Source organism: Chryseobacterium pennae (genome assembly GCF_003385515.1).
Taxonomy (GTDB): domain Bacteria; phylum Bacteroidota; class Bacteroidia; order Flavobacteriales; family Weeksellaceae; genus Chryseobacterium; species Chryseobacterium pennae.
The window spans coordinates 1-56346 of sequence record NZ_QNVT01000034.1 but is presented as its reverse complement, the minus strand read 5'-3'; the positions used below and the strand labels follow the sequence as shown (position 1 = coordinate 56346).

The window sequence follows — 56346 nt, the reverse complement described above, 5'->3', positions numbered from 1 at the left end:
CACATGCCTTTAGATAACACTAATTTCTTCCAGGAAGATTTAAGTTTGGTTGACTGGTTAAGACAATTCACTAAAAACGACGAAGAGCGTCACGAAGAATTTGTAAGAGGATTCTTAGGAAGAATGCTATTCTCAGGTGATGAAGCGTTGAAATCATGTAAAGTACTTTCCGGAGGTGAAAAAATGAGATGTATGTTCAGTAGAATGATGCTTCAGAAAGCTAACATTCTTTTATTAGATGAACCTACCAACCACTTAGACCTTGAGAGTATCACGACATTGAACAACTCATTGTCTAACTTCAAAGGAAATCTTTTATTGTCTTCTCATGACCACGAAATGTTGTCAACGGTTTGTAACAGAATCATTGAATTGACTCCAAACGGAATCATCGACAGAGAAATGACTTATGATGAATACCTTGCTGATAAAAAAGTGAAGGAATTAAGAGAAAAAATGTATTCTTAATCAGATATATTCAATAGATATAAAAATACCTCAAAGCAATGCTTTGAGGTATTTTCGTTTAAACAATAAATAAAATAATTATTTTGTAAGTTTCGTTGTTGGAAGAGCAACAGTTCCCGGATCTTTCCATAATCCATCTTTTTCTGCTCTCTTTTTGATAGCCTGAGCTCTTTTTTCACTGTCAGGGTGAGAGTTGAACATTTTTTCAAAACCGGTTTGCGTACTTCCTTGTGACAATAATGCTAATTTCTTGAAAGCAGTATATGCACCTACTACGTCATATTTATTAGCTTTCATAAAATCATAAGAATAAGTATCTGCTTCAGATTCCTGTTTTTTACTGTGAGAAGCATCTAAAAATTCATTGGCCATCTTTCCGATCTGGCTGTCATTAAGAGTCGCTACTGTGCCGGAAGCAGATGAAGCGGCATCTAATGCTGCTGCTTTTAAATAAGCAGATTTCATAGCATCTTTGGTATCCTGATTTTTAACGTGACCAATTTCGTGACCAATTACAGCCAACAACTCGTTATCTGTCATGATATCCATCAAAGAAGAGAATACACGTACGCTTCCGTCTGCACAAGCAAAAGCATTGATATCTTTCACTTTATACACTTTATAGTTCAAATTCAGACCGTCTTGTGTTTTGTGTTTTCCAAACAGTTTATTCAGTCTTACTGTATAAGGATCTTTTGGCCCTGCTACAGCATTGTTCTTATCCATCCAATCTACAGATTCTTTGGATAATTTAATGGCATCTTCGTTGGTAAACGTTAAAGCTTTTGCACCCTTTGAAACAACCCCGGCAGCTTTTCCGAGATTAAACTGGGCATTGATAGAATTCATTGCGCCTAGAAAAGTAAGGCATACGATAATTTTTTTCATAGTCATTTTAAATTTGGAGCACGAAGGTAATCAATTTTTAACAATTATTAAGTCAAAACTTCATTCTCGATCCCATCAAAATGCTATTTTTTTTCCTTATTTTTGTGAACATGAGTCAAAAATGGATTTACAAGCCCGAACCCGATGAGGAAATTGTGGACGGACTAAGTTCGTCGCTTGGTTTTGGAACTTTTGAATCTAAACTTCTCGTTCTAAGAGGAATTGACAATTATCAGAAGGCGAGAGAATTTTTCAAACCAAACCTTAACGATATACACAGCCCGTTTTTAATGGCAGATATGCAAAAAGCTGTAGAGCGTATTGCCACTGCAATTGAAAATGGCGAAAAAATATTGGTATATGGCGACTATGATGTGGATGGAACCACGGCTGTTGCCTTAATGTACCTGTACCTCAGCAAAATTGTTGAGAAAAAATACCTGGACTACTATATTCCGGACAGAAATTCTGAAGGATATGGAATTTCTACGGAGGGAATTGATTTTGCCAAAGAGAATGGCTTTTCATTAATCATTGCTTTAGACTGCGGTATTAAAGCCATTGATATGATTAACTATGCTTCCAGCCTGGAAATAGATTTTATTATCTGTGATCACCACCTTCCCGGTGAAGAGATTCCTAATGCGGCTGCAGTTCTTGATCCTAAAAGAAATGACTGCCGATATCCGTTCAAGGAACTTTCAGGATGTGGTGTGGGCTTTAAGCTTTGTCAGGGTCTGAATACGATCTATAAGCTTCCGGATGCTGAATTATTTGAGCTAACAGATCTTCTGGCTATCTCCATTGCTGCAGATATCGTTTCGATGACCGGTGAAAACAGGGTTCTTGCGAAAATGGGATTGAAAACCCTCAGAAAAACAAGAAATCTTGGACTAAGATTATTAATTCCGGAGGACAAGCTGTCTCATTTCGAAATTTCAAATATTGTTTTTGAAATTGCTCCTAAAATAAATGCTGCAGGAAGAATTTCCCATGGAAAAGCCGCTGTGGAACTTATGGTTTCTGAAAACCTGAAACACGCCAACCAGATCGTGGGAGACATCATGAACCTCAACGATGAAAGGCGTGAACTGGACATGAACTCTACCCTTTCGGCTCTGAATCAGATTATAGAATCTCAGCAGGAAACAAAACATACAACCATTGTTTATCATCCTGAGTGGAACAAAGGTGTCATCGGAATTGTAGCTTCAAGGCTTATTGAAACCTATTATAAACCTACGCTGGTATTTACAGACGGAAATAATGGTGAAATGGTTGCTTCAGCAAGATCTGTTTCAGATTTTGATGTTCATGAAGCTCTTGATTTGTGCTCTGAATATTTCCTTAAATTCGGAGGGCATCATGCTGCTGCAGGACTTTCAATGGAGAAAGATAAGTTTGAAGCATTTAAAGTAAAGTTTGAACAAATTGTTTCTGAAAAAATTCAGGACCATCAGAAAGAACCGTCTATCTCAATTGATACTGAAATTACCGTTGACGAAATTAACAGAGAGTTCATCAATTTTCATAGAAAACTGGCTCCCTTCGGTCCTCACAATATGAAGCCTATCTTTACACTGACCAATCAAAAGCTTTCCGGTTATGTTAAAACGATGGGTAAAGACAACAACCATCTGAAGTTTTATATCAAACAGGAATCTACAGGACGAAATATTGAATGTGTTGGTTTTAAACTCGGGCAGTTTGTAGAGGATTTTAAAAATAAAAATTTCGATCTTGCTTTTACACTGGAAGAAAATCACTGGAAAGGCAATGTAACTCACTATCTTAATATAAAAGATGTAAAGTTTAGGGATTAGGTAAGTATCATTTAAATATGATCACCTACAACCTTTTATCTGACAAATATGAAAAAAATTGGTCTATTCTTCGGATCTTTTAACCCGATTCATATCGGGCATCTTATTTTAGCTAATTATATTCTGGAAAATTCGGATATGGATGAACTGTGGTTCGTAGTGAGTCCACAAAATCCGTTTAAGGACAAAAAGTCTTTACTGAAAGATCATAACAGATTGGATATGGTACAGCTGGCGGTGAAGAATTATTCTAATATGCGGGCTTCCAATGTGGAGTTTTCGCTCCCGAAGCCGAGTTATACTATTGATACACTTACTTATCTTCATGAAAAGTACCCGGACTATTCTTTTAGCCTGATTATGGGTGAGGATAATCTGGATAGCCTGCACAAGTGGAAAAATTCTGAAGCCCTGATCAAAAATCATCATATCATTGTTTATCCAAGGGTATTTGAAGGAGAAAAGAAAGATTCTGAATACCTTCAGCATGAAAATATCTCTATGATAAAAGCACCTGTAATAGAACTTTCTGCTACAGAAATCCGTAATATGATAAAAGAGGGCAAAAATGTAAGACCAATGTTACCGCCTGAAGTTTTTGAATATTTAGATGGAAGTAACTTTTATAAATAAGCAATGAAATTATACCTATTCTTACTAGTCTTTTTACAAAGTTGTTTATATGCTCAGGAATCAACAGCTTTAAAAAACGATTCTCTTAAAGAATGGAGGATAAGAGCTAATGAGGAAAGAATAAAATATAATAAAGAGCGATGCCGTGAAGACTCAATTCGGGCAGAACATGATTCAAAAACCAAAAATAAATATTTTATCAACATAGCTGCCCCCGGTGGAGACAAGTTCTTACCTGGGGAAGAACTTAAAGAGGTTTTAAAAAAGCATAACATTATTTGGGGAGGAGAATGGATGGGAAGTGATATTGGCGGTTCTACCGGTGAATGCTATTATTCGTTTATGACTGAATTGACTGAAAAAAAATTCGGTAAAAATTTTGTTGATGGCCTTGTTAAAGAATCTGTTGCCCGGTATGTCAAAAAACACCCCCGTAAAATATTTGATGCTGATGAACATACAGACTGGACATACAAAGGAACTTACCTTAGCTACATAAATGATAATGATCTGCTAAATAAAGATTTCTTCAGTGCTTTTATTTATCCTGAAGGGTATGAAAATTATGATCCCTCTCAAAAATATCATTCAAAAACTGTTGTTATAATCACCTTAGATGAAAAAGGAAAAGTTTTAAAGGAAGAATTTAGCCACAATATTTATAATGATCGTAACCTGAAATATATTCCTTATTTTGAAAAGGAGATTAAAAAGTTTATAAAATATACTACCTTTAAACCTGTAAAATACAGAGGCTATCCGGTAAAAAGCGAGACAAGCTTCTTCATCTACTATAAATAATTATTCATGGATTTCATCGAAAAATTTTTCTCAAAATATTCTCAGGAAAAACTCATCAAATGGTTTAAACAGATTTGTCTTGCAGAGGCTATTTCATGTGTTTTATTGTATGGTGTAGCTATGATCTGGATTCGGTATGATGAAAATCTGTATTCTATTATTTTTATCAGCGTTGTGGGTAGTTTACACGGATTATTTTTTACACTTTATCTTTTACTTTGCATTCCTGCAAGAAAAATTTACAACTGGGATGATGAAGATTTTGTATTCGCTTTATTAGCTGCTTTTTTCCCCTTTGCTACGGTATGGGTAGATAAAAAACTGGCTCAATTCGACAGAGAATAAATTTATTTTTCATAAAATTTCACATTTTACTGTAACAAAATTATTGTTACAGTTGTCTTATTATACAGAAAGGTCAAGCAATCAATTTTTAAATACAAATTTTTAGTCATTGAAAATCAATCAATTAATAGTATTTAAAATTATTTTTAAGTACTTTGTATTGCATAATACTAAATTTATTACATATCTTTGTAATGTTAAATAACAAACCATACAAGCTATTAATTAAAAAATAATAATCATGAAAACTCAAATTCTTATTGCAGCTCTATTCTTCAGCGGACTGGTTTCCGCTCAACAGAAAAAAGATAGTTTGAAAGTAAATGCTATTGAGTCAGTCAATATCAAGAAACAGGTTTTCAAAAAACAGGGAGACCGTCTTGTTTACGATGTAGCAGCTTCCCCTATTGCTAAAGGTACTAATACGTTTAACCTTTTAAAGCAGACTCCTATGATTTCAAGCATTGATGGTAAAACGCTAAAGATTCTTGGAAAGTCTGATGCTGTTATTTACATCAATAATAAAAAGACCAATATGGATTCTGAGGCATTGATTGAAATGCTGAAGTCTACTCCATCAGAAGATATCCAGAAAATTGAAGTGATTACAGTTCCGGGAAGTGAATTTCAGGTGGAATCTAAGGAAGGGGTCATCAATATTGTGATGAAGAAGAACAAAAATAATGGCTATAATGGAACTTTGAAAATGCAGAATGAGCAGGCCTATTACAACAATCCGTCAGCAGGAGCTTCTTTTAATTTCAGACAGGGAAAATGGTCAGGAAATTCTAATTTCAGAATGGGAAGCTGGACTGAAAGACAAAGATATACGCTTTCCAACGGAGACCCAACTTTCAGAAATGAATCTTATGGATCTAATGATGATCCTAACAAAAACTTTGGCGGTGGATTTAATGTTGATTATGAAATCAGTAAAAATCAAAGTTTGGGATTATCTTATAATATGAGATATAATAAGAGTTTCAACTCTATTCTTGATATGACGAACTGGCAAAATGGGATATTAATGGACAGAACTGTTAATCATGAAGATGCCCAAACCAGAAATCACTCTTTCAATTTAAATTATGAAATAAAAACTGACTCACTGGGAAGTAAACTGACTTCTAATGTTTCTTATCTGTAGTTTAACAGAGACAAAGCAAGCTTCAATGAAAGCATTCCTTTCGGTATAGACCCTTCCAGTGAAGACTATAAAAAGAGATACTCTGCTTTGCAACAATCTGTACCTCAAATCATCAACAATTATGCAGCTAATATAGACTATCTTAAAAAGACATCCAAAGGAGCAACCTGGTTAATGGGGGTGAGTTATAATTATACAAATACCGATAATGATACCAGACAGGACAAATTAATTGATGGTGAATTTGTAATGGATTCTAAGCAAACCAATCATTTCATTTATAAAGAAAACATTCTGGGTATTTACCTTAATTATGAAAGAAAGCTGACTGAAAAATTATCCGGAAAAATAGGAGCCCGTTATGAAATGACCAGAAGTACAGGGGATATTCTTGGAAAAACAGGATTTGAAAGAAATTATAATAACCTGCTTCCTTATCTGAATCTAAACTATGCCATCAATTCAGATCATAACCTAAGCTACACGTTCTCCAGCAGAATCAGAAGACCAAGATTCTGGGAACTGAATCCTTCCAGAACATATTTTACTCCAACGAATTATACTCAGAATAACCCTTTTGTAATGGCTGCTAAATTTTATAATCAGGAGCTGAACTATATGTACAAAAATGCATTCTATGCCAATCTCAATTATACAATGGTTGATGATGCAGCAGCTTCTGACCTGCTTCCTTTACAGGGAATTTTAACAACTCCACAAACGGATAAAAACGGTAATATCATATATGGTCCAAATGGTGATATGCTTATGCAAAAAATAAAATTCCTGAGATATATAAGAACCAACTATGGGAAGAACAGAGAAATCAGCTTAACACTTGGGATGAACAAGTCCTGGTTTAAAGATATCTGGACCACTAACTATTCTGTGAATCTGGGATATATTGTTTACACAGGCGGGGTTTGGCAGGATCCAACTTCTCAGCTAGGTCTATATGAATCTGAAGAACTGGAGCCTTATATTGTGGATGTTAAAAACTACAATATGTCTGCAACCCTCAACAATATTATTCGTCTTTCATCTAAAAAAGACTGGTTTTTAGGAGTTAATTACTATTTCGGAAGTAAAGTAGCTATGGAAGGCGGTACAATAGGAGTAAGACAAAGCTTAGATATCAATGTTAAAAAAATTATAGGTGACTGGACCGTTGTTGCAGAAGTTAATGACTTATTTAACCAGAGCTTTTACAGCGTGAATGGTATACAGCCTAATGGAAAATACAATAATATAACCAACTTCAACTATCCGCGAGTATTTAGCATTGGAGTAACCTACAACTTCGGAAATCAGAAACTGAAAAAAGCAAGGGAAATGAAATCAGCGAATGATGCTGTAAAATCAAGAACCTAATCTATAAAAACTTACCTCATTTAACCACTCTTAAAAATAACAAACATGAAACGTATACTTTTGTCAATAGCAGTCATATTCGGAACTTGTGCTTTTGCTCAGGAAAAGAAATCTGACTCGACAAAAACTAAAAATATAGAAGGTGTCACCATCACCAAACAGGTTTTCAAAAAACAAAGTGACCGTCTGGTATATGATGTTGCTTCTTCTCCTATAGCCAAAGGAAATACAACCTTCGACATTTTAAAACAGACTCCGTTACTGTCTTCAACCGATGATAAAACATTAAAGATTGCAGGGAAAAACAATGTACTAATCTATATCAACGGAAGAAAATCCACAATGGATGCAGAGTCTTTGGCTCAATTCCTGAAAAATACCCCTGCTGAAAATATCCAGAAAATTGAGGTGATCACTGTACCCGGCAGTGAATATCAGGTAGAATCTTCTGACGGGATCATCAATATCGTTTTAAAGAAGAAAATGAGTGACGGTCTTAACGGAAACATGAGATTCTCCAATACCCAAGGAAAATACAATGGCAGCCAGGCAAGTTTCTCAGCTAATTACAGAAAAGACAAACTGGGAATAAGTGCCAGCCTCAGTGGCGGTGAGAATATTGAGGCTCAGACCTACACTTTGAAAAACAGCAGTGAGGGGGCATCCAATGAATCCACCGGTAATATTGACGATCCAAATAAAAACATTGGCGGCTACCTGAACGTAGATTATCAATTGAATGATAAAAGCAACTTAGCATTATCCTGGAACACCTGGGCCAATAAAAGTTATAATTCAACAGTAGCCCTGTTCAATACTATTATTAATCAAAAAGACGAACCCAGGTATACCTGGTCCAAAAACAAAGAAGATGCAAGAAGTTATAATAACTCGCTCAATTTAAATTATGAATTAAAAACGGATTCTTTAGGAAGTAAGCTGAATATAAACGCAGCATACCTGAATTATAAAAGATTCCAGTCTATAAATAATATGACCTACAATTCCAATATCAACAGAGAGGTATTGGGTGAAAGCACACAATTACTACAGAACCTGCCACAGATTATCAACAATTTCTCAGGAATGGCTGATTATATTCAGAAGTTTAAAAATGATCTGACCATTTCTGTAGGTGGAAATTATAATAAAACCAAAACAGACAATGATACTAAAAACGATACTTATTTCATTGACCCTGCAAAGCCAACAAAGTCAGCACCTAACCATTTTATCTACGATGAAAACATCTATGGTTTCTACGTGACAGCTGAAAAGAAGTTTTCTGATAAAATTTCCGGAAAAATAGGGGCCCGATATGAGATTACCAACAGTTTAGGAACTTCGGATAATCCACCTCCAGATGCAGAAGCTCTTAAAAGGATAGAAAGAAACTACAGCAATTTTCTTCCTTATCTGAGCTTTAACTATGCCATTAATGATAAGAACAATCTCTCTTATTCATTTTCAAGCAGAATGAGAAGACCTAGTTTTTGGGAACTCAATCCGGTTGTGAATAAACTAACAGATGATAACTATACTCAAAACAACCCATTTGTAAAGGCTTCCTCTACATATAATCAGGAGCTGATGTATATGTATAAGAACTCCTACTTTGTAGTTTTAAATCATTCTTATATTAAAGATGCTATCACCCAGGTTCCTCTACAGGGGTATCCAGAAAAGCCTAATGGGGATACCGGTAAAAATCTTGCCTTAAGATATATCAGAACCAATTTTGGAGATAAGCAGGAAATGTCTGCCATGATAGGAGTCCAAAAATCATTCTTTAAACAGTATTGGACGACCAACTTCAGCATAGGTGTTCAACATAACAGAAACAACGGAAGTCTGGATATGGATCCCACTACAGGAGACCGATTCAAAAATGAGTCTGGGCAGTACGTCACCTATGTCAATGATATAAATTCTACCAGTCTATTGATTCAGACCAACAATACTATCCGTCTTGATAAAGCGAAAACATGGTTCCTTGGAGTGAATTTCTTCTATATAGACAAACAGCAGATAGAACTGGGTATGCTACGCGGATTATCAAGTTTAGATCTTAGCATAAAGAAAAACTGGAACGACTGGACCTTTGCCGTGAATGTAAATGATGTCTTAAGAACCAATATTGTGGTAATTGACGATTATCAAAGCAATGGAAACTATAACTATATTCATCAGAATCAATATAAAAGAACCTTAACAGTAAGCCTTACTTACAATTTCGGAAATAAAAAACTGAAAAAGGTAAGAGATATTGAAGGGGCTTCAGATTCTATCAAGAGCAGAACAAGATAAACTATCTTTCTTCATATATATTCAATCAAATTATTTTGTATCTAAACCTGTTGATTCTTCAGCAGGTTTTTTATCTTTAGCTATATGAAAAAGAGTTTACGATTCATTATCTGCTTGATTTTCTTTTTACTGACTGCATGTAAAGAAAACAAAATCAGTATTGGAAACAATATAAGTTTTAGTAAAGAGAAAGATATTCGTTATGGAAAAGGCCCTGAGCAGGTTATGGACCTTTATATTCCTGATAAAAAGCTCACCGGAGAACGTAAAGTCTTTATCATAATTCATGGTGGAGGCTGGCGTGGTGGAGATAAATCTCAGCTTACCTTATTCACATTTTCCCTGATGCAGAGATTTCCCGACCATATTTTTGTGAATATGAATTATAGACTCGCCTCTGCAATGCAATACGGAATTCCCAATCAAACAGATGATATTAAAAGCGTTACTGCGTTTCTCAAAGACAGATTAAGATACAGTCCTGAGTTGATTCTTCTGGGAAACAGCGCTGGTGGGCATTTATCAATGCTTTATGCTTATCATTCTGATATTGATAAAGAGGTAAAAGCGGTGATCAATATTGTAGGTCCTGCCGATCTTTCTGATGCCGGTTTTAAAAACTATGAAGAATATTCTTTTGTGGAAAAACATTTAGTTGACCCTAAAACTTTACCAACCGGAACCTCAGCAATTAATTTTGCAAGCCCAGTGCATTGGATTACCACCACCTCTTCCCCTACCCTTTCCTACTATGGAAAAACAGACCGTGTTATTCCTTTAAGCCAAAATAAAATACTGGATTCGGTTTTGAGTAAAAATAATGTCATCCATGAATCTTATGATTTCAATGGCGGACATCTGGATTGGGATAAGCAGCCTAATAATGTTTTTCTTATTAATAAAATTGAAACATTTCTAAAACATATTGATAAAAAATAAACGCTCTGAAAATTCTCAAAGCGTTTATTTTTTTAATATCCAACGACCTTTTTTGCTTCTGCAGCAGCGGTATTCAGAGTATTTATACATTTAGGAAAATCTTTCATATTATTTCTAAGATCCCAGAATGGCATCAGTACAACTACTGAAAAATCGGTTTCCGGATCATAAAGCATCATGGAAAGATATCCTTCAGTGGCACCATTATGTCCATATCCTACTCCCGGAATGTAGAAACACCCCAAAGAATAATTATGTTGTTCAGGAGTAGTTGCAGGGCCTTTATTGGTTCTCATTAGCTTAACACTTGAAGCATTAAGTACATTCTCTGCTTTCATTATACTTCTGATATATTCAGAAAGCATTTTCATAGTTCCAATCCCGTTTCCTTCTCCTATATGAGCACTTGTATTTTTAAGATTGGTAAACTCGTCATGACTATCATATTTAATGAGTCCTTTCACATAAGGTGCAGGAAGCTGCTTATCTGAAGCAAGCTCCGGAAATTTGATTTTTAGCGGAACCTTTGTACCTGGACCAACAATATAATCATACATATAATTACTGTATGTTTTGTTCATTCCTGCTTTTTGTGAATAAATCCTGGATATAATTTCACTCAGAATAGAGTATCCTGTATTTGAATAGTGATACACTGTATTGGGTGCACCATAGGTAAGGCTGTTTTTTGTTAAAATTTTCACGTATTCCGGAGTAGAAAACTGGTGATCCGGAAAATTATCAAGCATATACTCGGTATAAGTCTGTCCGTTTATATTATACTTTGAAGCATCATTCGTAATATCATATACTCCCGCATTATGTTGCAAAAGCTGCCGGATCGTTATCTGGCTTTTGTTGGGGAAATTCCAATCTGCTCCGTCTGGAGTATAAGGAATATTCGTTCCGGGGATCATCTCTGTAATTTCATCATCCAGGTGCAGCCATCCGTCCTGCATCATTTTTAAAATAGCTGTAGAAGTAAAATTCTTTGTATTGCTTGCAAAACGGAAATAGGTATTTTCGTTAATCACAGTACCGTTTGCTCCTGTTATGGTACTGAAAAGAGTTCCTTTTGGGGAAACTACGTAAACACTCAGTGAGGGAATAGAAGTCTTCAACTCTTTCTGAAGACTGTTGTGAATATTCCGAACAGCTTTATCCAGATTCGACTGGTAGTCCTGATTTTCATTTTTCCCGCAACCTAAGGAAGCAAGCAGAAAAAGTGAAAATGAAATGATTTCAAGTTTTTTCATGGTATGTAGTTTGGTTTATTGTTTTAAAATTATTCAGATTTTACAATCTCTGTCCTTTCAGACATTCCATTGGCATTAAAAGCTTCGATCTGGAAATAATAGGCATCCGTTCTGTCTGCCCCGGTAAAGAAATACTCGTTCTTTTCATATACCATAATGCTTCCGTATAATTTATCAGGAGATTTTCCCCAGTAGATAACATATCCATCCGCTTCAGGGTTTTGCTGCCATTTCATCCATATACTTCTTCTTTCTCCATATTTTTTAGCATCAGCTCTGAGAGGAACAAATCCTTCTACTTTTTTTGGCTTTTCCCCTGCTCCTTTTCCAAATACCCTGAAACCGCTCAGTGCAAATTTTCCTGTGGGCATTTTAAGGTTTTCCATTTTAAGGAACCTTGCCGACACTGGTTTTTCAAGCTCAATATAATCATGAGGAACATCCTTTGTGTTTTTGCTTTTATCTACAATGACCTTCCATTTTTTCCCATCATTTGAACCATAGATTTTGTACTGATGCATTTTGCCTAAGGTCTTCCCCATAAACTCAGCATCCTGGTCTGCATAATTAATCTGGATGGCATTGATGGTGGATACTTCCCCAAGATCGGTCTGGAACCATTCTCCTGCATTTCCTGTTTTAGAACTCCAATACGTCTTAATATCTTCATCTACGGCAAAATTGGGCTGATAACTTCCAAAGGTAGACGAAACCTGAACAGGTTTATTATAATTAAGTAACATCCATCCGGCAAAAAGACCTTTTGAAAAATCTTTCCCCTGTGCATACTGTGGTAAGTAAGTCGGGTAATCTCCATATGCTGTATTGGTATACATGACATCATCTTTATCGAATCCTGCAGGCCATATTCCCAGTCTTCTTTCAAAATTATTTTTCGTGGAAATAAAAATGGTTGAAACATGCCACCAGTTTTTATAATTATCTTCAAAGGTTGCTCCATGTCCGGCTCCTCGTGCAAATCCTCCCGGTTTATAAGAAAACGGATTGTGCTGCTGGTATTCGAAGCCTTCTAAAGGATTTTTACTTACATATACACCATCTGAATATCCGCTGAACTCAGTAGCCGGAGCGCCATACTGCATATAATATTTCCCATTGTGTTTGGTCATCCAAGCTCCTTCCACAAAGGGCTGAAGAAAAACATTATCATTATATTCCCCAAATCTTTCCCAGCCATGGTCTTCCGGTTTCAGTTTAATGATAGGCTTTACGAAGCCTTCAGACTGAAGGGTTTTAACTTTTACTTCTGTTCCCAATAAAGGCCATTCGTTACTGGATCCCCAGTACAGGTAGAGCTTATTTTTATCTTCATCATAATGGAATGCCGGATCCCAGGCACCTACTTTTAAAGTATCCACAGCAATTTTCCAGTCGTCTTTCGTAGGATCTGTACTTTTCCAGATCGGAAAATCCTGTTCCCAGGTAGAGCCATACACATACAGTGTATCTTTCATTGCCCATACCGCCGGAGCGTTGAGATCATGAATATATTTATTATCCCTGAGAAATTTTCTTTTGATAAACTTCCAGTCCAGCATATCATCACTATACCAATACCCTTCCTGATTCGTAGAGAAAAGGAAAAGTTTATTTTTAAAATTGACAATAACCGGATCTGCTGTAGCACGGTGTTTTCCTTGTTTTGAAAAGACTTCAAAAGGAGTATAACCATAATCTATATTGATCGGATTACAGAATGTTTTCTGTTGTCCTCCCACAAATATTCCGAGGAAAATTGCTAAAGTTAAAAAGTATTGTCTCATTTTTAGATTTTAAAAATTCCAGACAAAGTTAGCTAACTTTTTTCGGTCTTCTCCAGATAAAACCATCTAACAGGTAGTGAGTAAGCTGCGGAACGACTAATAAGGGTACCAAAAACTGAAGCAGACTCTCTGAAACAGCCAGATCCATTGAAAAGTGTTCATTCCACACCAAGGTTTCCCATAAAAACTCTTCCAGTAAGGCTAAGCATAAAATAATGCCTACAAATAAAAAGATCCCTGAAAATGGTTTAAAAACCTGCATCCAGTTCAACTGACGATGATCTTTCTGTTTAATTTCACGGATATAGATCAGGGCAATATATGGAATCCCATGGGAAACTACATTCAGAAAAGTGAAAAGCAGATCATTATTAAAATATATGATTCCAAAATACCAGGATAAATAAGTTCCGGTAATCAATGCTGTTTTAGGAATATTGACCGTCTTAGTTTTAATGATTTCAACGATAGTTTTTATAATCCAAACCGTTACAATAAGAATATACAGAACCGTAATAACACCAATATAATCCGGTAAATTTTTAAGCCAGTCAAATTCATTATTCACAAACCAGGTAAAGGCACGTGGGGTTTTAAACCAATATAACATGGGAAATACAGTAGCGGTATAGATCGCAACCTCATCTATTTTCTTACTCCAGTTATCCGGTTCAAAACGGGCATAGATCCTCATAAAACCATACTGCTGTCGGATAAAATGAAATACAGCAATGAGTGCCAGTACTGACCAGAACGTTAAAGCTCCAAATTGGAACAAAGCAATTCCCAAGCACCAGCTTATAACCGGTATGCCCAAATACAACAGCTTTCTCCTTTGTACTTCAGCTTTCACGAAATAGGTTTTAAACAAAGTGGAATACACATGTGCTACATCTACAAAAACAATCAGGAAAAGCCATGTATAAAAGGAATAATGATTCTCCAACCCCTGAATTTGCTTCTGAAAAAGAAAAATGATCAACAATACCAGAAATGGTGGGGATAAGATAAACCACCAGTCTGTTTTTGCATTATGTATCCAAGGTTGTTTCATCTGTGATAGTAATTTGTTTTTTAAAATCAATCAGCCTTGTCAAGGTTTAAAACCTTGACAAGGTTATTTCTTTAGATTATATACCAATCATGGGGACTTAAAACATTTGTTGGGCTGTTCTTATTCCCTGATAGAAAGCTTCTTCAAAAATAGAAATTCCTGAAAGATCGGAATGGGCAAAAAATACTTTTCCTTCAATAGGCTCTTTGGCTGCTTTTGTATGTTCTCCAAAAATCTGATCCAGAACGGGAGCGATCATAGCATGGCCTATTTTATGAAACTGCATTTCCAAAATAAAATCTTCTATCAAAGGATGAGCTTTCTTCAGGTCCTCTAAAACTAAGTTTTTCAGTTCAGATTCTTTCATAGAATACAGCTTCTTCCTTGCCTTTTTACAATCGTTGGTAGAGAAGCTTTTATAGTAAGTAATCACTTTCTCGCCGATGACCTGACTGATATTCTGATGCTGATCAAAAATATATCCTAAGCCGGATGATCCATAAATCACGTTATCCCAAGCAAGCTCTTCATCTCCTCCAAAATCATTTTTCAGGGTAATGGTTGTCAATAACCATGGAACATAATGGAATGGTGATGCTTTTCTGTTTTTAAATATTCTTTCATTGACAAACTGTGGAGTGGCTAATAAAACTTTATCAGCAATGATCTTTCTGGTCTTCTTCTGAACATTGTCAAAACTTAAAACTTCGACCTTATCATTGATCTCAATATCAAAAACTAAGTTTTTAGTTAATATTTTATCTTTTGTATACTTTGAAAGATAATGAGTTAGCTTTGCATTTCCTTCCGGCCATGTGAATACCTGATCCTTATATTTTTTACTCCAATTGTTTTTTCTGCCGGCAAAATAATGAATTCCTGCCCAGGCTGAAACATAATCTATTCCTAAACCATAATCATCTCTGCAGGAATAATCCAACAGCCAGAGAAGTTCCTCTGATTTGAAATCATATTCTTGTAACCAATCTTTGAAAAGCATCTTTTCCAACGCGAGAACCTCATCTTCCCTGCTGGAATCATGAACAGGAATCGCAAACCAATAGTTTCCATGGATGTCTTTCTTTTGGCGAAAACCATCCATCATTTTAAAGAAACGGTCAAGCTCTTGCTGTACCTCTGCAGAAATACCTTTTTGAGGAACAATATCATTCTGCCATGAGTTTTTATAGAACAGTCTTTCCTGTTGTGGAAAAGTCATCTGATACTCATCCAAAACAGGTTCTCCGTTCTCTTCTGTTCCCTGACAAATCCCAAATTCAGCAAGGAAATCTATAATCTCAGTATTCTCTTTATTGGGTAGGGGCAGATAATGTGCTCCCAGCGGAAATTTTGAAAATGAGTTCTGGCCGTTGGAGGAATTTCCTCCCAAATGGTCTTCCATTTCAAGTAAAAGATAATCATTTTCACCGTGCTGACTGAAAAACCTGCAGGCAGAAAGCCCAGAGATCCCTCCACCTACCACGAGATACTTAATGTGGATAACTTCGGAAAATTGTGGAAAATCCTTTGCCCATAGCTTATGTCCTAAAACATGGTTGGTGCCTGTGATTTTCAACAACAGAGATTTTACCTTCTTTCCACAATATTGCAGAAAGGGAAGCATCAATACACCCAACATCACTGTTTTCAGGAAATCTTTTCTACTGAACTTTCCCCCACTCTTCATCAAAATAACGGACTAATATCTGGTTATCCAGACGGTTAACTTCTACTTCATTCACTTTCATATCTTTGTTGAAGTAAGATATTTGTGAAAAATCATAATCATAGTATTTCAGATTGGGAAGCCTTCTGTAGATCTTATTCTTCACCGGCTCAAATGAGGCCATTGAAAAACCCCATTCTCCAAAAGACGGAACATATGTATGATATGCTGAAGTAAAAGGAAAAATCTGATTAAGCGTTTTCTCTATGCACCAAAATGATTTAGGGGCAAAATAAGGAGAGGTGGTTTGTACTACAATTTTAGTATCCGGAGTAGTCAATCTTTCAAGCTCTTTATAAAACTGCAGAGAATACAGTTTTCCTAAGCTGTAATTGGACGGATCCGGAAAGTCAATGATGATGACATTAAACTTCTTTTTATTTTCTTTTACCCAGATATAAGCATCTTTGTTGATCACTTCCACCTTTGGATTAGACAAAGAACTTTGATTCAGTCTTCGCATGGTTTCATTGGTTTTGAAGAAATCAGTCATTTCGCCATCCAAATCAACGAGCTGAATGTTTTTCACCTCTTTATATTTCAGAACCTCACGTACTACAAAACCGTCACCGCCACCCAAAATTAATACATTATCAATATTTTTAGCCATCGACATTGCCGGATGTACCAATGCTTCATGATAACGGTACTCATCAGTTGAGGAAAACTGCAGGTTATTGTTCAAATACAGCCTGAATTCACGATTACTTCTTGTTAAAACAATTCTCTGATAGGGAGAACTTTTTGTATATACAATATTTTCCCCATAAAGCTTCTCCTCAGAATAAGACAAAATCTTATCTGAAAAAATGAAAAGCCCAACCAATAAGATAAATGCAGCAATTGATTTTATTTTTAATAAGAATGGTTTTGATAGTTCTTTTTTAAGATAAAAGCATAAAAATATGGCAATGGAAATATTAATTAACCCGAAGAACAAAGGTGTTTTTACAATTCCCAACTGCGGAATTAAAACCAAAGGAAAAAGAATAGATGCAAGTAAAGCCCCGATATAATCAAAGGCAAAAACATTTGAAACCAAATCTTTAAACTGAACCTTATCTTTCAGAATATTCATTAAAAGCGGAATTTCCACACCTACCAAACATCCTGTGAAAAAGACAAAGAGATATAGAACACTTTCAAAATGGGCCAGGGTATTAAACAATACAAACAGTACTACTGAGCTGACTCCGCCAACAATTCCTACCAGAATTTCAATCTCTACGAATTTATCGATAAGATTCCCCTTAATGAATTTAGCCAGATAGGAACCTACTCCCATAGAAAACAGGTAGACCCCAATGATAAAGGAAAACTGCTTTACCGAGTCTCCTAAAAGATAGCTTGCCAACGCTCCCGCCACCAATTCATAAATCAATCCGCATGTAGCAATAACAAATACCGAAAACAGTAAAAGCAGCTCAAGAGGAATCCTCTTTTTATCCATGAATCGCTGCGCTTATAATCATTGAAATTCCGATGATAAAAGCCCCGAAAACAATAGCCAGTGCTATATTTTTATTTTGAGCAATCTCATGCCATGTTTTTTCGGGAGTCAATTTCTCTATGATAAAATAACATACCAGTAAAATGGCAATTCCTAAAAATGAATAAAGAACTGAATTGAATATAGGTAATACATTCATGTTGTCCATAGTTTTTAATTTTTATTTGTGATAGTATCTGTAAAATCCTGTTCGGGAATGACTTTTTGTGGTTCCGTCGCGATATTTTTCTGTTTTTACACAGTCGCAGAATTGGTTTCCTGTAAATGTAAGGTAAACGAACCAGCCCATAAAAAATCCTCCGATGGTAAACAGCAGCCAGTTGCTTTTGATATAATTAATTACTCTTTCCATAGTTTAATTATTGGAATAGGGTGAATTGGAACTATTACTCCATTTGCCTGATTCAAAAATACGTTTCATCCAGGAGATTACTACAGCAAATATGATAAGACAGGCCAACACAATTCCAAAGTTCCAGAAGGAAACCGGCAGCCAGCTTGCTTTAATATTTACAGAAGGATTTCTTTCATAGTTTCCGGGATAACCATATTCCTGAGGCATATTGGTAAGGATAGAATCTAATTTCCCTGTTTCTTTCATATTATTCTGAAGGCCGGTTCTCAGTATAATATCATTGGCAAGAATACCTCTTTCGCCATAGGTACTGATGGTTTGGTCTTTATCATTTTTGAGAAAGAAGCTTCCTGCATCGTTTTTAATGATAGAAAAATCTGCATTATCCGGCCTGTAGCCAGATTTAAACAGGTCTTTTGTACCACTTTCTTTTTCTGCTGAGATCAGAAAATGATAAGTTCCTCCAGGAATACCGCACAGATTAAAGTCTTCAGTAGTACTTCCTTCACTCCAGCTTTCTCCTCCTTCAAATCCGGAATATTTTTCAATATCCTTGGAAGCATAAATTACTTCGTTGGTTTTTTCATTTACAAGGCCGAGGCCTACATTCGCCCAGGAGTTATCCACATCAGAAAATACATGTACTTTTAACGGGGCAGATCCGCCTGAAAGAGTAAAGCTTTTACTTACCATCTCTTTATCAGTAACATCTGCAAAGTTGACACCCTGCTCAAAGACAGTCTGATTACTTCTTGAGGTTACCACATATAACTGCAAGATACAGATCAATAAAGCTGTAATTGCCATAATATTGGTACATTGTTTAACATTAAAGAGAAACGGCTGAACAATTCCTGTTCCAGAGCGGTAAGGCATATCTGTTATACCGAATGCTTTTTTAATTTCACCCCTTGAAATATGGTTTCCTTTGAAAAACTGCAATGATTTACCATATTGTTCCCGAGAAATCATTTCGGTACCGTTTACATATTCTTTATAGTACGCTAACCCGGACTGTAATTTTTCTTCAAAAAAACCGGCAGCAGCATGAACGTTACAGGGTGTGGTTTCATACCATCTGTATTTCTTACCATCTGCTTCAGCATAATATTGGAATTCTTTAAAGGCAAAATCTACAGGACGAAGGAAAACCCAGTGGCCGTCACTTTCACTCAGATACACATTGTTTCCGGTACGGTCTTTCAGAGCATATTCCCGCCAAAAGGTATCTGAACCATATTTTTTAATAACAATATTAATTATCCAGTACTCCTTACCATATAGCAAACCCTTGCGCCCTACTTCCAGGACAACATTTTCTACAGGCTTTTTAACAATCTTTCTCTTGACAGACTGTCCTATTGTAATGAGATTATTACAATGGCTGCAGACAAATTCTTCAATGGAAAAATCTATGGCCAGATCATTATTATGAGTTCGGCAAACGGGACATATATGATCCATTTTTATCTGTAAATTTTGTGTTTCTGAATGGTATTAGCTTTAAAATACTGAACAACCTCATCCGCAATCTGCTCTACTTTTGCGGTATTATCCTGAGTATAATTACAAAGGAAAACATCGAAAGTAAGCTGTTTAAATTCCGGCCATGTATGAATACAGAGATGTGATTCTTTAAGGCAGACTGCCGAAGTGAAACTCTGATTTTCAAATACATGATTGGTAATTCCTACAATCTCTACTTCTTTTGTTTTGAGAATACGTTCTGTAAAAGCAAGAAAACCTGTGCTGTCTAATAACAAATCTTCTGACTCTGTTTCCAAAGTCAGAAGAATATGTAAACCTTTATTTGATAATGGGTTCAATTAATTTTTTCGTAAATATATTATTTTTTTGGAAGAAAAACCTCTGCCAGCATACATCTTGCACTTCCCCCTCCGTTTACCTCAATGGTATTTAAATCTGAATAAATAATTTCACAATATTTTTCAATGGCAGCTACCTGTTCCTGATTTAAAGATTGATAAGCTGTCTGACTCATGACAAGGAATTTTTCTCCATCTTTATTCTGAACCTGAAGCATATTTCCAGCAAACTGCTGCATTTGATCTTCTGAAATTTCAACGATTTCTTTTCCTGAATTCTTGATGGTTTCAATCACCTTTTCTCTTTCCAATTCATCATCAATACAATCAAGGCAGATCACTACAAATTTATCTGCCACGCACATCATGACATTGGTGTGATAGATAGGTAGTCTTTCTGTACCCACAGTCTGATAAGAATGGAAAACAACCGGTGTAAAGTCATACTTTTCACAGAATTCTCTGAATAGGTTTTCGTCTAACCTCAAAGAGACAGATCCGTATGCAATCTTATTATCGTGATCGAAGATCATACTTCCCGTTCCTTCCAGGAAATGCCCCTGAGTTTCAGGAAATGACCAGTCATCAATTTCAGCGACTTCAAATCCCTGATCTTTGATGCTTTCAATAATATCATCTCTTCTCTCCACTCTTCTGTTGGAAGCAAACATCGGGTATAAAACCACTTTTCCGTCTTTGTGGAAACTTACCCAGTTATTTGGGAAAATAGAATCCGGGGTATGAGGATCCAATGTATCTTTAATAGTAATTACATTGATCCCTTTTTCTCTCAGTTTCCCAACGAAGGTATTGAATTCTGCCAAAGCTTTTGACTGAATATCAGAACCTGTCTGTTCTACCTGAAAGTAATTATTTTTCGCAGTTTCTGCGTTGTAACCGAATGCAATCGGTTCTATCATTAATACTGTATCTGTTGTTTGCATTTCTTTTAAGTTTGAGGGTGTTAGTGTATGAGGGTTGGAGAGTTGCCAGCCTGATTGATCACTCTTTCTATTCTGTATCGAATGAAGAAAATGAGCACCATTTTTCTGACTGGTTGATCATATTAATTAACATCCCTATTATTTGATTATACTGATTATGTAAGTTATTAAACTGCTCTTCGTTTATATAATGGCAAGCGTAGGCAAATTGACTCCATGTTTGAGTTTCCCTTGCTTCGCCTTCAGAGTCTGTAAGCTTAGCAACAAAGGATTTCTCATATCTTCTTTTCCCCCACGCCTCACTTACATTAGCTGTTACAGATCTTGATGATCTTCGTATCTGATCAGTAAGAGAATAGAGTTCTTCTTTTGGAAATGTTTTTGATAATTCGTAAATCTGTTGGACCATCTCAAAAGACTTTTGATATACTTTTAGGTCCTGGTGAAATTTAATCGTTGACATACTTATTATTTAATATTAAAAATTCTTCCCAAACTCACTCTAAAACTCTCCCACTCTATAACCCTATAACTCAACTATTCTCTTACAAGCGGCATTGTAGAGCATCTCAACAAACCACCCATTTTAGAGATTTCTCTGTATGGGATTTCCTCTACAGTCATTCCCCATTCGTTTCTTAAATGGTTGTTCATTCTTGTGAATGCTTTGTCTGAAACGACAACATCCGGAGAAATAGAGAAAATATTCGGGAACATTTCAAACATTTCTTCATCATTGATGTGGAAGCAGTTTTCTTCTCCGAAAATATCGATGATCAGGCGGTAATCGCTTTCGTCAACAAATCCATTTTTGTAGATGATGCATTTGTCTTCTCCCACCGGATTGAAAGCACAGTCCAGATGTAAGATTCCCTCAAACGGAATTTTATCATTTTTCTTCAGTTCAAGATCAATGATTCTTTTCTTGGGGAAGTATTCTTTTAAAATTTCAATGGCATACTCGTTGGTTCTTGCCGTTTTATAGTTTCTGTAATCTTCGCTGAAACAGGTTCCGATGAAAATAAAATCATTCCATACGATCACATCACCACCTTCAATATGTGCTGTTTCCGGAAGATTGATAATCTTTCTCCAGGCCACTTTTTCAAAAACGCTTTTGTATGCTTCCTGTTCATCTGCTCTGTCTGCAATCACATTTGAAATGATCATTTTATCATCAATTACAAATGCTACATCTCTTGAAAAGACCTGATTATAATCTTGGATAATGCTTGGGCGTAATACTTCAACGTCATACTTTTTTAATACCGCTTCAAAAGCGTTCATTTCATTGATAATATCCTCTTCTTTAGGATAAATGTTGTGTTCAATTGAGTAATATGACTTAGCGTCATAACTTTCCTCTAGCGTGGGAACGGCTCCCAATGAATTAGGCTGGCCCAGAACTACTGATCTCAGCCTGCCCGTTTCGTTTTTAATGTTTAGTCTCATAAAGATTTATGCAATACTACAAATATAAGTAAAGGTCTCTATCTAGAAAACTTTTGGATTATTTTATACCTGAATTTCGGCCTCCGCAAGAACCTCCTTTCAGCGAAATTCACCCCCTATTCAACAAACCACAGTATAAAGTATAAAAGAACATCTATAAACTACTATATTTCATCTACATAAGGACAAAAAAATAGATTTTTTTATAATTTAATTTCCTACATTAGTGATATAATTTTCGCGAAATTATATATATTAAAACTTAACTATTAACATCAAAAACAAAGTTATGAACAAGAACATTCAAGTGCTGAAAAAGGCACAAAAATTAGGTAGAGACCAACAAAAATCAGTAATCGGAGGAGCAATACCAGGCAGAAGATGTTGTGAGTGGGATGATGTCACTGGAAAATGTTTCATCTGGACATGTGACAGATGTATGTGCCCATAAAATATCCTAGGCCGTTTCTACAAAATGCAGAGGCGGCTTTTTAATACTTTATCATCAATCTGCTTTTGGAAAAGATATTTATACGAGACTCTTTATTTTTCTTTTTTGAGTATAAAATATCCTCATTATTTTATGAAAAAAAACATTACAACCTCATCTAAAAAGATACAAAATTCTATATTTCATATACATAATGATGAATTTTTCTTTTTTAAATAAAATAAATTCCTATATTAGTGATATAATTTCCGTGAAATTATATTGTTTACAAATTAACTATTAACATCAAAAAATCAAAATCATGAACAAGAACAATTCAGTGCTTAAAAACGCGCAAAAATTAGGAAGAGAGCAACAAAAATCAGTAACCGGAGGAATTGGCCCTACTAAGCCAAGATACTGCTGTGAATGGAATGACGACGGTAGCTGCAGAATCTGGACATGTGGTAACTGCGTTTGCCCTTAATAAAAATAATAAACCTGCTTTTCCAAGCAGGTTTTCTTTTATCTTGCTCTGTTTTCTTCCTCTGTTCTCTGAGATTCTTTTGCCTGATATTTTGAGCCTCCAAAGCTATAGCTCAGTGAAAAATAGAAACGGCTGTTATCCCACCAATGCCTAAACTGATTGTCCATAATCTGTTTATGCCTGAACTCTAACTGCTGATCATAGGTATCAAAAATATTATTATAGCCGATCTTTGTGTTCAGCTTATTATCAAGCCAGGATTTTTGAATGGATAGATCTATGCTATACCGTGGTTTGATAATATAAAGACTGTTTCCGGTTTTAGATTCATAATTAGCAAATAGATTAACAGTGTATCCTTTGGGTAAAGTAAATACCTGGTTTACCCTGATTTCATAGTTATAAATCCCCAGTGTAAAAACCTGATCAAGATAAGGTCTGAACTCATAATTGTAATATCCTGAAATCTGGCTTGTCATATTCCACCACTTTGTAATTTTCACAGGAAAACTTGTTTCCAGGACTGCAAAATTACGGTATGGAAGATTGGCTCCCAGATATTCCAATACATTGGTTTTCGGATTATATATAGGATAGCGGGCCATCACATCTTTTTCTTTTCCTATTGTAAAACTTGTGATCCAATTTTTGTATCGGTAGGTTGCTTTGATCTGGCTTGTAAAAGAAGGCTGCAGATAAGGGTTTCCTATCGAGTAATTCAAAGGGCTGAAGTAATAGCGAAATGGATTAAGCTGTGAAAAAACAGGCCTTGTTATTTTTCTGCTATAGGATAGTGAAAGTTCATTAGATTTATTAAATGTATAGTTTGCACTGAAGGATGGTAACCATTCCAGATAATTTCTTGAAACAATAGAATCTAAAGTAACAGCATCAGAAACACTATTTGTATTTTCAAGCCTTAATCCTGCATTGATCTGAAGTTTTCCAAATTTTTGTTTATAGGCTAAATACCCTGCCAATATTTTCTCTTTGTAGGAAAACAGATTACTTCTATCGGGATCGAATGCAAACTGGTTATTCACAGATAAAGTATCATACCTGATATTATTATTGGTATTGGATTGGCTATATTTAAGCCCTGCCTCTACTTCTGCTTCTCCTATTTTTTGAGAGGCATCAATCTGCCCTGTATAAATATCTATCTTATTAACAAGATCAGATTTCCAATAGGACAATACCTCTGAAGAAGTTTTATCTCTGTTAATAAAATCGTCTTTCTGCTTGTTTTTCACGGAGAGATAATTGCCTAAAAAATTAATTTTAAATCCTTTATTTTGAAAAGAATAATCAGTGGTAATCCCGTAATTGTTCTGGGAATAGTGCATTGGATTTTCATTTCCGGTATTAAAAACAAGCTGTGTTTCACTTTTATCAGTAGTATATAATGAACCTAAGCGCATCCGGTCAATCTCCCTGGAACTGCCCCTTAGGTTCAGCCTTAGCCTGTTTTTATCATTCAATCTAAAATCTGCTCCTGCCTGAATGTTGTACACATTTACCTGATCCTCCTGATAGGTTCTGGTCCTCATAACATTGGTATTAGCCAGCCGTTGTAGGGCATTGTATTGATAAAATGAGATTCCATCGTTATATCCTCCCTGAAAACTGTATGCTACTTTTTCTGTGTTATAAGTAAGATTCAGAGTATTCTCCCGGGAATTGAACTTATATGCATACAGATTCCCATTATAATTTCCTTTCCAACCCAGATCGGTATTCTTTTTCAGCTTAATGTCAATAATTCCTTTAAACTCTGCATCATATTTTGAAGATGGATTGGTGTTTACTTCAAGAGATTCTACCATTTCCGGTGATAAAGACCGTAAATAAGCCTGCAACTCCTGATTACTCATTACAATAGGTTTGCCATCAATGAATATGGCGGGAGTCACTCTTCCTCCAATAAAGATTCCTTCTTCCTGATCGATAGTTACTCCTGGTGTTTTTCTTAAAACATCAAGCAGATGGGTGGAAGTCTTAAAGTCTTTATTTCCGGAAACAGCCACCGTCAAATTTCCGTCATTCAATTTGACGCTTCGTGGGGCGGCTTGGATAACAACTTCTGAAATATTTGTTGTTGAAGACTTTTGCCGAGTCAGAGAATCCGATTCATTATTTCCCGTGGCTTTCTGTGCCTTTCCAAAAATTGGTAGAAATAGTAATAACAGAAAGAGCCATAATTTGATCATCATAATTTTTAAATTTTATGAGATCAAAAGTATTGGCTTATGGTAAAAATCAGGTTTTAGAATTAAAATTCAGCAGTACGAAATTATAAATTGAGACTATGAACCCCAGTCTCAGAAGGCGTTTGCATCTGTTTGTATAAAAGTGGTGTGGTATTCTTTATTTTCTTGAATGTTGAAAAGAAAGTTGATTTAGAATTGAATCCAACCTCATATCCAATTTCTTCAATCTTCAAATAGGAACCATTTTCAATTTTTTCACAGGCTTCATTGATTCTATATTCATTGATATAAGTGGCAAAACTTTTCCCCAAATTATCATTCAATAGCTGAGAAAGCTGATGAGTAGACATATTCATTCTGGAGGCAAGGTTATTTAATTTCAGGTCCGGATTTTTGTAAAGTTCTTCTGTATTCATCATTCTATCTAATCTGGATACAAAATTATCAGCCTGTTCATTTGAAATCTTTTTATTGGAATATCTGACCGCTTCCTTCACCGGAATCTGATGGTATTTTTTATTGAATACAATCAGAAAATTAGCATAGAGTACAAATGAAAAGACCAGACTGCCTCCTGCACAGTATATCTGTATCCAACCCGTTGAAATCAGTTGATAGGTTAAAAAGATAATCACATTGCTAATCAGAACCGGAAGAACAAACTTATTGGAGCTTTTGATATTCTCTTTTGAAAATAAATAATACTGATAAATAGTAAGAAATACAGATATTGTCCAAACGGCATAAATAAAGGTACCAAAATAATGATCCCAAGTCACAGGAAAGAATAGATATAATAATCCCACAACTCCCAGAAAAAGGGTTAATATTCCAAATGTTATTATACAGGATTTCAGACTAAATTGATTTTGTTGAAAGGAAGATTTTACATAGTAATACAAAACAGGTCCTGTAAAAAATAATGCTGATAAACCTAAATGGGCTATAACTCTTGGCAGATCAGGATAAAAGTAAAAACAGACAGATATTCCTACTCTTATACTTAGCATTAGCAGAAGAAGTCCAAGGAAAAAGTCTGGTATATATTTCAGTTTTTTAATGAACAACAGATAAATACCGAGCAAAAGCCCGTTGAAGGCCCCCACAGCACTGAAAAAAAACAAGATCTGTTGTCCGAAACTCATGACTTATTAATTTTTTAAATACAAACAACTTTACCAACTGTATCAATAGAAACAGATTAAAATCCCTTTTAATCAATGAATATAAATCATATGACTTTAGCTGAAACTTATATTCTACAAAAGTAAATTTACTAATTTATTCCAGTAAATTTCAACTACATATATATTTTATATTTGAGCTGAAGTCTATCAGACTGGCTTTCTTATTGGATGAATTGGCTAAAGCCCATACCAATTGAATACCCTGAGCTAGGAAAACAAAAAATCCCAAAGCAAGCTTTGGGATTTTGATATGGTAGAAGCAAATATTATCTGCTTGCGATATCGATATAGTTTCTTTCCTGAGCACCTTGGTAAACCTGTCTTGGTCTTCCGATCGGGTCTCCTTTCAATCTCATTTCCTTCCATTGAGAGATCCATCCTGGTAATCTTCCTAATGCAAACATTACAGTAAACATTTCTGTAGGAATTCCTAATGCTCTGTAGATGATTCCTGAGTAGAAGTCTACGTTTGGATATAGTTTTCTTTCTACGAAGTACTCATCTTCAAGTGCTACTCTTTCTAACTGCATTGCAATGTCAAGAGCTTTATCCTGGATTCCTAATGCTTTCAGGATATCGTCAGCAGCTTTCTTGATGATTTTTGCTCTTGGGTCGAAGTTTTTGTACACTCTGTGTCCGAATCCCATCAAACGGAAGTTATCATTCTTATCTTTAGCTTTAGCAACGTATTTAGATACATCACCACCATCTTTCTCGATAAGTTCAAGCATTTCGATTACCGCCTGGTTAGCCCCACCGTGAAGTGGTCCCCAAAGTGCAGATACTCCAGCAGAGATAGAAGCGAAAAGACCTGTGTGAGCAGAACCTACCATTCTTACTGTAGAAGTAGAACAGTTTTGCTCGTGATCTGCGTGAAGAATTAATAGTTTATCTAAAGCGCTTACTACAACCGGATCGATTTCGAAATCGGCGTTTGGTAATCTGAATGCCATTTTGTAGAAGTTTTCTACATAGCTAAGGTTGTTATCACCGTGGTTTAATGGTAAACCTTGAGTTTTTCTGTATGTCCAAGCACAAAGGTGAGAGAACTTAGCGATCATCAGCTCAGCTGCGTGATCCATTTCTTCTTTAGAGTTTACGTTAACCGCTTTCGGGTTGAAGGCTGTCAATGCAGACGTCATAGAAGATAAAACTCCCATAGGGTGAGCAGAACGAGGAAAAACATCAATGATCTTTTTCATCTCATCTGCGATGAAGTTATATTTTTTAATATTGTTGTCGAAAGAAGTAAATTGATCCTGAGTAGGTAATTCTCCATGTAATAAAAGATACATTACTTCTGTGAAGTTAGATTTTTCAGCAATTTGCTCGATTGGATAACCTCTGTAGAATAATTCTCCTTTATCTCCGTCTAAGTAAGTGATGTCGCTAATAGTAGCTCCTGTATTTTTGTAACCTAAATCCAGAGTGATTAAACCTGTCTGGTCTCTTAATTTCGAAATATCAATCCCTCTGTCTCCGATAGTACTATCCACGATAGGATATTCATATGAATTACCGTCGTAATTCAATATTACTTTGTTGTCTGACATTATTTATTTATTTTTTTTAAATATACCACTTTCCATAAAATACGGCAAACAAAAATTATCGCTTGCCGTTATTTATAAATTCAATTATCTTTTTATTTTGAATGCTTCTAAACCTGGGAAAATAGCAGTTTCACCCAATGCTTCTTCAATTCTTAACAACTGGTTGTATTTCGCCATTCTGTCTGATCTTGAAGCTGAACCTGTTTTAATTTGTCCACAGTTCATTGCTACCGCTAAATCAGCAATGGTAGAATCTTCAGTTTCTCCTGATCTGTGAGACATTACTGAAGTGAATTTATTGTTCTGAGCCATTTGTACAGCTGCCATTGTTTCAGAAAGAGAACCAATTTGGTTTACTTTTACAAGGATAGAGTTAGCAATATTTTCTTTTACTCCTCTGGATAATCTTTCTACGTTGGTTACAAATAAATCATCTCCTACAAGCTGTACTCTGTCACCGATTTTATCAGTTAACATTTTCCACCCCTCCCAGTCATTTTCCTGCATACCGTCTTCAATGGAAATGATTGGGTATTTTGCAGCCAGTTCAGCTAAGTAAGAAACCTGCTCGCTGCTTGAAAACTGAGCTGCGTCCTGAGTCTGGAATTTTCTGTAATCATAAATTCCGTCTTTGTAGAATTCAGAAGCTGCACAGTCAAGTGCTAACATAATGTCGTCACCTGGCTTATAGCCTGCTTTTTCAATGGCCTGAAGCAATGTATCCAAAGCATCTTCAGTTCCTTTGAAAGTAGGAGCAAAACCACCTTCGTCACCTACCGCAGTAGATAAACCTCTTGAATGAAGAATAGATTTTAGATTATGGAAAATTTCTGTTCCTTTTCTCAATGCGTGAGAGAAAGAATCTGCTTTTACCGGCATGATCATAAATTCCTGGAATGCGATAGGAGCATCTGAGTGAGAACCACCGTTGATTACATTCATCATAGGAACAGGAAGTGTGTTTGCATTTACACCACCTACATATTTGTATAAAGGCATTCCCAATTCTGCAGCTGCAGCTCTTGCTACTGCCAAAGAAACTCCAAGGATTGCATTAGCTCCCAGATTTCCTTTGTTAGGAGTACCGTCAAGATCAATCATGATCTGATCGATATAGTTTTGTTCAAAAACCGGCTGACCAACTAAATTTTCTGCAATTACTTCTTTTACATTTTCAACAGCTTTCAAAACTCCTTTTCCTTGGTATTCTGAACCTCCGTCACGTAATTCTACGGCTTCATGCTCTCCTGTAGATGCTCCTGAAGGAACAGCTGCACGACCCATAGCACCGTTTTCTGTAAATACATCCACTTCAATGGTAGGATTACCTCTGGAATCTAAAATCTGTCTTGCTTCTATGTAAGAAATTGCACTCATTTTTTATTTTTTTTAGTTTAGACAAATTTAATCAAAATTTAACTTTCAGGGGCATTTCGCAGGTTTTTTTTGAAATAATTCGAAGTTAAATTTTAGTTAATTTATATTATGATAAACTCATGATTTACTTCCCAAAAAACCTTTCTTGACATCACATCAAAAAAGGTTTTTATTTTTAAATTGAATATCTATACTTATATAGAAATGGAGAGGTTCGCCTAAATGATTGTTATTTTATTCAATCTTTTTTTCATCAGGAGTATTGACGAAAACACTTGATTTCTCAGAGTCTAGTCCCCAATTAAGGCCTAAAAAAGAAATCAGATTATCTTTCTCTCCGTAATTTTTGCCAAACGCCGCGTTAATATATACTTTATCCGATACTTTATAAGCCAATAAACCATTGGTTCGAAATGTTTTTTCAATATCATTGATACGATAAATATATTCCCAGGATACGGAAAACCTTTTATAAGTAAACTCTGCCTTTCCTCCAAAATCATAGTTTTTAGTTCTGAGAAATTGCTGATTGATGTCTAGCGTTGTTCCATCATCAAGATATCGAACGATCCCGTAAAAATTAAGTTTCTTCTCTGCTTCAGGATTCTCTTTTTTTGTAAAATCAAAACCTGTATTCAACGTTAACCAAAACCCTAGTTTTCCAAAGCGACTGTTTGAAAATTTATTATCAGAAAAAAAAGTACTGTAGCCACCTGCAAAATCCACAGCAAGTATGGGGGAGGCTTCTAAGAGGCTCCTGTAATAATCGACATTTTTGAGCCCATTTTCATTCTCTTCATACTTTTTTAGTAACTTGCTTAAGCTGCCTTCTAATAAATCTTCACAATCTGAAGGACTTAAATTTTCATCAATACACTTTTGTTCAATTTCTAATTCTTTATCGCTTAAATATTTACTGATCAATTTTAATTGAGCTTTTTTTGCAGAATCTTCTTTTACAATTTTTTTGAGATTATCCTGAGTTCGAATCTTAATTAAAGTTCCTCTTACACTTACAGAGAATGCCGGATTTTTAATATCATCATCTGAATTTAGAATTAAATCTCTCACAAATCCTAATGAAAATGATGCCTTATTCAAGTCATTAAAAACATTTTGTTTATATACTTTTCCGTCATATTCTTTAAACCCTGCATATTTGAGCGAATTCATTCCTTTTGAACGTAGTAGCCAATATGGTGTAATTTCAAATGCATACGTATCCGGAATTCCTTCACTTTTCTTAAATGAATTGACTAAACTTAAAACAATTCCTTTTTTTGACTTTGGAGTTTCCAATTCGGAGGGAGAAATACCCAACAGAATAATAGACGCTGGATTTGAAATGGCGAGTTCTTTAAGTTCCACATCAATTTCCTTTACTTCGGTGTTTTTATTTTGTGATCTATATCCATGTATAGATATAAAAGTCAACACCATCAAAAATATCTTTTTCATGATCTTCATTTTATATTTATCACTTTTACGCTAATAATTCTTTTCATTGGAGAAAGGTCAGCCTTTGTATTCTTCTCAAAAGGAAGTACCATATTATCTTGACCTCGTAAAGTATACATAATGCTAGTGTGCTGCATTGCTGGATCTAAAAGACTATCATTAATACCACTAAAATCAAAAATGTGGCGAATACGTAATCTTTTACCCTGTATGATGTCTACCGTAATTACATCATCAGAGCCGTCATACAAGTCATTAATTGTGGCCAGATACCTTACGTTGGTATTTACCTGGGCATCCGTAGAAATCGTAATTGTTAAAACATAATCGTTATCATCTCCCGTTAATTTAAAAGTTTTAACTGATTTTTTAATTAGAGTTTTCATGGCTATCAAGTTTTATATATCAAAGTTCGGCCTAAAAAACATATTTGTCAATTACACAAAAGGGTGATTATACAAATTAAAAAGTAAGATTGCATATGCCAACCATTATAATACTACTTCAAAGGTTAAAGAAGTTCCAGGATCTTCAGGTGTAATCTCACATTTTCCTTCTATATCGCTCATCCTTCTTTTCATATTCCGGAGACCATTTCCTTTATGGCATTCTTCCGGAATTCCTGTTCCGTTATCTGAAATCTTCATAATGAAGATATTTCTATCCTGATAAAATGAGAGTTTAAGCGTATCTGCCCGGCTATGTTTGTAGATGTTATTAACGGCTTCTTTCAGGCATAAGAAAAGATTACGCCTTAATTCTGTAGAAATGGGAGTATCACTTATGATATCTATACATTCTGACTTTAATACGATTTTAGTTTTTTTTAGAAAATTTCCGGAATAAATAATTGCATAATCTATGAAACGTTCCAGCGTATCATTACCTGAGTTCAGACTCCAGAGCATTTCCCGCATGGAAATATTCATCTCTTCTGATGTTTTCAGCAATTCATCAATATCATTCTGGAGATCATCATCGTTTACTTTTTGTTTTAGAAATTCTGAATGAAGCTTAAGCGCAGAAATCCCTGCACCGAGATCATCATGCATATCGTGAGAAATACGTTCCCGTTCCTTTTCTATTAACTTTTGTTTCTCCAGTTCTTTCTGAAGAAGCTGGTTTTGGTATTCGGCTTCTTTTAACTGCTTTTCTTTGAAGTAAAGAAGCTGTTTTCTGTTATACATTAAAACCACGAAAATGATGAATCCTACGAATAGCATCATGATAACAACAGCCAGGATATAGGTTGCTTTAATTTCTTCGGGAAGTTCTTTCATTCTGTGTGAATATTAATCCTATTAAAAATAAAAGATAGATCATGACATTCACAATTGAAAATGTCATTGTCAGAAAGCTTAAAAGCTGGGAATCATTTTTTTGTAAAAAATACATCGGGATAGCCCGGAAAATAAAAAATACAGACCAGATCAAAATACCTGAGCTGATCCAAAACAAAAAGTTTTCAATAATGCTTTTATCATCTACATTTTTAAGTTTATATATGAACCAGGTCATAGAAAGGAATATAAAAAGAAGAGGGAGGCTTATGATTGATGTAAAACTTAATTGTTTTATATCCGTCTGAAATTCCATGAGATTAAAAATAATCAGTAAACAGCTAAAGCAAATTATTGAGATTCTGAAAACACGATCATGAATACTTTTAAAATAGATTGTACTAAAATAAATTAGAGAAAGAATAATATATCCGAAAAATAAATTATTCCTGTCAAACTCTATCCATGATGATAGATTTACAGGAATAATATCCACTCCTATAATAAGAAGCAGATATACAAAAAAGTAAAACTGTTGTTTTGACTTGCGCTTATATATCCATAAATAGACAGAGTACAGAAAGCAGATCAAAACAACAATTTCATAAATTCTGTTTAAGGACATTGCTGAGGGCAAAGAGAGTTCATATCATAATTTCTCAAATGTTCTATAGTATTACCATTAGTATCTATGGCATCTGTAAGAGAAGTAAGCTGTCCCTGACTTTTAAGGTATTTACTACTATAAAAAGATGTTGGCGATTTAGGATCTATAGCTTGTGCTAATGTGAATGTTAATGACTGAACATATTGAGGGCTCATACTGCTATTATAGACTTCTATAATCTTTCGCTGTACTTTAAAATCTCCGGCATCTATTTTTAAATAATTCGTATTTTGACCAGAAGTACTGAACTTATTTATTTTGTTTTGGATGTTATTTAAATAGCTTTTATGCATTTTAATAAAGTCCTGGGGCTCTATTTCTACTGTTTTCTTAACAGATAACATTCCATAATATTTACCACCCACTAAATTCTGAGATTGATCAAAAAAGCCTATTCCAATATAAAGTTTACCATCAAACGGTGCCAGTTCTGTGTATTTTGATTCAAAATCATTTTGGATAAATTGGAGAAAATATAGTCTTATCGTAGTAACCTTTGGGTTATTCTGTAGAAAATCACAGAACTCTAGCCATTGCTGGTTTTCCAGGATGAATACATCAGTTTTCAACAAGCCTTCATTATTAAGGACAGGATAGGTATTATCTATAAATGCCTGACGCATATCTTTTGCAAAAGCTCCTGCTAAAGGAATATATACAGGACTTTTCCCTTCCATAGATTTCATTTCTTTTGCCAATATAGACTTTTTCTCCTTTTCAAATTTGGCTAGCTTTTCCTTCATGCCTTTCTCGATTTGGGCTGGAATTTGGATACCCCATAACAGCAGTATCACAATGAATGTTTTAATGGTTCTCATGATTTCTTAGTTTTTAGATTGGTTTAGTTTATTGACTGCTTCAACTTTATTGTTGACATGCAGCTTTCTATAGATATTTCCGACATGCTTTTTCACGGTATCCATACTGATACACTTTTGATCAGCAATTTCTTTGTAGAGCAATCCTTGCGAAAGAAGTTCAAGAATTTCTTTTTCCCTTTCTGTAAGTTCATCGAAACCTTTAATCTCCGGAAACTTTTTCTCAAAATGCTGCAATACTCTTCGGGCAATAGAAAAACTCATAGGAGCACCACCATTATAAACATCCCTGATGGAAGAAAGTATCTTGTCCATACTCTCTCCTTTCACAAGGTATCCCATCGCACCGGCTTTTAAAGAATTAAAGATTTTCTCATCATCATCAAAACTTGTACACATGATGAAGTGGGTGTCCGGCATTTCTTTTTTGAGCTTTTCAATAATTTCAATCCCCAGCATATCCTGAAGCTGGATATCCATCATGACAACATCGGGAGAAATATCGAGAAGGTTTTTAAGAGCATCATTCCCATCAAAGAACTGGGCAACAACCTTCATATCCTGTTGATAATTGATTACCTTCTTCAACGCGTTGTTGTAGTTCTTTTCGTCTTCTACTATGGCAATGGAAATGCTCATGTCTTTTTTATTTGAAGCAAATATCAACAGAAAACAGATCGGAATCAATTACACATTTGTGTAATCTTAAGGTTTGAGTTTAGGGTTATGGTTTGTTTTTAATCTTATTAAATTTAATTATTTTTTCATTTCAAAACCTTATTTTTTTAATAAAAATTAACAAATCCGGACTGCCACTATATTGGTAATGATTTCATTAGTTACCATCCGTCATTTCATTCAGGTTATAAAAGGAAAATTATAGATAAAAATTGTAAAAATTCACCATATTGCAAGGCATGATTTTTGTAAAATTAAAGAATAAAAATCATATTGAATATCAAATAATATAATCATGAAAAAAAGTCTTTTAGCACTTGGTGCCATACTTACATTAGCTGTAGTAAGCTGCAAAAAAAGTGAAGGTGGAAATAAGAGTATCATTAAAACAGACAGTACTGAGACAGTAGTTACAGATAATAACGGAAAGGTTGATTCTGTTGCTCAAAGTTCATCCACTGTAGACGTCAACGGAAAGAAAACGGAAAAAACAGATTTTGTCTATAAAGCGACAGATGGAACATTGGTAAAAGTAGTATTCAAAAACGATCCAAAAGAAAGTACGGTAGCTATTACCAGCAACAAAAAAACATTTACGCTTACTAAAACTGAAACCAAAGGGGATGAAACCATCTATAAAAAAGATGATATGACTGTGAGAGTAAAAGGTGACAGTCTTCACCTTGAACAGGGAAACAATATCATTCCATTGAAAAGAACGAAGATTTAAGAATACATAAAAGCCCTCATATTCAATGAGGGCTTTTCTTTTCCTGAATTTGCCAGGAAAGCTTACTTAAGATTTTCGATAATTGAAATATAAGGATTTATATCCCTCTGCTTAATAAAGCCGTTTCTATCCAACCTGATTTCTTTCATTCGAACTGAATCAGATTCATTTCCTCCGATAGTAAGCAGGTATTTTCCTTTATGATCTTCTCCTACTTCAATCACAATAGCAGAATGAGACTGGTAGCCGGAATGATCTCTTGCATAATTATAATCAAATTCTGAGTTTCCTCTGTTGTTCTGAATAATGTCTCCAATTTTAGGATGATATTCATCCAGTCGTCGCCCCTTGAAGACCCCTGTATTCTGGATTGTATTCTGGATTGCCTTATGAACGAATTTAGAATGGGCAAGAGAGAATTTAAACTCAGTGGCATTTGCCCCAGCTTTAAGGACGCACCAGGATATAAAAACTGCAGACCAGGGTTCAGTGACCGAACTTGTAAAGTTAAAGTCAAGATCTTCATAATATTTCCTGATCTGTCTAAAGAGCTTGTCATCTGCTTCGTCCATGCTTTTGTAGAGCTGATACTGCTGATACGCTGTATCAATTAATTTTTTGGTAAAAATACTTGTTGCCATGATATTAGATTTTGTTGTTATGTCTAAACAAAATTACAAGACCTATACAATGTATTCAATACCACTTTTGGGTAATAAAAAAAGCCACCCGTATCCGGATGGCTTTCATTTATATCTGAATGAATATTATTCTTCAGTTTTTTCTTCAGTAGTGTCAGCTTTAGCTTCTTCTACTTTTTCTTCTACAACTGGAGCATCAGCAACCACTGTTGCTTTAGCTGGTGTAGATCTTCTGCTTCTTCTTGTAGCTTTTTTCTCCTCAGCATTCGGGTTGTAAAGCTCGTTGAAATCTACCAATTCGATAAGAGCCATATCAGCAGCATCACCTGGTCTGAAACCTGTCTTAATGATTCTTGTATAACCACCGTTTCTTTCAGCGATTTTAGGAGCTACAGTTCTGAATAATTCAGCAACCGCAAATTTATTTTGAAGGTAAGAGAATACTACTCTTCTGTTATGTGTAGTATCTTCTTTTGCTTTTGTTAATAGAGGCTCAACATATACTCTTAAAGCTTTAGCTTTAGCTACAGTAGTGTTGATTCTTTTATGCTCAATTAGAGAACAAGCCATATTAGAAAGCATCGCACTTCTGTGAGATGAAGTTCTTCCTAAGTGATTGAATTTTTTACCGTGTCTCATTATTAATTATTTATCAGCGTCTAACTTATATTTTGCAACGTCGAAACCGAAGTTAAGACCTTTTGAATGCACTAATTCTTCTAGTTCTGTCAAAGATTTTTTACCAAAATTTCTGAATTTCATCAAATCAGACTTACTGTAAGAAACCAATTCTCCAAGAGTTTCTACTTCAGCTGCTTTCAGACAGTTAAGGGCTCTTACAGAAAGATCCATATCTGCTAATTTAGACTTAAGAAGTTGTCTTGTGTGAAGGGTCTCTTCGTCATATTGGATAGATGCTTTTACAGCTTCAGTTTCAAGCGTGATTCTCTCATCAGAGAATAGCATGAAATGATAAATTAATATCTTAGAAGCTTCTGTTAAAGCATTCTGAGGGCTGATAGACCCGTCAGTTTCTATATCTAATACAAGTTTTTCGTAGTCTGTTTTTTGCTCTACACGATAATTTTCAATGCTATACTGTACTTTCTTGATCGGCGTGAAAATAGAGTCAATGGCAATAGTACCTACAGGTGCATTGTTTGACTTATTTTGTTCTGAAGGAACATATCCTCTACCTTTTTCAATATTGAAAGTAATTTCGAAAGTTACATCAGTATTTAGGTTACAAATCACTAAATCCGGGTTTAAAACCTCGAATCCGTTGATCGATTTTCCTAAATCACCAGCAGTAATAATCGTTTGACCTGAAACTTTAGCAACAACCTGCTCGTTAGCCTGGCCTTCTGCTAAAGCTTTTAATCTAACCTGCTTAAGGTTAAGAATGATTTCGGTAACGTCTTCGATTACTCCTGGAATAGTTGAAAATTCGTGCTCTACACCTTCTATTTTGATAGATGAAATAGCATATCCTTCCAGAGAAGAAAGCAACACTCTTCTCAAAGCATTACCGATTGTAAGCCCGAAACCTGGTTCTAAAGGTCTGAATTCAAATTGACCTTTAAATTCATCAGAGTTAAGTAAAATTACTTTATCGGGTTTTATGAATTGTAAAATTGCCATATTATTGGGTTGAGCAAAAATTTGATTAAAAAATTATTTAGAGTAAAGTTCGACGATAAGGTTCTCCTTGATGTCTTCCGGAATTTGGATTCTTTCAGGAGCAGAAATGAAGGTACCTTCTTTCTTCTCATCGTTGAATTGTAACCACTCATAGTTTGACTTAGAAGCCAATGCATTGGTAACAACATCAAGAGACTTAGACTTTTCTCTTACAGTGATTACATCACCAGCTTTTACCAAGTAAGAAGGGATATTAAGAATCTCTCCGTTCACAGTGATGTGTCTGTGAGAAACTAATTGTCTTGCTCCAGATCTAGTTTTAGCAAAACCTAATCTGAAAACTACATTATCCAATCTTGATTCACAAAGTTGTAATAGAACTTCACCTGTTACTCCTTTGCTTCTGTGTGCTTTTTCAAATAAGTTAGCAAACTGTCTTTCTAAGATACCGTAAGTATATTTAGCTTTTTGTTTTTCAGCTAACTGAACTGCATATTCTGATTTCTTAGCACCTCTTCTTTTGTTAGGACCGTGTTGTCCTGGCGGTTGGTTTTTTCTTTTTTCGAAGTTCTTATCATCTCCGTAGATTGCAGCACCAAACTTTCTAGCAATCTTAGTTTTAGGTCCAATATATCTTGCCATAATGGGTAAATTCTAAAAATTAAACTCTTCTTCTTTTTGGTGGTCTACATCCGTTGTGTGGCATAGGAGTCACGTCAACGATTTCTGAAACTTCAATTCCTGAATTGTGAATAGATCTGATTGCAGATTCTCTACCTGCACCTGGACCTTTCACAAACACCTTCACTCTTCTTAAACCAGCTTCGTGAGCTACAGCAGAGCAATTTTCAGCTGCCATCTGAGCAGCAAATGGAGTATTCTTTTTAGAACCTCTGAATCCCATTTTACCGGCAGAAGCCCAAGAGATAACCTCTCCGTTTTTATTTGTTAAAGAAATGATGATGTTATTGAAAGAAGCTTGAATATGTGCTTCACCAATAGCTTCAACTTTTACTTTTCTTTTCTTAACTACTTTAGTTTGTTTTGCCATAATTCCTAACGATTATTTACTAGCTTTTTTCTTGTTAGCAACAGTTTTTCTCTTTCCTTTTCGGGTTCTAGAGTTGTTTTTCGTTCTCTGGCCTCTTAAAGGTAATCCAAGTCTGTGACGTATTCCTCGTTGGCATCCTATGTCCATCAATCTCTTGATGTTCAATTGCACTTCAGATCTTAATTCTCCTTCAACTTTTACGTTGTCTAAGATATAAGTTCTGATTGCAGCCAATTCATCGTCATTCCATTCGTTGACTTTTTTGTCTTCGCTAATACCGGCAGCTTTAAGGATTTCAGAAGAAGTACTTCTTCCAACTCCGTAGATGTAAGTTAAACCGATAACTCCTCTTTTGTTTTTTGGTAAATCAATACCTGCAATTCTCGCCATAATTTAATTAACCTTGTCTTTGTTTAAATTTTGGGTTCTTCTTGTTGATTACGAACAGTACACCTTTTCTGCGTACGATTTTGCAATCAGCGCTTCTTTTTTTAATTGATGCTCTTACTTTCATTTTGATAGTATTTATTTTTTACAAATGCCAAATGGAATGAGAATTCCATTTGGCTAAATGTTTTTAATATCTAAATGTGATCCTCCCTTTCGTTAAATCATAGGGAGACATTTCTAGTTTTACCTTATCACCAGGTAAAAGTTTAATATAGTGCATTCGCATTTTGCCGGAAATATGAGCAATAAGAATATGCCCATTTTCAAGTTCTACACGGAACTGAGCGTTCGAAAGTGCTTCCGTTATAACGCCGTCTTGTTCAATATGTTTTTGTTTTGCCATAAATTAATATCCAGTCGTTCTAGACAGTTTAGACTGCATTAAACCATCATAATGATGGTTCAGCAGATATGTATTAATCTGTTGAACTGTATCTAAAATTACACCCACCATAATTAATAGTGACGTTCCCCCGAAAAATAAGGCGAACGCATCTGTCTGAACAAAGCTTCCATGCACAATTGCTGGAAGGACTGCAAAGATAGATAAAAAAATTGCACCTGGCAAGGTAATTTTTGATAAAATATCATCTAAATAATCTGCTGTCTCTTTTCCGGGTCTTACTTTCGGTACTAAACCTCCATTTCTCTTCAAATCATCAGCCATTTGGTTCACCGGAATTGTAATTGCAGTATAGAAAAACGAGAAGATAATAATTAATAGCGCAAACAATACGTTGTACTGCCAGCTAAAAACATTCTTGAAACCTGCAAGAAAAGTATTGGACTCGTCGAATTTTGTTAATAATCCTGGTACGAACATCAATGCCTGAGCAAAGATAATCGGCATTACACCAGCAGCATTTACTTTCAATGGAATCCATTGTCTTGCGCCCTGCATAAGATTCTTGTTTACACCTCCTCTTGCTTGAGCTCTGCTTACATACTGAATAGGAATTTTTCTAACAGCAACTGATAAAATCACAGCTAAAAGAACTACCACCATCCAGAATAATACTTCGATAAGGATCATGATAGATCCCATTCCTCCTTTTCCGTTCTGCACGGCCATCTCCTGAACGAATGCCTCAGGTAATCTTGAAAGGATCCCCACCATAATAAGGATAGAGATACCATTTCCGATTCCCTTATCGGTAATCTTTTCACCTAACCACATTGCGAATACTGAACCACCTACCAAGATTACAATACTTGGTAACCAGAACATAATCGAATTTGGTTCTACAAAATATGCAGATTGGAATTGAGCATACGGTAAGAATAATTGAGTAATAGAAGTTAAATAAGAAGGTGCCTGTACCAGACAAACCCCGATCGTTAACCATCTTGTAATTTGGTTCAATGTATTTCTACCTGACTCTCCATCTTTCTGAAGCTTCTGAAGATAAGGAATAGCCATCCCCATCAACTGAACAATAATAGAAGCAGAAATATAAGGCATGATTCCCAACGCCATTACGGAAGCGTGGCTGAAAGCTCCCCCCGTAAACGACGAAAGCAAGCCAAGGAGACCTGCTCCTTGCTTGTTACCGCCTTGATTTTTATAATGCTCTAAGAGATCTCCCACTTCTGCAAGGTTAATTGCTGGAAGTGAAATATAAGATGCGAATCTATACACAAGGATTATACCTAAAGTGAAGAGAATTTTATCTCTAAGCTCTTTAAGACTCCAAATATTTTTAAGTGTTTGTATAAATTCTTTCATTAGTAAGTATTATAAGGTAATTGCTTTTCCACCTGCTTTAGCAATAAGCTCTTCAGCAGATTTCGTGAATTTATCAGCAGAGATTGAAACCGCAGATTTCAATTCTCCTCTACCCATAATTTTCACTAATTCGTTTTTAGAAACGATCCCGTTTGCTACTAAAACTTCTTTCGTGATTTCTCCAGTGATGGATTTGTTCTCGATTAAAGTCTGAATAGTATCAAGGTTAACACCTCTAAACTCTTTTCTGTTTACGTTTTTGAATCCGAATTTAGGTAATCTTCTTTGTAAAGGCATCTGTCCACCTTCGAAACCGATCTTCTGAGAATAACCAGCTCTAGCTTTCTGACCTTTGTGTCCTTTTGTTGAAGTACCTCCTTTTCCAGTACCTTGTCCTCTACCAATTCTTTTTGAATTGAAAGTAGAACCTGCTGCTGGTTGTATATTGTTTAAATTCATTTTAATTTCTCTTTTATAAAATTATTTTTGAACTTCTAGTAAGTGACCTACAGCAGCTATCATTCCTAAGATAGAAGGAGTAGCTTCGTGCTCTACAACTTGGTGAAGTTTTTTTAATCCTAATGCTTCAAGCGTTCTCTTTTGGGTTTTTGTTCTACCAATAGCGCTTCTTACTTGCTTTACTTTAATTGTTGCCATTGTTTTATTATTAACCGTTAAACACTTTACTTAGAGAAACTCCTCTCATTCTAGCGATCTCTTCAGGTCTTCTGATATCCAATAACGCTTTGAAAGTAGCTTTCACCACGTTGTGAGGGTTAGAAGAACCTTTAGATTTTGAAAGGATATCGTGAATACCAGCTGATTCCAATACTGCTCTTACCGCACCACCGGCGATAAGTCCTGTACCGTGAGAAGCAGGTCTTAAGAAGATATCTGCACCACCGTATCTAGCAGTAGTTTGGTGAGGAATAGTGTGGTTCATTACAGGAACTTTCACAAGGTTTTTCTTAGCGTCTTCAACTGCTTTAGCAATTGCAGAAGCAACCTCTTTAGATTTTCCTAAACCGAAACCGATAACACCTTCTTCGTTTCCTACTACAACAATAGCAGAAAATCCGAAAGCTCTACCCCCTTTAGTTACTTTTGTTACTCTGTTAACAGCTACGAGACGATCTTTTAATTCTAATCCTCCCGGTTTTACTCTTTCTATATTATCTAGTCCTAACATATTTTCCGAAATTTAATGATTAGAATTTAAGTCCACCTTCTCTCGCACCATCAGCTAGAGCTTTTACTCTACCGTGATATACGAAACCGTTTCTGTCAAATACAATACTTTCGATCCCTGCAGCGATAGCTTTAGCAGCAATAGCTTTACCAACAGCAGCAGAAATTTCAGTTTTAGTACCTTTAGCGTCTACACCTTTCTCTCTAGAAGAAGCTGATGCTAAAGTTTTACCATTTTTATCGTCGATTAACTGAGCGTAAATTTCCTTATTACTTTTGTATACAGATAATCTTGGCAATTCAGAAGATCCAGAGATTTTCCCTCTTACTCTTCTTTTGATTCTTATTCTTTTTTCTAATTTACTTAATGCCATAATACTTATAATTTATTAAGCAGATTTACCAGCTTTACGTCTAACAATTTCTCCTACGAATCTTACACCTTTTCCTTTGTATGGCTCAGGCTTTCTGAAAGAACGGATCTTTGCAGCTACCATTCCTAGAAGTTGGTTGTCGTGAGACGTTAAAGTAATAATTGGGTTTTTACCTTTTTCAGTCAATGTATCAACTTTTACTTCGCTAGGAAGTTCTAATACGATACCGTGAGAGAATCCTAAAGCTAACTCAAGTTTTTGACCTGCGTGTGAAGCTCTGTATCCTACCCCTACTAGTTCTAGTTTCTTTTCGAAACCTGTATTTACACCAACAATCATGTTGTTGATTAACGCTCTGTATAAACCGTGAAGCGCCTTGTGTTGCTTAGAATCAGATGGTCTGTTTACATTAAGCTCACCATCTTTTTGTTCTAAAGTAATTCCTGCTGTAAGCTCTTGAGAAAGTTCTCCTTTAGCTCCTTTTACTGTTACTACACCGTTATTTTCAGTGATTGTAACTCCAGCTGGAATAGTTATAATTGCTTTACCAATTCTTGACATTTTCCTCTGATTAAAAATTAATAAACATAGCAGATTACTTCACCGCCTACTTTCTCTTCTCTAGCTTTCTTGTCAGTCATTACTCCTTTAGAAGTAGAGATGATAGAAATACCCAAACCGTTTAGTACTCTTGGAAGTTCAGTAGAACCTTTGTACTGTCTCAAACCTGGTCTTGAAGCTCTTTGAATAGACTTAATAGCAGGTTTATTAGTTTGCTTATCGTACTTTAAAGCGATTTTGATCACTCCTTGAACAGCGTTATCTTCAAACTTGTAGTTTAAGATATACCCTTGATCAAATAAGATCTTAGTAATCTCCTTTTTGATTTTCGATGCAGGAATTTCCACCACTTTGTGGCCTGCGCTTTGTGCGTTCCTTACTCTTGTTAGGAAATCTGAAATTGGATCTGTTACCATTTTTCTTTTATAAATTATTGGTTAAAGAACAATCAGTATTGAAAAGACTTGAAGATTAAAATATCAGACGTCAGAAATCTTCGGTCTGATATTTTTATTCTTTAGTATCTAGACAACTTAATTGTCCCGATTTTTAATTAGTAAGTATTACCAACTAGCTTTTCTTACACCTGGGATAAGACCGTTGTTAGCCATTTCTCTGAAAGTTACTCTGGAAATACCAAACGTTCTCATGTATCCTCTTGGTCTACCTGTTAGTTTACATCTGTTGTGTAATCTTACAGGAGAAGCATTTTTAGGCAATTTTTGAAGTCCTTCGTAATCACCAGCTTCTTTAAGAGCTTGTCTTTTAGCAGCGTATTTAGCAACTAGTGCTTCTCTTTTGCGCTCACGCGCTTTCATTGATTCTTTAGCCATTTCTTAGTTCTTTTTAAATGGTAAACCGAAGTGAGTTAATAATGCTTTAGCTTCTTTATCTGTCTTCGCAGTTGTTACGAAAGTGATGTCCATCCCTTGGATTTTTTTCACTTTGTCAATTACGATTTCAGGGAAGATAATCTGCTCAGTAATACCTAAGTTGTAGTTACCTCTACCATCGAAACCATCTGCTTTGATACCAGAGAAATCTCTAATACGTGGTAAAGCAGAAGCAGTAAGTCTGTCTAAGAACTCATACATTCTGTGAGCTCTCAAAGTTACTTTAGCACCTACAGGCATTCCTTTTCTAAGTTTGAAGGCAGCTTCATCTTTCTTAGAGATTGTACCTACTGCTTTCTGACCTGTGATGTTTGTTAACTCTTCTACAGCATAATCAATAATTTTCTTATCTGCAGTAGCGTCTCCTAAACCTTGTGATACAACGATTTTCTCTAATCTAGGTACTTGCATGATTGACTTATACCCGAATTCTTCCATCATTGCAGGAACAATTGTCTCTTTGTATATTTTTTTGGGTCTTGCTATAAATTCCATGTTAATTCAAATTATAAAGTTTCACCCGTTTTTTTGTTAATTCTTACTTTCTTATCTCCTTCGATTTTGTAACCGATTTTGATAGCTTTTCCGTCTTTATCAACTAAAGCTATGTTTGAGATATGAATAGAAGCTTCCTTTTCAGTAATTCCTCCTTGAGGATTTGAAGCTGAAGGCTTAACGTGTTTTTTAACGATATTAAGTCCTGCAACAATTACTCTTGGGTCTCTACCTTCTTTCTTAATCACTTCAATAACTTCACCAGTCTTACCTTTGATATCTTTCTTACCAGTAGTAATGATTACGTTATCTCCTCTTTTTATTTTTAACTTTGACATTTCTTTTAAAAATTTTTAAAATTAAAGTACTTCAGGAGCTAATGAAATGATTTTCATATATTCTTTGTCTCTCAACTCACGAGCAACTGGTCCGAAAACACGCGTTCCTCTCATTTCTCCCGCTGCGTTTAGTAATACACAAGCATTGTCGTCGAATTTGATGTATGAACCATCTTTTCTTCTTACTGCTTTTTTAGTTCTTACTACTACAGCTTTAGATACCTGACCTTTTTTAGCGTTTCCTGATGGTGTAGAATCTTTGATCGTAACAACGATTTTATCACCAACTGAAGCATATCTTCTTCTGGTTCCTCCCAGAACTCTGATAACTAGTACTTCTTTTGCACCTGTGTTATCAGCAACTTTTAATCTTGATTCTGTTTGTAACATTATTACTTAGCTTTTTCAATGATTCTTACTAATCTCCATCTCTTGCTCTTGCTCATAGGTCTAGTTTCTTGGATCAAAACTGTATCACCTTCTGTGCATTCGTTGTTCTCGTCGTGTGCAGTATATTTTTTCGTTTTCAAAACGAATTTACCGTACATCGGGTGCTTTACTCTTGTAGTTTCACTAACAACAATAGTTTTTTCCATTTTATTGCTGGAAACCACTCCGATTCTTTCTTTTCTTAAATTTCTATCCATTGTAAAATGAAATTATTGTTTGTTAGTTAACTCAGTATTTAGTCTAGCGATTGTTTTTCTCAAATCTCTGATTTGAATCGGGTTTTCAATTGGGCTGATTGCATGAGCCAATTTCAATTTAGAATATTGAGCTTTTGCTTCAGTTAATTGAGTTTGAATATCACCCGCGCTTAAATTTTTAATATCAGCTTTTTTCATTGTATTCAAAGATTATAGAGGTTTAACAAAATCGTTAGCAACGATGAATCTAGTAACTACAGGTAATTTTTGCGCAGCAAGTCTAAGAGCTTCTTTCGCAACTTCGTAAGGAACTCCACCTACTTCAAACATAATTTTACCTGGTTTTACTACAGCTACCCAATATTCAACAGCACCTTTACCTTTACCCATACGTACTTCCGCTGGTTTTTTAGTAATTGGCTTATCTGGGAAGATTTTGATCCATAGTTGACCTTCTCTCTTCATATATCTTGTTGCAGCGATACGAGCTGCTTCAATCTGTCTTGCAGTGATCCAAGCTCCTTCCGTTGCTTTGATCCCAAAAGTTCCGTAAGCAAGTTGACTACCTCTTTGGGCATTCCCCTTCATCTTCATCTTGTGAACTCTACGGAATTTGGTTCTTTTTGGTTGTAACATAATTTCTAAATTTTAGATTTTAGATTTTAGATTTTAGATTTTTTTTATTTTAAAAAAGTAACGGTAATTTAAAATTCAAAATTTCTAATCTAAAATTTTAATTATTATTGTTATTGTTGTTGTTTTTTCTAGGTCTTCTGTTGTCTCTGTCTCCTCCTCTGTTTCCTCTGTCTGACTGACCTCCTTTTTTCTGTTGTCCTACTAATGGGGAAAGTTCTCTTTTACCATAAACTTCACCTTTCATAATCCAAACTTTTACACCTAATCTACCGTAAGTAGTGTGAGCTTCTGCCCAGTGGTAATCAATATCAGCTCTGAAAGTTGACAATGGAATTCTTCCGTCTTTGAAAGATTCTGATCTTGCCATTTCAGCTCCGTTCAATCTACCAGAGATTTGAACTTTGATGCCTTCAGCACCCATTCTCATAGTACTTGCCATTGCCATTTTAACAGCTCTTCTGTAAGAAATTCTGTTTTCAATTTGCTTAGAAATACTATCAGCAACTAGTACAGCATCTAATTCAGGTCTTTTGATTTCGAAAATGTTGATTTGAATATCCTTACCTGTAAGTTTCTTCAATTCTTCTTTCAATTTATCAACTTCCTGACCTCCTTTACCGATGATAAGTCCCGGTCTAGCAGTAGTAATTGTAACTGTTACTAATTTTAATGTTCTTTCAATATAAATTTTTGAAATACCACCTTTAGATAATCTAGCCTCAAGGTATCTTCTGATTTTGTAGTCTTCAGCGATTCTGTCTCCATAATCTTTTCCACCAAACCAGTTTGAATCCCATCCTCTGATGATACCTAATCTGTTACCAATTGGATTTGTCTTCTGTCCCATACCTTGATTAATTTTCTTTTTTACCTAAGATTAATGTAATGTGGTTTGATCTTTTTCTGATTCTATACCCTCTACCTTGTGGAGCTGGTCTTAGTCTCTTCAATTGTCTTGCACTGTCTACAAAAATTTCTTTAACGATAAGATTAGCTTCTTCAATATCAGCACCTTCGTTTTTAGTTTGCCAGTTAGCCATTGCAGAAAGCAATACTTTTTCTAACTTGTTAGATGCGTCTTTTTTAGAATATTTTAGAATGTATAAAGCTTTGTCTACCTGCTCTCCTCTAATGATATCAGCTACTAATCTCATTTTTCTTGGAGAAGATGGGCAATCATTGTGTATTGCTTTTACTACATCTTGGTTTGTCAATTTACGTGCTAATGCACTTTCTCTTTTTCTTGATCCCATGATTATCTGCTTCCTTTGTTTTTGTTACCACCATGACCTCTGAAAGATCTTGTTGGAGAAAATTCGCCTAGCTTGTGACCAACCATGTTTTCTGTAACATAAACAGGGATAAAAGATTTCCCGTTGTGTACTGCAATAGTTTGTCCTACGAAGTCTGGAGAAATCATTGATGCTCTAGACCAAGTTTTAATAACTGTCTTCTTACCAGACTCTATGTTTGTCTGAACCTTCTTATCTAAAGTATGATGAATGAATGGTCCTTTTTTAAGTGATCTTGCCATAATTATTTACGTTTAGATATGATATGACGGTTAGACGCTTTATTTTTCTTTCTGGTTTTGTAACCTTTAGCAGGCATACCGTTTCTAGATCTTGGGTGACCTCCTGAAGAACGTCCTTCACCACCTCCCATTGGGTGATCTACAGGGTTCATTACAACAGCTCTTGTTCTAGGTCTTCTACCTAACCATCTGCTTCTACCAGCCTTACCTGATACAGTTAACTGGTGGTCAGAGTTAGAAACAGATCCAATCATTGCATAACATTCAGTAAGGATCATTCTTGATTCTCCTGAAGGCAATTTGATGATTGCATATTTTCCGTCTCTTGAAGTCAATTGAGCTGAAGAACCAGCACTTCTTGCTAAAATAGCACCTTGACCAGGCTTCATTTCAACACAAGAAATAACAGTACCTAATGGAATGTTTTTCAACTTCATTGCGTTCCCTACATTTGGTTCTACGCTATCACCAGAAATTACTTTCTGATCTACTTTGATACCGTTTGGAGCGATGATATATCTCTTCTCTCCATCAGCATACTCTAGTAAAGCGATAAATGCAGTTCTGTTTGGATCATACTCTACAGTTTTTACAGTGGCTTCAACGTTTGCTTTGTTTCTTTTGAAGTCAATAATTCTGTATTTCTTTTTGTGTCCACCTCCGGTGTAACGCATGGTCATTTTACCAGTTTGGTTACGTCCACCTGACTTACTAATACCAACTGTTAGAGATTTCTCTGGTTTGTTGGTAGTAATTTCTTCAAAATTGTTTACAATTCTGAATCTCTGTCCCGGGGTGATAGGTTTTAATTTTCTAACAGACATTACTATTATATATAATTAATAATTAATTTACAGCAAAAATATCGATAACATCACCTTCAACAAGTTTGATTACCGCTTTTTTCAATTTGTTTGTCTTTCCTACTTGAAGACCTTTTTTAGTGTACTTTGAAGAAACCTTCGGAGCATAAATCATTGTATTAACGTCTGCTACTTTCACACCGTAAGCTGCTTCAACAGCCTTTTTAATCTGGATTTTATTCGACTTAGGGTTAACTAAGAAAGAATAAGTACCTCTTAAATCTGTAAGGTAGTTAGCCTTTTCTGAAATAACTGGTTTAATAATAACTGACATGACTTATTTCTTTAAATTTTCCTGGAATTTTTCAACTGCACCTTCGAAGAATACAACTTCACCTGCATTTACTATATCGTAAGAACTAACTTCGTTGAAGTTCATTACTTTAGTTTTAGGTAAGTTTCTTGAAGATAGATACACATTCTTGTTAGCTTCAGGAAGAATGAATAAAGATTTTTTACCATTCAATGCCAAAGCATCCAATAAAGCGATAAAATCTTTAGTCTTAGGAGCATTTAAGCTCATATCTTCTAAAACTCTGATGCTGTTGTCTCTCATTTTCTGAGATAAAACAGATTTCTTAGCTAATCTCTTAAGAGCTTTGTTCAATTTGAATCTGTAGTCTCTTGGTTTTGGTCCGAATACTCTACCTCCACCTCTGAAAGTTGGAGATTTAATATCACCATATCTAGCAGATCCTGATCCTTTTTGCTTCTTAAGCTTTTTAGTAGAAGCAGTAATTTCGCTTCTTTCTTTTGCTTTATGAGTTCCTTGTCTTTGTGCAGCAAGGTACTGTTTAACTTCTAAGTAAACCGCGTGCTGATTTGGCTCAATTCCGAATACTGTTTCGTCTAGAGTTACTTTTCTTCCGGTCTCTTTTCCTGATGTATTTAATACTACTAGTTCCATTTTCTGATAATTACATAAGAATTTTTAGCTCCCGGAACAGCACCTTTTACTACTAAAAGATTTTGTTCTTGATCAACTTTTAACACTTGAAGGTTCTGAACAGTCACCTGCTTACCTCCCATTCTTCCAGCCATTCTCATCCCTTTGAATACTCTTGAAGGGTCTGAACCAGCACCGATAGAACCTGGAGCTCTAAGTCTGTTGTGCTGACCATGAGTTGCCTGCATTACACCTCCAAATCCGTGTCTTTTAACAACACCCTGGAAGCCTTTACCTTTTGAAGTTCCTGTTACGTCAACATATTCACCTTCTAGGAATAAATCAACTTTTACTTCTTCTCCTACTTTTACTTCATCAACGAATTCTCTGTAGAATTCTACTAATTTAGCTTTAGGAGCAGAACCAGCCTTTTTAAAATGGCCAGCTAACGCTTTACCAACGTTCTTCTCACTCTTGTCATCGAAACCTAACTGAACAGCTTTATAACCGTCTTTTTCTAAGGTTCTGACCTGTAAAACCGAGCATGGACCAGCTTGAATAACTGTACAAGGAATGTTTTTTCCTTCTTCGTTAAACAAAGACGTCATACCGATTTTCTTACCAATAATACCTGACATTGTTTATATTATAATAAAATTTATCCTTTATTTTTTCCCATTTTTCGGAAGTCTGAAGTGATTTCTACTTTTGATATAGGCACACTACGCTCCTAAAATGAGAGTGCAAATTTATGAATAATTTTGTAACTGACAAATATTTCAATTAAAATATTTTGATTTTTAATCATTTAGATCATTTTCAAAACCAAAATGGGTTTTATAAAAATGAATCCTTCATAAAAAGCACATTTTTTTTCTTTGATTTCCAATTCTAACAATTCAAAGCCAACAGCTGATAACAAAAAAAATGCCATAACTATACGATAATGAAACATTTCGAAATTTCCAACAACAAAAACAACCTATATATTATAAAGAAATAAGAACACCTCTTCTTCTTTTTATAATGAAACCCCAAACTATATCATTATAACAGCTTCTTTAAAAAAATTAAAGCCTCATGATCACTCATGGGCTTTATATTTTTACATATTATGCGATAAATTAAGGAACTTACACAGAATTATTTCATAACATTGACTCCATTTTCTTCAAGTTTAACCTGATCTTCCGCTGCAATCCCATCATCCGTAATCAGGTAATCCACCTGATCAAGTGACGCAATCTTACCAAAACCTTTCTTATTCAATTTTGATGAGTCTGCAAGAACCACTGTTTTATCAGCACATTCAATCATCACCTGATTGAGATGAGCTTCTGCAGCATTCGAGGTGCTGATCCCAAATTCCAGATCAATTCCATCTACTCCCAAAAAAAGTTTATTGCAGGAAAACTGTTTAAGAATTCCTTCTGAAATGGATCCCACAATTGAAGTAGAACTCTTTCTCACCTCTCCTCCCAATTGAATGACATTAATATTAGGATTATTGCAAAGTTCAATAGCGACCCTCAAGGAAGAAGTCAAAACTGTAAGCGGTCCAAAATTCATCAGCATCCTGGCAAGATAATGCATCGTAGTACCCGACGCCAATATGATACAATCATTTTCCTGAATTAACGGAAGTGCCGCCCTGGCAATCGCCTGCTTTGCTTCTACGTTGATATTTTCTTTTTCTCCTACATTTTTTTCATAAGCATACCTTACCTGCTTACTCGCTCCCCCATGATTCCTGAACAGAAGCCCCAAACTTTCGAGATAGTTCAAATCTTTTCGTATCGTAACTGAAGAAACATTCAGTCTTTCGCACAGATCCTGAACAAGAACATGTCCTTTTTCATCCAGTTCTTTTAATATTTCATCATGCCTTGGTATTAGCTTCTCCATTTTATTCATTTCCTCAAAATTACCGTTTTTTTTTAACATTTTAAAATTTCATTTATTTTCTTTTTGCTTTCATTTTTAATTTATATATTTGAAAACGAAACATAAACGAAACATTTATGAAACGAAACGAAGAACTCAGTAAATTAACCAATGTAAAAGAATGGGACTTTTTAGTCATAGGAGGGGGAGCCAGTGGTTTAGGTTCAGCATTAGATGCAGTAAGCAGAGGATTCAAGACATTATTACTTGAATCTCATGATTTTGCAAAAGCAACTTCCAGCAGAAGTACCAAATTGGTACATGGTGGAGTAAGATATTTGGCACAGGGAGATGTAGGCCTGGTGAAAGAAGCCTTAAAAGAAAGAGGTCTTTTATCCAAAAATGCAGCACATATTGTAAAGAATCAATCTTTCATTATTCCTAATTACACCTGGTGGGGCGGAATCTATTATAAAATAGGGCTATCCGTTTACGATTTCCTTGCTGGAAAATTAAGTTTGGGTAAAACAAAGTACATCAGTAAATCAAAAACTATTGAAAAACTACCTACTATTGAACAAAACCATTTAGCAAGTGGTGTTGTTTACCAGGATGGACAGTTTGATGATGCGAGACTTGCTGTCAACTTAACCCAAACCATTATTGAAAAGGGAGGAAGCGCTGTTAATTATGTAAAGGTTATCAACCTTCTGAAAGATGACAAGAATAAAGTCATTGGTGTGGTTGCTGAAGATCAGTTCTCCAAGCAGCAATACCAGATTCATGCAAAAGTAGTCATCAATGCTACCGGTGTTTTCACGAATGACATCCTTAATATGAATAACCCTAAACATGGTAAAATGGTAGTACCAAGCCAAGGAATTCATCTAGTTTTGGATAAATCATTCCTGAAAAGTGATGATGCCATCATGATTCCTAAAACTTCTGATGGAAGAGTTTTATTTGTAGTGCCTTGGCATGACAGAGCTTTGGTAGGAACTACGGATACTCTTTTGGAAAGCGAAAGCTTTGAACCTCGCGCTTTGGAAGAGGAAATCAGTTTCGTTCTAAATACAGCAAGACAATACCTGTCTAAAAAACCAACCCGCGATGATGTAAAATCTGTTTTTGCCGGACTTCGCCCTCTTGCAGCTCCAAAAGATGGTAGTAAGAGTACAAAAGAAGTATCCCGAAGTCATAAAGTGATTGCTTCCGACACAGGTTTGATTTCCATCATTGGAGGAAAATGGACAACTTACCGTAAAATGGCAGAAGATACAATCGATAAAGCGATGCAGGTTCATAAACTGGGTAATACAACTTCCAAAACAGAAAATATGTCTATTCATGGAAATGTAAAACCTGAACAGGTAGACAGAACGAATCATCTGTATGTATATGGTTCTGATATTCCGTCCATAAAAGCTTTACAGGAAAGCAATCCCCGTTTTTCACAGAAAATACATCCTGATCATCCATTCACTGTAGCTGAAGTGGTTTGGGCAGCACGAAATGAAATGGCAGAAACCATTGAAGATGTACTGGCAAGAAGAGCTCGCCTGTTATTCCTGGATGCAAGAGCTGCTATAGACAGCGCCCACAATGTGGCAAGAATTATTGCTGAAGAAAAAGGATATTCTGAAGAATGGGCTCAGCAACAGGAAAATGAATTCATCGAATTGGCAAAAGGGTATTTATTGACACCTTATTCACCTAAAGTTATCAACCTTAATTAATCACCATATGAATGAAAAGTTAATCCTCGCTTTGGATCAGGGAACCACTTCCTCCAGAGCGATTCTATTCAACCATAGCGGAGAGATCAAGTATGTGTCTCAAAAAGATTTCAGACAGATATTCCCAACTCCAGGTTGGGTAGAGCATGATCCAAATGAAATCTGGTCATCACAGATCTCTGTTGCTGCAGAAATTATTGCCAAAGCAGGCATTTCCGGACTGGAAGTAGCTGCTATTGGAATTACCAACCAGCGTGAAACAACAATAGTTTGGGATAAAGAAACCGGAGAACCTATTTATAATGCCATTGTATGGCAGGACAGAAGAACCTCCAAGTATTGTGATGAACTGAAAGAACAAGGTCACGCAGAAACCATTAAAGAAAAAACAGGTCTTGTATTAGATGCCTATTTTTCTGCTACCAAATTAAAATGGATCCTTGATAATGTGGATGGAGCAAGAGAAAAGGCAGAAGCCGGAAAATTATGTTTCGGAACTGTGGATACCTGGCTGGTATGGAAGCTTACCCGTGGAAAAATGTTTATCACCGATGTTTCGAATGCCAGCAGAACCATGCTATTGAATATTCATACATTGGAATGGGATAATGATCTTTTGGAATTATTCAACATCCCAAGAGCCATTCTTCCTGAGGTAAAACAAAGCAGTGAAGTGTATGGCGAGACAGCCACTACTCTATTCTCTACTAAAATTCCGATTGCAGGAATTGCAGGAGATCAGCAGGCGGCTTTATTCGGTCAGATGTGTACCAATCCGGGAATGGTGAAAAATACTTATGGAACAGGGTGCTTTCTATTAATGAATACAGGAAAAGAAGCGGTTTCTTCAAAGAATAACCTTCTGACAACTGTTGCCTGGAAAATTAATGGAGAGGTTAACTACGCGTTGGAAGGAAGTGTATTTGTAGGGGGCGCAGCGATTCAATGGCTGAGAGATGGTCTTAAACTTATTCATTCTTCTGACCAAGTGAATGATCTGGCAGCATCTGTTGAAGATAATGGTGGGGTTTATTTTGTTCCTGCCCTTACAGGTCTGGGAGCCCCTCACTGGGATCAGTATGCCCGTGGAACGATTGTAGGAATTACCCGTGGGACTACCGATGGACATATTGCGAGAGCCACTTTGGAAGGAATTGCATTCCAGGTATATGATATTGTAAAATCTATGGAAGCTGATTCCGGAAGAGCAAGTCTTGAGCTGAGAGTAGATGGCGGAGCTTCGGCAAGTAATCTACTGATGCAGATACAGTCTGACCTTTTCGGATTTAAAATTATAAGACCAAAAACACTGGAAACAACAGCATTGGGAGCGGCTTATTTAGCAGGTCTTGCTGTAGGATACTGGAAAAACATTGATGAGATCCAGGAACAATGGATTGTAGACAAAGATTTCCATCCTCAATTGGAAAAGGAAAAAGTAGATGCTATGGTTCATTCATGGAACAAAGCAGTATCCCGTGCTCAAAGCTGGATTGAAGATTAATTTCTGACCTTAAAAATACACATATGACTCCATTTATCGCAGAAGTCATCGGGACGATGCTTCTTATTTTATTAGGCAACGGCGTTGTAGCCAATGTTGTCTTGAAGGATACCAAAGGAAATAATTCCGGATGGATTGTGATTACCACAGCCTGGGCATTGGCCGTTTTTGTGGGAGTAACCGTTGCCGGGCCCGTAAGTGGCGCCCATCTGAATCCGGCTGTTACGATTGGTTTAGCTGCTGCAGGAAAGTTTTCCTGGGATCTGGTTCCGTCTTATATCGCGGCTCAGATGATTGGAGGAATGTTGGGAGCCTTTTTGGTTTGGCTGTTTCATAAGGATCACTTTGCCATTACAGAGGATGAAGGGGCAAAACTGGCTTGTTTCAGTACCGGTCCTGCAATCAGAAAAGTTTCGTCTAACCTTATCAGCGAAATTATCGGAACCTTTGTACTCGTATTTGTTATTTTCTACATTTCGGATCCGAGTATTAATTTACAGGCAGATCCTAATGCAAAAGTAGGCTTAGGTTCGGTAGGTGCTATTCCTGTCACGTTTCTGGTATGGGTAATCGGGCTTTCGCTAGGTGGAACAACCGGATATGCTATTAACCCTGCGAGAGATCTTGCTCCAAGAATTATGCATGCTATTCTTCCGGTAAAAGGAAGCAGTGATTGGGGCTATGCCTGGATACCTGTCATAGGACCTATCAGCGGAGCTGTCATTGCGGCATTATTGTTTATGGCTTTAAAATAAAAACAAAAAAATACGAATGATGAAAATATTAAAAGGAATTTTCCTGCTTACTTTAGCAACAGGAAGATTATTTTCACAGGAAAGCAGTGAAGGTAAAGAAACCAAAGAAAACCGATTGGATTTCACCGCCAATATACAAAACAACCACTTATGGAGAGGTTTGATTATTACAGACAAGCCTGTAGTGATGGGAAATCTTTCTTACGCTTTGGATGCGGAAAAGAAATGGAAAGTTGGTATTTGGGGTGCTTCTGCTCTGGCAGATGATAAGGACAACACTCATTATAAGGAGATCAATTACTATGTTCAATATTCCAACGGACGTTTCTATATCGGATTATGGGATCTTTATAACTCCAGAAATATCAATACAGCTAATGCTGCAGATGATATCTTCAGCTACTCACAAAGAAGAACAGCTCATATCATTGATTTAAGAACCAACTACACTTTCGGCCCTTCATTTCCTATCAATATTGAAGCAGACATTATGCTGTATGGAGGAGCCAATGCGGGAGAAGTAATACTGGAACCTGATGGAAGCTACAAAAAGAACAGATATTCTACCTATGTTCAGGCAAGTTACCCTGTAATCAGCGGACAAAAAGTGAATCTGGATGCTTTTGTAGGAGCAGGATTTTCATTGAATGGCAACACTTTTTTATATGGCAATGGGAAAAACAACTTCGATATTGTCAATGTAGGAGTAAAAGCAGGAAAAGTTCTTAAAATTACTGAGCATTACAGTCTTCCGGTTTCGATGATGGCCATGTGGAATCCTTCTAATAAATATGCAAGAATTCAGCTGGCTGCGACCGTTTTTTAATGTAAACATTCAACTAGATTATATAGAGACCACTCCTTTTGGGGTGGTTTTTTGTTAGATGGAAGGAGGAACCACCCCGGCAAAAATTCTTTGAATTTTTGCTACCCCTCTACTGCTCATCTTGTAGTGGTTTTGAAATAAGATTAAATTTGTATTGTGAAAGATTTTGAAAATATCAAGGGCCTACGTCCTCAGAAAATAAATAATTTAGAA

General features: G+C 35.7%; 67 protein-coding genes (1 of these 67 only partly in view). 15 read left to right on the top strand and 52 right to left on the bottom strand.

The features are described 5' to 3' along the window. Positions 1-468 carry the 3' portion of an ABC-F family ATP-binding cassette domain-containing protein gene (locus tag DRF65_RS25095; protein WP_115973447.1) on the top strand. The gene continues 1155 nt to the left of window position 1, outside the view, so only the last 468 of its 1623 coding nucleotides appear in the window; the start codon falls outside the window, past its left edge; the stop codon is at positions 466-468. 78 nt (positions 469-546) lie between these two features. Here the strand turns inward: DRF65_RS25095 and DRF65_RS25090 are convergent, their stop codons facing one another. Then, entirely contained in the window at positions 547-1356 is an 810-nt protein-coding gene (locus tag DRF65_RS25090) for a M48 family metallopeptidase (RefSeq protein WP_115973462.1), read from the bottom strand. 110 nt (positions 1357-1466) lie between these two features. Between DRF65_RS25090 and recJ the strand changes: the two genes are divergently transcribed. The 8 genes from recJ (at position 1467) to DRF65_RS25055 (ending at position 10722) form a co-directional block, all read left to right on the top strand. Next, complete coding sequence (gene recJ, locus DRF65_RS25085) at positions 1467-3179, top strand: single-stranded-DNA-specific exonuclease RecJ (RefSeq protein WP_115973446.1); 1713 nt, start codon at positions 1467-1469, stop codon at positions 3177-3179. Between the two features lie 48 nt (positions 3180-3227). After that, entirely contained in the window at positions 3228-3812 is a 585-nt protein-coding gene (gene nadD / locus DRF65_RS25080) for a nicotinate (nicotinamide) nucleotide adenylyltransferase (RefSeq protein WP_115973445.1), read from the top strand. 3 nt (positions 3813-3815) lie between these two features. Then, entirely contained in the window at positions 3816-4613 is a 798-nt protein-coding gene (locus DRF65_RS25075) for a hypothetical protein (RefSeq protein ID WP_115973444.1), read from the top strand. Between the two features lie 6 nt (positions 4614-4619). Then, complete coding sequence (locus DRF65_RS25070; protein ID WP_115973443.1) at positions 4620-4958, top strand: DUF3817 domain-containing protein; 339 nt, start codon at positions 4620-4622, stop codon at positions 4956-4958. Between the two features lie 241 nt (positions 4959-5199). Then, on the top strand, positions 5200-6105 hold the full coding sequence (locus DRF65_RS29030) for a TonB-dependent receptor (RefSeq protein ID WP_228438943.1): 906 nt from the start codon (positions 5200-5202) through the stop codon (positions 6103-6105). A 33-nt stretch (positions 6106-6138) separates the two neighbouring features. After that, complete coding sequence (locus DRF65_RS29025; protein WP_317126217.1) at positions 6139-7476, top strand: outer membrane beta-barrel family protein; 1338 nt, start codon at positions 6139-6141, stop codon at positions 7474-7476. A gap of 45 nt (positions 7477-7521) precedes the next feature. Continuing rightward, entirely contained in the window at positions 7522-9783 is a 2262-nt protein-coding gene (locus DRF65_RS25060; protein WP_115973442.1) for a TonB-dependent receptor domain-containing protein, read from the top strand. Positions 9784-9867: 84 nt separating this feature from the next. Further along, positions 9868-10722, top strand: coding sequence for an alpha/beta hydrolase (locus DRF65_RS25055; RefSeq protein WP_115973441.1), 855 nt, complete (start codon positions 9868-9870; stop codon positions 10720-10722). A gap of 32 nt (positions 10723-10754) precedes the next feature. On the opposite strand, the gene DRF65_RS25050 is transcribed toward DRF65_RS25055, so the two are convergent. From DRF65_RS25050 to DRF65_RS24995, 12 genes are all read right to left on the bottom strand, one after another. Continuing rightward, complete coding sequence (locus DRF65_RS25050; protein WP_115973440.1) at positions 10755-11978, bottom strand: serine hydrolase domain-containing protein; 1224 nt, start codon at positions 11976-11978, stop codon at positions 10755-10757. A gap of 29 nt (positions 11979-12007) precedes the next feature. Then, positions 12008-13762 carry a discoidin domain-containing protein gene (locus DRF65_RS25045; protein WP_115973439.1) on the bottom strand — a complete coding sequence of 585 codons (1755 nt, stop codon included), beginning with the start codon at positions 13760-13762 and terminating at the stop codon, positions 12008-12010. 28 nt (positions 13763-13790) lie between these two features. Further along, positions 13791-14816: a hypothetical protein gene (locus DRF65_RS25040; protein WP_115973438.1), complete on the bottom strand. Its 1026-nt coding sequence runs from the start codon at positions 14814-14816 to the stop codon at positions 13791-13793. 97 nt (positions 14817-14913) lie between these two features. After that, positions 14914-16503, bottom strand: coding sequence for an NAD(P)/FAD-dependent oxidoreductase (locus tag DRF65_RS25035; protein WP_115973437.1), 1590 nt, complete (start codon positions 16501-16503; stop codon positions 14914-14916). Beyond that, positions 16478-17992: a polyamine aminopropyltransferase gene (locus DRF65_RS25030; protein WP_115973436.1), complete on the bottom strand. Its 1515-nt coding sequence runs from the start codon at positions 17990-17992 to the stop codon at positions 16478-16480. The genes DRF65_RS25035 and DRF65_RS25030 overlap by 26 nt, the downstream gene beginning before the upstream one ends. After that, positions 17985-18200, bottom strand: a complete 216-nt coding sequence (locus DRF65_RS25025) for a DUF350 domain-containing protein (RefSeq protein ID WP_115973435.1) — start codon at positions 18198-18200, stop codon at positions 17985-17987. Before DRF65_RS25025 ends, DRF65_RS25030 begins: the two co-directional genes overlap by 8 nt. A 12-nt stretch (positions 18201-18212) precedes the next feature. After that, the gene (locus tag DRF65_RS25020; RefSeq protein WP_115973434.1) at positions 18213-18404 is read right to left on the bottom strand and encodes a hypothetical protein; all 192 of its coding nucleotides are present in this window, start codon (positions 18402-18404) and stop codon (positions 18213-18215) included. Positions 18405-18407: 3 nt separating this feature from the next. Beyond that, positions 18408-19871 (bottom strand): DUF4178 domain-containing protein, encoded by a 1464-nt coding sequence (locus DRF65_RS25015; protein ID WP_115973433.1) that lies wholly within the window; start codon positions 19869-19871, stop codon positions 18408-18410. Between the two features lie 2 nt (positions 19872-19873). After that, on the bottom strand, positions 19874-20233 hold the full coding sequence (locus tag DRF65_RS25010) for an S-adenosylmethionine decarboxylase family protein (RefSeq protein ID WP_115973432.1): 360 nt from the start codon (positions 20231-20233) through the stop codon (positions 19874-19876). Between the two features lie 20 nt (positions 20234-20253). After that, on the bottom strand, positions 20254-21177 hold the full coding sequence (gene ctlX, locus DRF65_RS25005; protein ID WP_115973431.1) for a citrulline utilization hydrolase CtlX: 924 nt from the start codon (positions 21175-21177) through the stop codon (positions 20254-20256). A 67-nt stretch (positions 21178-21244) separates the two neighbouring features. Continuing rightward, a complete protein-coding gene (locus DRF65_RS25000; RefSeq protein ID WP_115973430.1) occupies positions 21245-21640 on the bottom strand; it encodes a four helix bundle protein in 396 nt (131 codons plus the stop codon). Positions 21641-21714: 74 nt separating this feature from the next. Then, entirely contained in the window at positions 21715-22629 is a 915-nt protein-coding gene (locus tag DRF65_RS24995; RefSeq protein ID WP_115973429.1) for a dimethylarginine dimethylaminohydrolase family protein, read from the bottom strand. 752 nt (positions 22630-23381) lie between these two features. Here DRF65_RS24995 and DRF65_RS28670 point away from each other — a divergent pair. Further along, complete coding sequence (locus DRF65_RS28670; protein ID WP_165852311.1) at positions 23382-23546, top strand: hypothetical protein; 165 nt, start codon at positions 23382-23384, stop codon at positions 23544-23546. 38 nt (positions 23547-23584) lie between these two features. Here the strand turns inward: DRF65_RS28670 and DRF65_RS24990 are convergent, their stop codons facing one another. The 9 genes from DRF65_RS24990 to DRF65_RS24945 all read right to left on the bottom strand — a co-directional run bounded on the left by DRF65_RS24990 (position 23585) and on the right by DRF65_RS24945 (position 34735). After that, entirely contained in the window at positions 23585-25759 is a 2175-nt protein-coding gene (locus DRF65_RS24990; protein WP_115973428.1) for a TonB-dependent receptor domain-containing protein, read from the bottom strand. A gap of 80 nt (positions 25760-25839) precedes the next feature. Beyond that, positions 25840-26901, bottom strand: coding sequence for a helix-turn-helix domain-containing protein (locus DRF65_RS24985; RefSeq protein ID WP_115973427.1), 1062 nt, complete (start codon positions 26899-26901; stop codon positions 25840-25842). Positions 26902-27209: 308 nt separating this feature from the next. Then, positions 27210-28496, bottom strand: coding sequence for a citrate synthase (locus tag DRF65_RS24980; protein ID WP_115973426.1), 1287 nt, complete (start codon positions 28494-28496; stop codon positions 27210-27212). An 84-nt stretch (positions 28497-28580) separates the two neighbouring features. Then, positions 28581-29873, bottom strand: a complete 1293-nt coding sequence (gene eno, locus DRF65_RS24975) for a phosphopyruvate hydratase (protein WP_115973425.1) — start codon at positions 29871-29873, stop codon at positions 28581-28583. Positions 29874-30107: 234 nt separating this feature from the next. Beyond that, on the bottom strand, positions 30108-31331 hold the full coding sequence (locus tag DRF65_RS24970) for a hypothetical protein (protein WP_123947432.1): 1224 nt from the start codon (positions 31329-31331) through the stop codon (positions 30108-30110). A gap of 5 nt (positions 31332-31336) precedes the next feature. After that, on the bottom strand, positions 31337-31717 hold the full coding sequence (locus DRF65_RS24965) for a hypothetical protein (protein WP_115973423.1): 381 nt from the start codon (positions 31715-31717) through the stop codon (positions 31337-31339). Positions 31718-31822: 105 nt separating this feature from the next. Further along, positions 31823-32611, bottom strand: coding sequence for a sensor histidine kinase (locus DRF65_RS24960; RefSeq protein WP_115973422.1), 789 nt, complete (start codon positions 32609-32611; stop codon positions 31823-31825). A 615-nt stretch (positions 32612-33226) separates the two neighbouring features. Next, a complete protein-coding gene (locus tag DRF65_RS24950; protein WP_115973420.1) occupies positions 33227-34096 on the bottom strand; it encodes a hypothetical protein in 870 nt (289 codons plus the stop codon). Between the two features lie 6 nt (positions 34097-34102). After that, positions 34103-34735 carry a response regulator gene (locus tag DRF65_RS24945; RefSeq protein ID WP_115973419.1) on the bottom strand — a complete coding sequence of 211 codons (633 nt, stop codon included), beginning with the start codon at positions 34733-34735 and terminating at the stop codon, positions 34103-34105. Positions 34736-35069: 334 nt separating this feature from the next. Between DRF65_RS24945 and DRF65_RS24940 the strand changes: the two genes are divergently transcribed. Beyond that, positions 35070-35504, top strand: a complete 435-nt coding sequence (locus tag DRF65_RS24940) for a hypothetical protein (RefSeq protein WP_115973418.1) — start codon at positions 35070-35072, stop codon at positions 35502-35504. A 62-nt stretch (positions 35505-35566) separates the two neighbouring features. On the opposite strand, the gene DRF65_RS24935 is transcribed toward DRF65_RS24940, so the two are convergent. The 30 genes from DRF65_RS24935 to DRF65_RS24790 all read right to left on the bottom strand — a co-directional run bounded on the left by DRF65_RS24935 (position 35567) and on the right by DRF65_RS24790 (position 51333). After that, on the bottom strand, positions 35567-36145 hold the full coding sequence (locus tag DRF65_RS24935; RefSeq protein ID WP_115973417.1) for a DUF2272 domain-containing protein: 579 nt from the start codon (positions 36143-36145) through the stop codon (positions 35567-35569). Between the two features lie 126 nt (positions 36146-36271). Continuing rightward, complete coding sequence (rplQ, locus tag DRF65_RS24930; RefSeq protein WP_115973416.1) at positions 36272-36784, bottom strand: 50S ribosomal protein L17; 513 nt, start codon at positions 36782-36784, stop codon at positions 36272-36274. A gap of 6 nt (positions 36785-36790) precedes the next feature. Continuing rightward, positions 36791-37786 (bottom strand): DNA-directed RNA polymerase subunit alpha, encoded by a 996-nt coding sequence (locus tag DRF65_RS24925; RefSeq protein WP_115973415.1) that lies wholly within the window; start codon positions 37784-37786, stop codon positions 36791-36793. Between the two features lie 33 nt (positions 37787-37819). Continuing rightward, complete coding sequence (gene rpsD / locus DRF65_RS24920) at positions 37820-38428, bottom strand: 30S ribosomal protein S4 (RefSeq protein WP_115973414.1); 609 nt, start codon at positions 38426-38428, stop codon at positions 37820-37822. 19 nt (positions 38429-38447) lie between these two features. Continuing rightward, entirely contained in the window at positions 38448-38837 is a 390-nt protein-coding gene (rpsK, locus tag DRF65_RS24915) for a 30S ribosomal protein S11 (RefSeq protein ID WP_034694697.1), read from the bottom strand. Positions 38838-38849: 12 nt separating this feature from the next. Beyond that, the gene (gene rpsM / locus DRF65_RS24910; RefSeq protein WP_068940272.1) at positions 38850-39227 is read right to left on the bottom strand and encodes a 30S ribosomal protein S13; all 378 of its coding nucleotides are present in this window, start codon (positions 39225-39227) and stop codon (positions 38850-38852) included. A gap of 7 nt (positions 39228-39234) precedes the next feature. Beyond that, positions 39235-39351: a 50S ribosomal protein L36 gene (gene rpmJ / locus DRF65_RS24905; protein ID WP_007839480.1), complete on the bottom strand. Its 117-nt coding sequence runs from the start codon at positions 39349-39351 to the stop codon at positions 39235-39237. Positions 39352-39414: 63 nt separating this feature from the next. Continuing rightward, entirely contained in the window at positions 39415-39630 is a 216-nt protein-coding gene (infA, locus tag DRF65_RS24900; RefSeq protein WP_034684855.1) for a translation initiation factor IF-1, read from the bottom strand. Positions 39631-39633: 3 nt separating this feature from the next. Beyond that, a complete protein-coding gene (gene secY / locus DRF65_RS24895; RefSeq protein WP_103289186.1) occupies positions 39634-41013 on the bottom strand; it encodes a preprotein translocase subunit SecY in 1380 nt (459 codons plus the stop codon). A 9-nt stretch (positions 41014-41022) separates the two neighbouring features. Further along, the gene (rplO, locus tag DRF65_RS24890; RefSeq protein ID WP_089734597.1) at positions 41023-41472 is read right to left on the bottom strand and encodes a 50S ribosomal protein L15; all 450 of its coding nucleotides are present in this window, start codon (positions 41470-41472) and stop codon (positions 41023-41025) included. A gap of 21 nt (positions 41473-41493) precedes the next feature. Then, positions 41494-41670, bottom strand: a complete 177-nt coding sequence (gene rpmD, locus DRF65_RS24885; RefSeq protein ID WP_027371710.1) for a 50S ribosomal protein L30 — start codon at positions 41668-41670, stop codon at positions 41494-41496. A 10-nt stretch (positions 41671-41680) separates the two neighbouring features. Then, positions 41681-42202: a 30S ribosomal protein S5 gene (rpsE, locus tag DRF65_RS24880; protein ID WP_042721505.1), complete on the bottom strand. Its 522-nt coding sequence runs from the start codon at positions 42200-42202 to the stop codon at positions 41681-41683. Between the two features lie 19 nt (positions 42203-42221). After that, positions 42222-42575, bottom strand: a complete 354-nt coding sequence (gene rplR, locus DRF65_RS24875; RefSeq protein ID WP_077413597.1) for a 50S ribosomal protein L18 — start codon at positions 42573-42575, stop codon at positions 42222-42224. 15 nt (positions 42576-42590) lie between these two features. Next, positions 42591-43136 carry a 50S ribosomal protein L6 gene (gene rplF / locus DRF65_RS24870; protein WP_115973413.1) on the bottom strand — a complete coding sequence of 182 codons (546 nt, stop codon included), beginning with the start codon at positions 43134-43136 and terminating at the stop codon, positions 42591-42593. Positions 43137-43153: 17 nt separating this feature from the next. Continuing rightward, on the bottom strand, positions 43154-43552 hold the full coding sequence (gene rpsH, locus DRF65_RS24865) for a 30S ribosomal protein S8 (protein ID WP_034694686.1): 399 nt from the start codon (positions 43550-43552) through the stop codon (positions 43154-43156). A gap of 147 nt (positions 43553-43699) precedes the next feature. Next, the gene (gene rpsN / locus DRF65_RS24860) at positions 43700-43969 is read right to left on the bottom strand and encodes a 30S ribosomal protein S14 (protein ID WP_002983233.1); all 270 of its coding nucleotides are present in this window, start codon (positions 43967-43969) and stop codon (positions 43700-43702) included. 3 nt (positions 43970-43972) lie between these two features. Beyond that, positions 43973-44524: a 50S ribosomal protein L5 gene (rplE, locus tag DRF65_RS24855; protein WP_115973412.1), complete on the bottom strand. Its 552-nt coding sequence runs from the start codon at positions 44522-44524 to the stop codon at positions 43973-43975. An 11-nt stretch (positions 44525-44535) separates the two neighbouring features. Continuing rightward, complete coding sequence (rplX, locus tag DRF65_RS24850) at positions 44536-44862, bottom strand: 50S ribosomal protein L24 (RefSeq protein ID WP_072407373.1); 327 nt, start codon at positions 44860-44862, stop codon at positions 44536-44538. Between the two features lie 21 nt (positions 44863-44883). Next, positions 44884-45252 (bottom strand): 50S ribosomal protein L14, encoded by a 369-nt coding sequence (gene rplN / locus DRF65_RS24845; RefSeq protein WP_002983226.1) that lies wholly within the window; start codon positions 45250-45252, stop codon positions 44884-44886. Between the two features lie 2 nt (positions 45253-45254). Further along, entirely contained in the window at positions 45255-45509 is a 255-nt protein-coding gene (gene rpsQ / locus DRF65_RS24840; protein WP_027387210.1) for a 30S ribosomal protein S17, read from the bottom strand. 12 nt (positions 45510-45521) lie between these two features. Further along, positions 45522-45707 (bottom strand): 50S ribosomal protein L29, encoded by a 186-nt coding sequence (gene rpmC / locus DRF65_RS24835; protein ID WP_115973411.1) that lies wholly within the window; start codon positions 45705-45707, stop codon positions 45522-45524. 12 nt (positions 45708-45719) lie between these two features. Further along, positions 45720-46145, bottom strand: coding sequence for a 50S ribosomal protein L16 (rplP, locus tag DRF65_RS24830; RefSeq protein ID WP_100076485.1), 426 nt, complete (start codon positions 46143-46145; stop codon positions 45720-45722). A gap of 97 nt (positions 46146-46242) precedes the next feature. Continuing rightward, positions 46243-46992, bottom strand: coding sequence for a 30S ribosomal protein S3 (gene rpsC, locus DRF65_RS24825; protein ID WP_077413595.1), 750 nt, complete (start codon positions 46990-46992; stop codon positions 46243-46245). Between the two features lie 7 nt (positions 46993-46999). After that, complete coding sequence (gene rplV, locus DRF65_RS24820; protein WP_034694674.1) at positions 47000-47398, bottom strand: 50S ribosomal protein L22; 399 nt, start codon at positions 47396-47398, stop codon at positions 47000-47002. 2 nt (positions 47399-47400) lie between these two features. After that, positions 47401-47679 carry a 30S ribosomal protein S19 gene (gene rpsS, locus DRF65_RS24815; RefSeq protein ID WP_034702850.1) on the bottom strand — a complete coding sequence of 93 codons (279 nt, stop codon included), beginning with the start codon at positions 47677-47679 and terminating at the stop codon, positions 47401-47403. A 2-nt stretch (positions 47680-47681) separates the two neighbouring features. Continuing rightward, complete coding sequence (gene rplB / locus DRF65_RS24810) at positions 47682-48503, bottom strand: 50S ribosomal protein L2 (protein WP_103289181.1); 822 nt, start codon at positions 48501-48503, stop codon at positions 47682-47684. Positions 48504-48525: 22 nt separating this feature from the next. Beyond that, on the bottom strand, positions 48526-48816 hold the full coding sequence (gene rplW, locus DRF65_RS24805; protein WP_115973410.1) for a 50S ribosomal protein L23: 291 nt from the start codon (positions 48814-48816) through the stop codon (positions 48526-48528). Positions 48817-48819: 3 nt separating this feature from the next. Continuing rightward, the gene (gene rplD, locus DRF65_RS24800; protein WP_115973409.1) at positions 48820-49449 is read right to left on the bottom strand and encodes a 50S ribosomal protein L4; all 630 of its coding nucleotides are present in this window, start codon (positions 49447-49449) and stop codon (positions 48820-48822) included. Further along, positions 49440-50066, bottom strand: coding sequence for a 50S ribosomal protein L3 (gene rplC, locus DRF65_RS24795; RefSeq protein ID WP_115973408.1), 627 nt, complete (start codon positions 50064-50066; stop codon positions 49440-49442). The genes rplD and rplC overlap by 10 nt, the downstream gene beginning before the upstream one ends. Before the next feature lie 505 nt (positions 50067-50571). After that, on the bottom strand, positions 50572-51333 hold the full coding sequence (locus DRF65_RS24790) for a DeoR/GlpR family DNA-binding transcription regulator (RefSeq protein WP_115973461.1): 762 nt from the start codon (positions 51331-51333) through the stop codon (positions 50572-50574). A 116-nt stretch (positions 51334-51449) separates the two neighbouring features. Here DRF65_RS24790 and DRF65_RS24785 point away from each other — a divergent pair, with 116 nt between their 5' ends. Genes DRF65_RS24785 through DRF65_RS24770 form a run of 4 tightly spaced genes read left to right on the top strand, consistent with a single transcriptional unit; the run spans position 51450 to position 56133 of the window. Continuing rightward, positions 51450-53048, top strand: a complete 1599-nt coding sequence (locus DRF65_RS24785; protein ID WP_115973407.1) for a glycerol-3-phosphate dehydrogenase/oxidase — start codon at positions 51450-51452, stop codon at positions 53046-53048. 7 nt (positions 53049-53055) lie between these two features. Continuing rightward, entirely contained in the window at positions 53056-54552 is a 1497-nt protein-coding gene (glpK, locus tag DRF65_RS24780; protein ID WP_115973406.1) for a glycerol kinase GlpK, read from the top strand. A 23-nt stretch (positions 54553-54575) separates the two neighbouring features. Then, positions 54576-55307 carry an MIP/aquaporin family protein gene (locus DRF65_RS24775; RefSeq protein WP_115973405.1) on the top strand — a complete coding sequence of 244 codons (732 nt, stop codon included), beginning with the start codon at positions 54576-54578 and terminating at the stop codon, positions 55305-55307. A 16-nt stretch (positions 55308-55323) separates the two neighbouring features. Further along, a complete protein-coding gene (locus DRF65_RS24770; RefSeq protein ID WP_228438941.1) occupies positions 55324-56133 on the top strand; it encodes a hypothetical protein in 810 nt (269 codons plus the stop codon). The last annotated feature ends 213 nt before the right edge of the window (positions 56134-56346 follow it).

What these genes read in the sequence shown, in the direction of transcription:
- DRF65_RS25090 (WP_115973462.1), bottom strand. Translation starts at nt 1,356, where the DNA reads ATGAAAAAAATTATCGTATGCCTTACTTTTCTAGGCGCAATGAATTCT.
- recJ (WP_115973446.1), top strand. Translation starts at nt 1,467, where the DNA reads ATGAGTCAAAAATGGATTTACAAGCCCGAACCCGATGAGGAAATTGTG.
- nadD (WP_115973445.1), top strand. Translation starts at nt 3,228, where the DNA reads ATGAAAAAAATTGGTCTATTCTTCGGATCTTTTAACCCGATTCATATC.
- DRF65_RS25075 (WP_115973444.1), top strand. Translation starts at nt 3,816, where the DNA reads ATGAAATTATACCTATTCTTACTAGTCTTTTTACAAAGTTGTTTATAT.
- DRF65_RS25070 (WP_115973443.1), top strand. Translation starts at nt 4,620, where the DNA reads ATGGATTTCATCGAAAAATTTTTCTCAAAATATTCTCAGGAAAAACTC.
- DRF65_RS29030 (WP_228438943.1), top strand. Translation starts at nt 5,200, where the DNA reads ATGAAAACTCAAATTCTTATTGCAGCTCTATTCTTCAGCGGACTGGTT.
- DRF65_RS25060 (WP_115973442.1), top strand. Translation starts at nt 7,522, where the DNA reads ATGAAACGTATACTTTTGTCAATAGCAGTCATATTCGGAACTTGTGCT.
- DRF65_RS25055 (WP_115973441.1), top strand. Translation starts at nt 9,868, where the DNA reads ATGAAAAAGAGTTTACGATTCATTATCTGCTTGATTTTCTTTTTACTG.
- DRF65_RS25050 (WP_115973440.1), bottom strand. Translation starts at nt 11,978, where the DNA reads ATGAAAAAACTTGAAATCATTTCATTTTCACTTTTTCTGCTTGCTTCC.
- DRF65_RS25045 (WP_115973439.1), bottom strand. Translation starts at nt 13,762, where the DNA reads ATGAGACAATACTTTTTAACTTTAGCAATTTTCCTCGGAATATTTGTG.
- DRF65_RS25040 (WP_115973438.1), bottom strand. Translation starts at nt 14,816, where the DNA reads ATGAAACAACCTTGGATACATAATGCAAAAACAGACTGGTGGTTTATC.
- DRF65_RS25035 (WP_115973437.1), bottom strand. Translation starts at nt 16,503, where the DNA reads ATGAAGAGTGGGGGAAAGTTCAGTAGAAAAGATTTCCTGAAAACAGTG.
- DRF65_RS25030 (WP_115973436.1), bottom strand. Translation starts at nt 17,992, where the DNA reads ATGGATAAAAAGAGGATTCCTCTTGAGCTGCTTTTACTGTTTTCGGTA.
- DRF65_RS25025 (WP_115973435.1), bottom strand. Translation starts at nt 18,200, where the DNA reads ATGGACAACATGAATGTATTACCTATATTCAATTCAGTTCTTTATTCA.
- DRF65_RS25020 (WP_115973434.1), bottom strand. Translation starts at nt 18,404, where the DNA reads ATGGAAAGAGTAATTAATTATATCAAAAGCAACTGGCTGCTGTTTACC.
- DRF65_RS25015 (WP_115973433.1), bottom strand. Translation starts at nt 19,871, where the DNA reads ATGGATCATATATGTCCCGTTTGCCGAACTCATAATAATGATCTGGCC.
- ctlX (WP_115973431.1), bottom strand. Translation starts at nt 21,177, where the DNA reads ATGCAAACAACAGATACAGTATTAATGATAGAACCGATTGCATTCGGT.
- DRF65_RS25000 (WP_115973430.1), bottom strand. Translation starts at nt 21,640, where the DNA reads ATGTCAACGATTAAATTTCACCAGGACCTAAAAGTATATCAAAAGTCT.
- DRF65_RS24995 (WP_115973429.1), bottom strand. Translation starts at nt 22,629, where the DNA reads ATGAGACTAAACATTAAAAACGAAACGGGCAGGCTGAGATCAGTAGTT.
- DRF65_RS28670 (WP_165852311.1), top strand. Translation starts at nt 23,382, where the DNA reads ATGAACAAGAACAATTCAGTGCTTAAAAACGCGCAAAAATTAGGAAGA.
- DRF65_RS24990 (WP_115973428.1), bottom strand. Translation starts at nt 25,759, where the DNA reads ATGATGATCAAATTATGGCTCTTTCTGTTATTACTATTTCTACCAATT.
- DRF65_RS24985 (WP_115973427.1), bottom strand. Translation starts at nt 26,901, where the DNA reads ATGAGTTTCGGACAACAGATCTTGTTTTTTTTCAGTGCTGTGGGGGCC.
- DRF65_RS24980 (WP_115973426.1), bottom strand. Translation starts at nt 28,496, where the DNA reads ATGTCAGACAACAAAGTAATATTGAATTACGACGGTAATTCATATGAA.
- eno (WP_115973425.1), bottom strand. Translation starts at nt 29,873, where the DNA reads ATGAGTGCAATTTCTTACATAGAAGCAAGACAGATTTTAGATTCCAGA.
- DRF65_RS24970 (WP_123947432.1), bottom strand. Translation starts at nt 31,331, where the DNA reads ATGAAAAAGATATTTTTGATGGTGTTGACTTTTATATCTATACATGGA.
- DRF65_RS24965 (WP_115973423.1), bottom strand. Translation starts at nt 31,717, where the DNA reads ATGAAAACTCTAATTAAAAAATCAGTTAAAACTTTTAAATTAACGGGA.
- DRF65_RS24960 (WP_115973422.1), bottom strand. Translation starts at nt 32,611, where the DNA reads ATGAAAGAACTTCCCGAAGAAATTAAAGCAACCTATATCCTGGCTGTT.
- DRF65_RS24950 (WP_115973420.1), bottom strand. Translation starts at nt 34,096, where the DNA reads ATGAGAACCATTAAAACATTCATTGTGATACTGCTGTTATGGGGTATC.
- DRF65_RS24945 (WP_115973419.1), bottom strand. Translation starts at nt 34,735, where the DNA reads ATGAGCATTTCCATTGCCATAGTAGAAGACGAAAAGAACTACAACAAC.
- DRF65_RS24940 (WP_115973418.1), top strand. Translation starts at nt 35,070, where the DNA reads ATGAAAAAAAGTCTTTTAGCACTTGGTGCCATACTTACATTAGCTGTA.
- DRF65_RS24935 (WP_115973417.1), bottom strand. Translation starts at nt 36,145, where the DNA reads ATGGCAACAAGTATTTTTACCAAAAAATTAATTGATACAGCGTATCAG.
- rplQ (WP_115973416.1), bottom strand. Translation starts at nt 36,784, where the DNA reads ATGAGACACGGTAAAAAATTCAATCACTTAGGAAGAACTTCATCTCAC.
- DRF65_RS24925 (WP_115973415.1), bottom strand. Translation starts at nt 37,786, where the DNA reads ATGGCAATTTTACAATTCATAAAACCCGATAAAGTAATTTTACTTAAC.
- rpsD (WP_115973414.1), bottom strand. Translation starts at nt 38,428, where the DNA reads ATGGCAAGATATATTGGACCTAAAACTAAGATTGCTAGAAAGTTTGGT.
- rpsK (WP_034694697.1), bottom strand. Translation starts at nt 38,837, where the DNA reads ATGGCAAAACAAACTAAAGTAGTTAAGAAAAGAAAAGTAAAAGTTGAA.
- rpsM (WP_068940272.1), bottom strand. Translation starts at nt 39,227, where the DNA reads ATGGCGAGAATTGCAGGTATTGATTTACCAAAAAACAAAAGAGGAGTT.
- rpmJ (WP_007839480.1), bottom strand. Translation starts at nt 39,351, where the DNA reads ATGAAAGTAAGAGCATCAATTAAAAAAAGAAGCGCTGATTGCAAAATC.
- infA (WP_034684855.1), bottom strand. Translation starts at nt 39,630, where the DNA reads ATGGCAAAACAAAAACATATTGAACAAGACGGCGTTATAACGGAAGCA.
- secY (WP_103289186.1), bottom strand. Translation starts at nt 41,013, where the DNA reads ATGAAAGAATTTATACAAACACTTAAAAATATTTGGAGTCTTAAAGAG.
- rplO (WP_089734597.1), bottom strand. Translation starts at nt 41,472, where the DNA reads ATGAATTTAAACAATATACAACCAGCAGCAGGTTCTACTTTCAATTCA.
- rpmD (WP_027371710.1), bottom strand. Translation starts at nt 41,670, where the DNA reads ATGGCAACAATTAAAGTAAAGCAAGTAAGAAGCGCTATTGGTAGAACA.
- rpsE (WP_042721505.1), bottom strand. Translation starts at nt 42,202, where the DNA reads ATGTTAGGACTAGATAATATAGAAAGAGTAAAACCGGGAGGATTAGAA.
- rplR (WP_077413597.1), bottom strand. Translation starts at nt 42,575, where the DNA reads ATGGCATTAAGTAAATTAGAAAAAAGAATAAGAATCAAAAGAAGAGTA.
- rplF (WP_115973413.1), bottom strand. Translation starts at nt 43,136, where the DNA reads ATGTCAAGAATTGGTAAAGCAATTATAACTATTCCAGCTGGAGTTACA.
- rpsH (WP_034694686.1), bottom strand. Translation starts at nt 43,552, where the DNA reads ATGGTAACAGATCCAATTTCAGATTTCCTAACAAGAGTAAGGAACGCA.
- rpsN (WP_002983233.1), bottom strand. Translation starts at nt 43,969, where the DNA reads ATGGCTAAAGAATCAATGAAAGCGCGTGAGCGCAAAAGAGAAGCACTA.
- rplE (WP_115973412.1), bottom strand. Translation starts at nt 44,524, where the DNA reads ATGGAATTTATAGCAAGACCCAAAAAAATATACAAAGAGACAATTGTT.
- rplX (WP_072407373.1), bottom strand. Translation starts at nt 44,862, where the DNA reads ATGTCAAAGTTAAAAATAAAAAGAGGAGATAACGTAATCATTACTACT.
- rplN (WP_002983226.1), bottom strand. Translation starts at nt 45,252, where the DNA reads ATGTTACAAACAGAATCAAGATTAAAAGTTGCTGATAACACAGGTGCA.
- rpsQ (WP_027387210.1), bottom strand. Translation starts at nt 45,509, where the DNA reads ATGGATAGAAATTTAAGAAAAGAAAGAATCGGAGTGGTTTCCAGCAAT.
- rpmC (WP_115973411.1), bottom strand. Translation starts at nt 45,707, where the DNA reads ATGAAAAAAGCTGATATTAAAAATTTAAGCGCGGGTGATATTCAAACT.
- rplP (WP_100076485.1), bottom strand. Translation starts at nt 46,145, where the DNA reads ATGTTACAACCAAAAAGAACCAAATTCCGTAGAGTTCACAAGATGAAG.
- rpsC (WP_077413595.1), bottom strand. Translation starts at nt 46,992, where the DNA reads ATGGGACAGAAGACAAATCCAATTGGTAACAGATTAGGTATCATCAGA.
- rplV (WP_034694674.1), bottom strand. Translation starts at nt 47,398, where the DNA reads ATGGGATCAAGAAAAAGAGAAAGTGCATTAGCACGTAAATTGACAAAC.
- rpsS (WP_034702850.1), bottom strand. Translation starts at nt 47,679, where the DNA reads ATGGCAAGATCACTTAAAAAAGGACCATTCATTCATCATACTTTAGAT.
- rplB (WP_103289181.1), bottom strand. Translation starts at nt 48,503, where the DNA reads ATGTCTGTTAGAAAATTAAAACCTATCACCCCGGGACAGAGATTCAGA.
- rplW (WP_115973410.1), bottom strand. Translation starts at nt 48,816, where the DNA reads ATGTCAGTTATTATTAAACCAGTTATTTCAGAAAAGGCTAACTACCTT.
- rplD (WP_115973409.1), bottom strand. Translation starts at nt 49,449, where the DNA reads ATGGAACTAGTAGTATTAAATACATCAGGAAAAGAGACCGGAAGAAAA.
- rplC (WP_115973408.1), bottom strand. Translation starts at nt 50,066, where the DNA reads ATGTCAGGTATTATTGGTAAGAAAATCGGTATGACGTCTTTGTTTAAC.
- DRF65_RS24790 (WP_115973461.1), bottom strand. Translation starts at nt 51,333, where the DNA reads ATGGAGAAGCTAATACCAAGGCATGATGAAATATTAAAAGAACTGGAT.
- DRF65_RS24785 (WP_115973407.1), top strand. Translation starts at nt 51,450, where the DNA reads ATGAAACGAAACGAAGAACTCAGTAAATTAACCAATGTAAAAGAATGG.
- glpK (WP_115973406.1), top strand. Translation starts at nt 53,056, where the DNA reads ATGAATGAAAAGTTAATCCTCGCTTTGGATCAGGGAACCACTTCCTCC.
- DRF65_RS24775 (WP_115973405.1), top strand. Translation starts at nt 54,576, where the DNA reads ATGACTCCATTTATCGCAGAAGTCATCGGGACGATGCTTCTTATTTTA.
- DRF65_RS24770 (WP_228438941.1), top strand. Translation starts at nt 55,324, where the DNA reads ATGATGAAAATATTAAAAGGAATTTTCCTGCTTACTTTAGCAACAGGA.